This window comes from Micromonospora foliorum, assembly GCF_022229015.1.
GTDB lineage: Bacteria > Actinomycetota > Actinomycetes > Mycobacteriales > Micromonosporaceae > Micromonospora > Micromonospora foliorum.
On sequence record NZ_JAKKFF010000012.1, the window covers coordinates 1 to 49,079 of the forward strand.

Consider the following 49,079-nt stretch of genomic DNA (forward strand, 5'->3'; position numbering starts at 1 on the left):
CGGCGCCCCCGGCCCCGCCGACGCCCCTGGCTCCGCCGGTCCGCCCGCCCGCACCGGGTTCGGCGGCGCCGCCGCAGAGCCCGCTGGGCGTGCAGGTCACCACCGGCGACGTCACCCTCACCGAGACGTACTGGAACACGGCGAGCGCGGCCGCCACCCTGCAGGTCACGGTGCACAACACCGGTACCACCGCGGAACGGATCCGACTCTCGTACACGCTGCCCGCCGGGCTGACCGACGCCGGCACGAAGGGCTGCGCCGCCGCCGGTGGTGGGGCGTACCGCTGTGGGGCCTGGTCCGCCGGGGCGGGTGTCCGGTTCAGCACCGTGCTGCGCCTGCGGGTCGCCGGCACGGCGTGGAAGCAGATGCCGCTCAGCGGCTCCGTCCAGGTCATCGCGGATGCGCCGGGAGTGCCCGGGGAGGCGAGCGACGACCAGGGCTTCGCGGTGCTCTTCCCACCCGGCCCGCCGGTGCCCGGGATCACGCTCGCCGCCGACGAGGTGGCCTTCGACATCAGCGGCAGCCCGAGCACCGTCACGGTCCGGCTGGGCAACACCGGCACGGTGGACGCCGCCGGCCGGGTCGAGGTCGTCCTGCCGGCCGGGGTGACCGTGCCGACACCACCGCTCGGCTGTGTGGCGGTCGACCCGACGCGTACGCGCTGCGACGCCGGCATGGTGCTGGCGGGCACGACCGCCGAGGTGCAGCTGCCGGTGGAGGCGACGCCGCAGGCCCAGCGGGAAGCGCCGCTCTCCGGTGCCGTGATCGGTCAACTCGACCCACGCAGCGGCCCGACCCGTCGAGTGCAGATGAGCTTCCGGATCACCGCGGCGGCCGCCCTGGCCACGCCGGTGGTGTCCCCGCCCGCGCCGACCGGCTCGCAGGGCGTACTCCCTGCCGGTGCCGCGAACGACGACGGCGGGATGACCTCGGTGCAGCGCACCGCGGTCATCCTGATCACGGTCTCCACGCTGCTGGTGGTGCTGGCTCTCACCCTGGCCATGACCTCGCTGCGCCGCCGGTTCGGCGGCCCGCCGCCGGAGCCCGCGCCCACCGCCGCCGACTGATCGACGGACGACCCCGGCGCGGTGCCGCCGGGGTCGTCGGCGCGGCCCGGTGGTGATCTGAATTACGGCGGGCAGGGCGAAACACCACAAACGCGGGCATTTAGCGACCCGGTCGGGTCCCAGTCGGCGGACCTCCGGGGATGGTTAGGGCTCCCTTAGACGTAGGCTCTCAGGTGAGGAACGACAGCGGCCGGACCAGCCTGGGGCGGTGCGGTGAAGCGTTGCGTCAGGGAGGTTCCGTGGCCGGGCAAGCCCCGCAGTCGCGAACGAAGGTGGCACAGTGACCAAGCAGATCCGTCAACTCGACCGGGTGGTCATCCGGTTCGCCGGTGACTCCGGCGACGGCATGCAGCTGACCGGCGACCGGTTCACCTCGGAGACGGCGCAGCTCGGCAACGACATCTCCACGCTGCCAAACTTCCCCGCCGAGATCCGGGCTCCCGCCGGCACCCTGCCCGGCGTGTCGAGCTTCCAGGTGCACTTCGCCGACTACGACATCCTCACCCCGGGTGACGCGCCCAACGTGCTGGTGGCGATGAACCCGGCGGCCCTCAAGGCCAACCTGGCCGATCTGCCGCGCGGCGCGGACATCATCGTCAACACCGACGAGTTCACCAAGCGCAACCTGGCCAAGGTCGGCTACCAGAGCAGCCCACTGGACGACGACTCGCTGGCCGGCTACGTCGTGCACCCGGTGGCGCTGACCTCGATGACGGTCGGCGCGCTCGCCGCCCACGAGGTGTCCAAAAAGGACGCCGAGCGGTCGAAGAACATGTTCGCGCTCGGCCTGCTCTCCTGGATGTACTCCCGGCCCTACGAGTCGACGCTGCGCTTCCTGGAGCGCAAGTTCGCGGCCCGCCCGGAGCTGGTCGCCGCGAACGTCGCCGCCTTCAAGGCCGGCTGGAACTTCGGCGAGACCACCGAGGACTTCGGTGTCCGCTACGAGGTCAAGCCGGCGAAGATGAAGCCGGGCACGTACCGGAACATCACCGGCAACGCGGCCCTGTCGCTGGGGCTGGTCGCCGCCGGGGTCCGCTCCGGGCTGCCGGTCTTCCTGGGCGCGTACCCGATCACGCCCGCGTCGGACATCCTGCACGAGCTGAGCAAGCACAAGCGCTTCGGCGTTATCACCGTGCAGGCCGAGGACGAGATCGCCGCCGTCGGCGCCGCCCTGGGCGCCTCCTACGGCGGGTCGCTCGGTGTGACCACCACCAGCGGCCCCGGCGTGGCGCTCAAGAGCGAGACGATCTCGCTCGCGGTGGCGCTGGAGCTGCCGCTGGTGATCGTGGACGTGCAGCGCGCCGGCCCGTCGACCGGTATGCCGACCAAGACCGAGCAGGCCGACCTCAACATGGCGCTCTACGGTCGGCACGGCGAGGCGCCGGTCGCGGTGATCGCACCCCGGTCACCGTCGGACTGCTTCTTCGCGGCGCTGGAGGCGGCACGGATCGCGCTTACCTACCGCACCCCGGTGATCCTGCTGTCCGACAACTACGTCGCCAACGGCTCCGAGCCGTGGCTGCTGCCGGACGTGGAGTCGCTGCCCGACCTGCGGGTCGAGTTCGCCACCAAGCCCAACGGCGAGGACGGCACCACCTTCCTGCCCTACCTGCGTGACCCGGAGACCCTGGCCCGGCCGTGGGCGATCCCCGGCACTGCGGGCCTGGAGCACCGGATCGGCGGTCTGGAGAAGGCCGACAAGACCGGCGACATCTCCTACGACCCGGCCAACCACGACTTCATGGTGCGCACCCGGGCCGCCCGGATCGAGACGATCCCGGTGCCGGACATCGAGGTGGAGGACCCGGACGGCGACGCTCGGGTGCTGGTCCTCGGCTGGGGCTCGACGTACGGGCCGATCGGCGCGGCATGCCGCGGCGTACGCCAGCGCGGCCTCTCCATCGCCCAGGCGCACCTGCGGCACCTGGCTCCGATGCCGGCCAACCTCGGTGAGGTGCTGCGCTCGTACGACAAGGTGGTCATCCCGGAGATGAACCTGGGCCAACTCGCCCACGTCATCCGGGCCCGCTACCTGGTCGACGCGATCAGCTACAACCAGGTCCGCGGTCTTCCGTTCACGGCCGCCGAACTGGAGACGACGCTGGAAGAGGTGCTGAAGAATGTCTGAGCCCGTCGCCGTCAAGCTCACCGCGAAGGACTTCAAGTCCGACCAGGAGGTGCGCTGGTGCCCCGGCTGCGGTGACTACGCGATCCTGGCGGCCATCCAGCAGTTCATGCCGGAGCTGAACATCCCCCGGGAGCGCACCGTCTTCGTCTCCGGGATCGGCTGCTCGTCCCGCTTCCCGTACTACATGAACACGTACGGGATGCACTCGATCCACGGTCGGGCCCCGGCGATCGCGACCGGCCTTTCGGTGTCCCGGCCGGACCTCTCGGTCTGGGTGGTCACCGGCGACGGCGACGCGCTCTCCATCGGTGGCAACCACCTCATCCACGCGCTGCGGCGCAACGTCAACCTCAAGATCCTGCTGTTCAACAACCGGATCTACGGTCTGACCAAGGGCCAGTACTCGCCGACCTCCGAGGTCGGCAAGGTCACCAAGTCGACCCCGGCCGGCTCGGCGGACGCCCCGTTCAACCCGCTCTCGCTCGCCCTCGGCGCGGAGGCCAGCTTCGTCGGCCGGACCATCGACTCCGACCGCAAGCACCTCCAGTCGGTGCTGCGGGCCGCCGCGGAACACGAGGGCTCGGCCTTCGTGGAGATCTACCAGAACTGCAACATCTTCAACGACGGGGCGTTCGACCAGCTCAAGGACCCGTCCACCCGGGACGACTACCTGATTCGCCTGGAGCACGGGCAGCCGATCACCTTCGGTGCCGACGGGCGGTTCTGCGTGGTGCACCCGCCGGGCGGCTTCGGCCTGGAGGTCCGGGACACCAGCTCGGTCCGCCCGGAGGAGATCGTCGTACACGACGCGACGGTGACCGACCCGGCGTACGCCTTCGCGCTGTCCCGGCTGCCCGGCCTGGACCTGCGCAACACCCCGATCGGAGTGTTCCGCTCGGTGGACCGCCCGTCCTACGACAGCGTGGTGCAGGCTCAGCTCGCGGCGGCCAAGGCGAAGGTCACCGAGACCCCCGAGCAGCAGCTCGCCGGCCTGCTGGGCAGCGGCGACACCTGGACCATCCTCTGACCCGTCCGCACTGACGAGAGCGGCCGTCCCCGGATTGGGGGCGGCCGCTCTCGTCGTGTCGGCGCTGCTCAGCGCTGGGCGGTGGCCGGGGTCCAGAGGTTGTCGATCTCCTTCTCGGCCGCCGCGAGGCTCGCCTCGTGCAGCGGGATCAGCTCGGCCATCGCCGGCACCGACGGCGCCAGGGTCAGCTCGGCGCTGATGAAACGCGGCTGCATCCCGGTCATCGACAGGCCGTGCGGGAGCCACGGCTCAGCGTGGTCCCAGCCGTAACGAGGGGTGCCATCGCCGTAGCCGCCGCCCCGGGTGGCCAGCACCACGAACTCGCGGCCGCCGAGCAGGCCCTCCTGCGTCGTCGGGTCGTACGCCAGCCCGGGAACGATCAGGTGGTCGACCCAGGACTTGACGCTGCTGGGCGCGCCGTAGTTGTAGAGCGGCAGGCCGAGCAGCACCACGTCGGCCTGCTTCACCTCGTTGACCAGCCGCTCGCTGAGCTCCCAGGAGTCGCGCTGGGCCGGCGTGTGCTGGTCCGGAGGCGTCATCCGCGCCAGTCCGCCATCCGCGTCCAGGTGCGGCAGCGGCTCGGCGCCCAGGTCCCGGTAGGCCACGGTGCCGTCCGGGTGGGCCGCACGCCATGCGTCGACCGCACGGGCGGTGAGCCGCCGGCTGACCGACCAGTCACCGCGGATGCTCGAGTCAATATGCAGAAGATGCATCATTCCTCCTTTAGGAATCGTTCGTGAGGCACCAACTATTTATAGCAGGCCGATGTTCCGCTGAGTCGGTAGACTGGGTCACATGTCCGCGCAGCCGCTCGACTCCTCGGAGCACCGCTCGGGCGCGCTCCTGGACCATCTGGCCCGGCGGATGCGGCTGCGGTCGGAGTCGGTGCTGGCGCCGCTGGGGCTACGCCCCCGACACCTGGTCGCGCTCACCGTGCTGCGTGCCGGCGGCGGCACCGGTCAACAGGCGCTCGCCGCCATCCTGGAAATGGACAGCACCAACATCGTCGGGCTGCTCAACGACCTCGAGGCGAAGCAGCTGATCGAGCGTCGACGCTCACCCGAGGACCGCCGTCGACACGTCGTCGAACTCACCGAAGATGGGGCAAAACGCCTCAGTGAGGCCGAATGCGCCCTGGCCGGCGCCGAGGACGAGGTGCTGGGCGCACTGGATCCCGCCGAGCGGGAGACGCTCTACAAGCTGCTCAGCCGGGCCTCCAGTGGCACGGCGGTCAACTGCACCGAGGCGATCTGCGTCACCGACGACGCCTGCTGACGCCGCGTCCCTACAGCGGTGACGGAGCCGTCACGCCGGCCAACGGCGGCGCAGCCGTCACCTCAGGGGCCGGGCGGTCACGCCGGGCCGGCCGCGGCGCGACGATCAGGCGGTCGTGGCCGACTGGGGGCGATCATCGCGTACGTGTACCAGCATGTCGCCGGTTTCGATCACCGCGCCAGCCCGGTCGGCCAGGGTGACCACCTTGCCCCGCCGCACCAGGGCGATCACCAACGACTCCAGCTCGCGCGGAGAGCGACCCACCTCGTCCCGCTCCGCGGAACGCATCGCCAGCGCCATGCCCTGGCCGGGAGTGAGCAGATCCTCCACCACGTCGATAAGCGGCGGTGCCGAGGTGGACAGGCCGAGTAGCCGACCCGCCGTGGCCGAGGAGACGATCACATGGTGCGCACCGCTCTGCTTGAGCAGCGGGGCGTTCTCCGCCTCCCGCGCCGCCGCGATGATGCGGACCTGCCCGGCGGTGAGCTGCCGTACGGTAAGCGCGACCAGCACCGACGCGTCGTCGCTGTCGGTCGCGATGATCACGGCCTTCGCGGTCTTGACGTGCGCCTCGTTCAGCACCGACGAGCGGGTCGCCGAACCTTCGATCGCCACCAGCCCAGCGGAGGTGGCCTGTCGCAGGGCGGCGGCGCTGCGCTCCACCACCACGATCCGCGAGCGGTCCAGACCGTTCTCCATCAGGGCGGAGACAGCGCTGCGCCCCTTGGTGCCGTAGCCGCAGATGATGACGTGGTCCTTCACGGCTCTCCTCCACCGCGACAGGCGACGGCCGGTCCGGTACTGCTCGGTCAGAACTTCCAGGGTGGTGCCAACCAGGATGATAAGGAAGATCACCCGGGCCGGGGTGATGAATAGGACGTTGACCAGCCGGGCCGACGGCGCGGCCGGGGTGATGTCCCCGTAGCCGGTGGTCGAGAGCGACACGACCGCGTAGTAGAAGCAGTCGAGCAGGGTGAGGCCGTCCTCATTGACGTCGCGGTAGCCGTCCCGGCCCAGGTAGACCGCTGCGACCACGGCGAAGACCAGGCCCAGGGCGGCGGCGAGCCGAAGGCTCAGCGCGCTCAGTGGGCCCCGGCGCTGCGCGGGAAAATGGATCACTGTCGAACCTGCTCCCCCGCCGTCGCCTGCACGCCCACAACATAGCGGGTACACCGCCGACCGCACGTCCGGGTCGCGGCGGACAACCGGCGGCGCTTGCGTACCCGACTACCGGACGACAACGTTCGGGCCCTGTTACCGGCGGCCACGCTGGTGCCTCAGCCGGCCGCCTGGCACACCCACCTGCACCCGTGAGAGCCCCGGGCCCGCGCCGTCGGAGCGGCGCGGGCCCGGACGGGTCGGCCCGGACGGCCGGGGACGGGCATGATGAGGGTGTTCCCGACGACGACCGCGAAAGTGAGGCCGGCATGTCGTTGCTGCGACGAGTCATCGGCGGAGTGCTCCGCCGCCACCGCCAGCGTCAGGGCCGCACGCTGCGCGAGGTGGCCGCATCGGCAGACGTCTCCGTGCCCTACCTCTCGGAGGTCGAGCGGGGTCGAAAGGAGGCCTCGTCGGAGGTGCTGGCGGCGATCTGCCGAGCGCTCGGCATCAGCCTCGCCGACCTGCTCGGCGAGGCCCGCGACGACATGCGCCGGGTCGAGCCCCGCCTCCCGGCCGCGCCGCGCGCCGCGCTCACCCACCTGGAGCGGGTCGATGCGACTCGGCGGGAGATCGGCAACGCCACCCTGCTGGTGGGTCCACGTGTCGGCGGGTTCGTCCTGCACCGCGGGCCGGTGGCGAACGAACCGACCCTCAGCGTCGACGAAAGAGCCTTCGCTGGTGGCTCGCGCCCCGGTCCGCGTACCTCCGCTCTGGCTGACTGCGCACAGACCCGGCTGGGCCTGCGGCGGGTGACCGTCGCGTAGGCCGCGCGGTTCTGCCGTCGGCGGATCTGCCGGCGGCAGAATCACTGGGCCAGCCACCGCCGTCGCCGGCACGCTTGAAGGGCCGGTCCACCGGGTGGTCCCCACCGCCTGCCGGCGCGGTGGAAGGCGGCGGCAGATGATGAGGTACGGCGCACAGATGCTTGACGGCGGGCAGCCGTCCTTCGGTGACCAGGTCTTCGAGCGGCTGCTGCGGGAGCGGATCGTCTTCCTCGGCACCGAGGTGACGGAGGAGTCGGCCAACCAGATCTGCGCGCAGATCCTGCTGCTCGCCGCCGAGGACGCCGACCGGGACATCTACCTCTACATCAACTCGCCGGGTGGTTCGGTGAGCGCGGGAATGGCGGTCTACGACACGATGCGCTACGTCCGCAACGACGTGGCGACGCTGGCGCTCGGGTTCGCCGGCTCGATGGGGCAGTTCCTGCTCTGTGCGGGCACGGCCGGCAAGCGGTACGCGCTGCCGCACTCGCGGATCATGATGCACCAGCCGTCCGGCGGGATGGGCGGGACCGCCGCCGACATCACCATCCAGGCCGAGAACATGCTGCACGTGAAGCGCACGATGCAGGAGCTGATCGCCCAACACAGTGGACGGACCCTCGACGAGATCCAGCGGGACTGGGACCGGGACCGTTGGTTCACCGCCGAGCAGGCCCGCGAGTACGGCCTCATCGACCACGTGGTCACCCGAGCCGAACAGCTGCCGACGCTCTGATCAACGCCCCCGGGCGGCGGGCCCAGTCGGGTGGCGCCTCACCGCGCTCTCCTAAACGATCGCCACGAAGACCCTCGGTGACCTCGTCACCGAGCTGGTGATGAGCGGCTTCGGCGAGCCGGTCACCGTCACCGCCCCGCCCGCCCGCCCGCCCGCCCGCCAAGGACACCGAGGCGGCGGCAGCCGAGATGTGCAAGTACTTCTGACGTTCTGTTCTGCCATATCTTCAAGATCCGCGCAGTTTCGGGGAAAGTGCCGCCTCCGGTTGCCGTGAGGCGGCATCTTCCCTGAAGTTGCGCGGATCTTGGCTTATCCCGCTGATCTTCGAGCGCGACCTCGCGTAGCGCTCCGGTCAGGGGCGGCCGTTGATGCTCGCTCGCGCGGCTGCTGCCTGCCGGTGGCGGCGAAGGTGCCGGTGACCCGCCCGACGGTGAGGTCAACGGCGACCTTGACCAGCTTGTCGCCGCGATAGTCGTAGGCGAGCACCTCGGTTCGGCGGGTGGTTCCGTCGCCGTCCGCGCGCAGCATCCTCCATTGAGGACGATCGTCGTTGAGCAACTAACGGAATCCGTGGCATGAGATCACGGTTGGTGATCGGGTTTGGCGTGCCGAGAGGGAGCGCGGCGCCGACCAACGGCGTGCTCAGTCGCGGCGAGGAAGGTGCGGGTGGTGACGGGCGTCGCTGGATCGGGTGCCGTCGGGGTGCACCGACTCACATCGTCGTGCGCGCGACCAGGCTCCTGCCCAGAGGGCGGGCTTGGCTGATCTTCGAGGTGCCCCCGGCAGGATTCGAACCTGCGACACACGGTTTAGGAAACCGATGCTCTATCCCCTGAGCTACGGGGGCGCGAGGGCCTAGTCTAGCGACCTGGGGTTCACCTGGGGTGGCAGGGAGTGCCCACGTTCATCCACCCCACCCGGACCCCTGTTCCCCCAGCCCAGGGCCGCACCCCGAGCAGCGAACCCGGCCTGCGACCGACGGTCGGCCGCAGTGTTCCGCGTTGGCATCGATTGACCCGGGTTGGCACCCACTGGAAAGCGCCCACTCGCACATCCGCGCCTACGGGCTGGGGTGCCGGGCGGCGCGACGACGCTCGGTGAGCCGTCGCGCCTTCACCGCGTTGCCGCAGTCGGCCATGCGACACCAGCGGCGGGAACCGTTGCGGCTCTGATCGAGGAACAGCCAGCCACAGCCCCCTTCGAGCACCGGACAGCGGCGCACCCGGGTCAGATCGGCCGTCAGCATGACGTCGAGGGCAGCCTCGGCCATCCGGTCGGGCACCAGCATGGCCGGCACCGTGCCGTAGACCAGCCGCACCTGCGACGAGTCGAGCACGAATCTTGCTCGGGCAGCCGCGCCGGACCAGCGCTGATGTAGTGCGACAAGGGCGGCACCGGCCGCGATGGGGTCACCCGCCGCTGCACCGTCCGCGTCGGTGACCGCCGCGAGCAGCACGAGATAGAGCCCTTCACGAATGTCCCGCACGGCGGCCAGCCCCGCGTGCGCCGCCGCAGGCTCGTCGCGCCACGCACGGCCCACCTGGTCGGCCTCCGCGTCGCTGACCACGCCCACCCGGACCGACCAGCGCAGCAGGGCGGAGCTGTCGGACAGGAAGTCGTGCGGCGACGCACCCCCTCGCTCCAGCGTGTTGGCCAGATCGAGTGCCGGGTGGCCGCCGACCAACGGTAGCTGGCACACGTCCAGTGGCATGCAGCAAAGCTACCACCTAAACCCTCGAAGGTGGTTACGCCCGACGCCCGTCGATGCTACCTTCAAAACCCAGTTAGCCGGAATCACGAAGCCTCGTTCGTGACGGCTGCTCGCTACACCTCGTCCAGGATCTGGGAGGTAGCCGATGGTGCACCAACGACGTGCGGCCTATGCCCTCGCCGCGTTGTCCGCCGCCACTTTCTGTTACGTCACCACCGAGGTGCTTCCGATCGGGTTGCTCACGCTGATCGCGCCAGACCTGGGACGCTCCAGGTCCGAGGCCGGTCTACTGGTGACCGGGTACGCCGTGGTGGTCATGATTGTGGCGCTCCCGCTGACCCGGGTCACTCGGCGTGTGCCCCGGCGCCCGCTGCTCGCCGGCGCCCTCGGTGTGTTCGCCGCGGCGACGACGGTGTCGGCCTTCGCCACCTCCTACGAGGTGTTGCTCGCCGCGCGGTTGGTGTCCGCCACCACCAACGGTGTCTTCTGGGCGGTGGTGTTCCCGGTGGCGATCTCGATGTTCCCCGCGAACATCCGAGGCCGCATCGTGGCTCGACTGTCGATCGGTAACGCCCTCGGCCCCGTCCTCGGCGTGCCGCTGAGCACCTGGTTGGGCGGGCAGGCCGGGTGGAGGGCCGCCTTCGTCGCGATGGCCATCTTCGGCTTCGTCACCTGCATCGCGGTCGCCCTGCTCCTGCCGAGCGTCACACCGCAACAGAGCGCCGGCGACATCGGGCCGATGCCGGATCGGCACCGTTTCGTCGTGCTCCTCCTCGCCACCATCCTCGCGGTCACCGGTGCCATGGGCGCGTTCACCTACATGACCGTCTTCCTCCTCGACGTCAGCGGGTTCGCGGCAGCATCTCTCGGCCTGCTGCTCTTCGTTCAAGGCTCGTTCGGCGTCGCCGGCACCTGGGTGGTCGGCCGGGTCCTGGACCGGTTTCCGCTCGGTGTCGTGCTGGTTCTCCTCGGTCTCCTTACCGCCGCGATGCTCGGCCTCTCTGGATTTGGCGCCAGCAAGGCATTGACGGTCCCGTTGCTCGCCCTGGCGGGGATGTCGTTCAGCTCGCTGATCGCGGGAATCCAGCACCGCGTCATGCAGGTGGCCCCGTCGACCACCGACATGGCGTCGGCCAGCCTCAGCGTCGCGTTCAACTTCGGCCTCGCGGCCGGCTCGTTCATCGGTGCGGGCCTGCTGGTGACGGCCGGGGTGCGCGTCATCCCGTTCTTCGGTGGCCTGCTGACGGCCGCGGCGATCGCGTTGCTCGCCGGCCACGAGATGTCCCGTAAGCGAGGGCGGAACCACAAGCCTGACCACAGCAGTTGGCCGGTGCGACAGACCCACAGCCGCGATGCCGAGAAGCCACAGGCCACCAGCGTGCGGACATAGGGACGGGCCCGGTGCGGAGAGTGGTCCTCCGCGCCGGGCCCGCCGCATCGGTTGGGGTCAGCTGGTCACGCAGTCGGCCAGCACGCCCGGGCCGGTGCCGGTGCCCTGGAAGCCGAAGTTGGTCGACTGGCGACCAAGGACTCGTCCGTTGTAGCTCACGTTGGTGAACCCGACGGTTCCGCTGGTGCCGCTGACCTGAGCGTTCCAGGCGCTGGTGACCGCGCCGCCGGGCAGCGGGACAGTCACGGTCCAGCCGTTGATGTCCGACTTGCCGGCGGTGACCGTCACGCTTGCGGTGAAACCGCCGGCCCACTGGTTGACCGCGATCGACGCGTAGCAGCCGTCACCCGCCGGCGGCGTGGTGTTCGGCGGAGGGGTGGTCGGCGGCGTGGTCGTCGGCGGGGTCGTGGTCGGAGGAGTGGTGGTCGGCGGCGGCGTCGTCGGCGGGGTGGTGGTGGGCGGGTTGGGCGCGCCGTTGGCCAGGCTGAAGGCCAGGTCGGGCTGGAACGAACCGGCCGTGAAGCGGCAGCCGTCCGCCTCCCCCGGCGGCTTCACCCACAGGTACGCGTCGATGTTGGCGTCGCCGGTGTTGGTCGTCGGGTACTGCCCGATGCGCCGGTCGGTGTTGTCGTCGCCGCACCAGTCCCCGCTGGCGCCCCCGTTACGGCTGGTGTCGATGACCTGGCGCTTGCCCGAGATGCCCATGCCGTTGAGGGCGGAGATGACGGCCCGGCCGAAGTTCGCCTCGCTGGAGGTGGAGTTGTAGTTCGACACGTTGGTGAAGAAGCCGTCGGCGTACTGCACGCCGGCCGCCCGGAGCCGGTTGGCCGTCTCACCCGAGCTGTTCCAGGTGGAGTGGCCGCCGTCGAGGTACACCTTGGCGTTGGGGTTGCCGGACTTGATGGTCCGGGTGGCCGTGGAGATCGCCGCGTTGCGCGCGCTGATCTCGGCGCCGCTCAGGCAGGTCAGCAGGGCGAGCGAGTCGGTTTCCAGGATGATGATGACGGTCTGGTTGCCCAGTCCCCTGGCGAAGTTGGACACCCACGTCTGGTACTGGTTGAGGTCCGGCGCACCACCGGCGCTGGCCCCGCCGCAGTCCCGGTTGGTGATCTCGTACACCGCCAGCACCGGGATCTGCTGCGCCGCGTTGGCGGCGCCGATGAATCCGGATACCTCGGACTGCACGGTCGAGGGGTTGAAGTTGGCGAACCAGCGGGCCGCCGGCTGACTCGCGATCTTGTCGCGGATGACGGCGGTACGCGAGTCGCCGGGGTTGGCGGCGACCCAGCGGACGACGGCCGAACTCGGGTCGCGGTAGAGCGACCCGGACAGCGTGCCGGCGGAGGCGCTGCTGACGGCGAGGCAGACGCCGACGGCGGTGGCGCCCGCGACGGCCGCCACGCTGATGGCCGCCGATCTGCGGCGGAGCGAGGAGAGGATAGCCACGACGTGTTGCCTCCAGATCACATAGATGTATCTAAGTTCATGGGAGCGTTCCCATGGACGTTAGCGGAGGCGCGTACCGCTGCCAAGGTGTGAAGCTCGCCGATGGGGCAAATACCGGTGTTCGTGTGCCATGGAGACGCGCGTGGTGGGACGCGGGTGCCCTTGCCCGACTGCTTGACCAAGGGCACCCGCCGGATCACCCTGGCAACGGCCCCGAGCGGCGATCTACGTGTTGCATATCCGCAGCCGGGGCCGTATCGCCACGGGAGCGGGCCGCGCGCTGCGCCTGCTGCGAAGGTGATGCGTATCGTGGATAGAACGGCTGCCAGTTCTGGGCAGGGAAGGCCTCGACATGACAGACGGCACCGTCTACTCCGGCCCGCACTGGCACCGCTACGCCACCAGCGACACCGATGAGGCGCACGACTACATCCGGCGAGCATTCTTCGACGTCAGGGTGCGGTTCTCCGGGGAAGGCCGCGACGGAGCCGGCCTCCGTAACGTCACGACCAGCCTCGCCGACGTCGACGTGACTCGCCTGCACTACTCGGCGCGTACCCTACGTCCGCCAGGTCCGCCTCGAACGCGCGCACCGCGACCTGCCCGGCCACCGGTGCCACCGTCACCCTGATCCCGAGGCGTTGGGGCTTCACCCACCTCGGACGCTTCAGCACCGACTACCGCGCCGCCTACGGCAGAAGCCCCAGCCACACCCTGCGCACCTGACCCCAGCCTCGTCGACGAAACCGGCGGTCGTCTCGGCCGGCTGGCCCGGTCAGACCCGGGCCAGCCCCAGTGCACGCACATCGACCGCGACGTCGGGGCCGTAGGAGTCGGCGATGCGGCGCTCGAACGCGTCCGCGTCGACCGTGTATTCCTGCGGGCCCTCGACCTCCAGGACGTGCGCCGCCAGGACGCAGCCCACCTGTGCCGCACGTTCGATGGGCAGGTCGGCGGCGAGCGCGGCGAAGAAGCCGGCCCGGAAGCCGTCGCCGACACCGGTCGGGTCGACGATGCCGCCCACCCGCGCCGCCGGCACCAGGAAGTCGCCGTCCTGCCCGGTGATCCGTACCCCGTTGGCACCTAGGGTCACGACCCGCACGGCCACGCGGCGCAGGATGTCGTCTTCGCTCAGCCCGGTCTTCGACTCCAGCAGTGCCGCCTCGTACTCGTTCGTCAACAGGTAGCGCGCGCCGTTGATCATCGCCTCGATGTCGGCCGACGGCATCCGGGCCAGCTGCTGTGACGGGTCGGCGGCGAAGGGCAGGCCCAGTCGGCGGCAGGCGGCGGCACGGGCGAGCATCGTGTCCGGGTTCTCCGCGGCGACGATGACGAGCCCGAGGCCACCGGCCCGCGCGGCGACACCGTCGAGGCTGATCCGGTCCGGCTCGCCCATGGCGCCGGGATAGAACGACGCGATCTGGCAGAGGTCGGTGTCGGTGGTGCAGATGAACCGGGCGGTGTGCGCGATCGAGCTGACCTGCACCTCCGAGCAGTCGACCCCGTGGCCCTCCAGCCAGCTGCGGTAGTCGCCGAAGTCGCCACCGACCGCGCCGAGCAGCACCGGCCGGTGCCCGAGTTGAGCGAGCCCGAAGGCGATGTTGGCCGCGACCCCGCCGCGCCGGACGACGAGGTCGTCGACGAGGAACGAGAGCGAGACGGTGTCGAGGCTGCCGGCGATGAGTTGCTCGGCGAACCGCCCCGGGAAGCGCATCAGATGGTCGGTCGCGATCGAGCCGGATACGGCGATCATGCGGGGCGGGCCCTCTCAGTAGCGGTAGTGGTCGGGCTTGTAGGGCCCTTCGACCGGGACACCGAGGTAGCTGGCTTGTTCCTTGGTCAGTTCGGTGAGGCGGACACCCAGCGCGCCGAGGTGGAGTCGCGCGACCTTCTCGTCCAGGTGCTTGGGAAGGGTGTGGACGCCGACCGGGTACTGGTCGGTGCTGGTGAACAGCTCGATCTGCGCGATGGTCTGGTTGGCGAAGCTGTTCGACATCACGAAGCTCGGATGCCCGGTGGCGTTGCCGAGGTTCAACAGCCGCCCCTCGGACAGCACGATGATCGAGTGGCCGTCCGCGAACCGCCACTCGTCCACCTGCGGCTTCACGGTGATCCGCTCGACGTCGCCGCGTTTCGCGAGACCGGCCATGTCGATCTCGTTGTCGAAGTGGCCGATGTTTCCCACGATCGCCTGGTGCTTCATCCGCGCCATGTGCTCGTTGGTGATCACGCTGAAGCAGCCCGTCGCGGTCACGAAGATGTCCGCGGTCTCGACCACGTCATCGATGGTCGCGACCTGGTAGCCGTCCATCGCCGCCTGCAGTGCGCAGATCGGGTCCACCTCGGTCACGATGACCCGCGCACCCTGACCACGCAGACTCTCGGCGCAGCCCTTGCCGACGTCGCCGTAGCCGAACACGACGGCGACCTTCCCGCCGATCAGCACATCGGTGGCCCGGTTGATCCCGTCGATCAACGAGTGGCGGCAGCCGTACTTGTTGTCGAACTTGCTCTTGGTCACCGAGTCGTTCACGTTGATCGCCGGGAACAGCAGGTTTCCCGCCTGCTGCATCTCGTACAGCCGGTGCACACCGGTCGTGGTCTCCTCGGTCACTCCCTTGATCCCGGCGGCGACCCGCGTCCAGCGGCGGTTGTCCTCCCGCAGCGACCGCGTCAGCACACCGAGGATGACCTCGTACTCCTCGGAGTCGGCGCTCTCCGGCGACGGGACCGCCCCGATCGCCTCGAACTCGGCACCCTTGTGCACCAACAGCGTGGCGTCACCACCATCGTCGAGGATCATGTTGGGGCCCTGCCCGTCCGGCCAGAGCAGCACCTGCTGGGTGCACCACCAGTACTCGTCGAGGGACTCGCCCTTCCAGGCGTAGACCGGCACACCCGCCGGGGCGTCCGGGGTGCCGGTCGGGCCGACCACGGCCGCTGCCGCCGCGTGATCCTGGGTCGAGAAGATGTTGCAGGACGCCCACCGGACCTGCGCGCCGAGCGCCACCAGCGTCTCGATCAACACCGCCGTCTGAATCGTCATGTGCAGCGAGCCGGTGATCCGCGCACCCTTTAACGGCTGTCGCTCGGCGAACTCCCTCCGGATCGACATCAGACCCGGCATCTCATGCTCGGCCAGCTCGATCTCCTTACGCCCGAAGGCCGCCAACGATAGATCCGCCACCTTGAAATCGCTGAAGTTGCCAGTCATGTCCGCACCCTCCCGCACCAGTGTCGAGGACCGTTGGAGTCCCGTTCAACCGCGCCCGTGCTCCACACACCCGGGCCGCCAGGGGCCCGGGTGCGGAGCAAGCGCCGTCAGGAGTTGCGGCTGGCCGGGTCGACCCGGGCGTACGTGAGCAGGTCGGCCATCGTGAACTGGCCCGAGAAGCGGGCGGGCAGGGTCGGACGCCAGTTGGGTTGCACCTTCAGGTAGCTCGCCGGGTCGAGCTGGGCGATGCCGATGAGCACCTCCGCCACGATTCGCCCACCTACCGCGCCCAGTGAGCCGCCGCCGGCCTGGAGTTGTGCCTCCTTGAGGATGTAGTAGAAGAGCGGGGTGTTGGAGTCCAGGCCGAGGCCGTACCCGCTGAGCTCCGGGAAGTTGAAGCTGCCGAGTGCGGGCGCCCCGATGTGTGCGGCGATCCGCTGGCCCGACGGGATGCCGAAGGTGAGTTGACGGAGCATGTCGCGTCCGAGCAGGTTGGCCGACGGCGAGCCGGGCGGCGGTGGTGGCAGCGGGAACCCGAACAGCGGCGTCGAGTTGCGGACGTCGATCCACTTGCTCCACCGCACCTGGCCGTCGAAGAACTGGAACCAGAACTGGTAGTCGAGGTAGCGGCGGGCGGCCCGCTTCCCGCCGCGCAGGTCGGCGGGATCGGCGCCGCTCAGCGCCGGGTCGAAGAGCATGGCGTAGAACTCGTCGCCGCCGTCGCCGGTGCGGTTGACCAGGTAGGCCGGTCGCGGCTGGCTGTGGCCGAAGCGGAACGCCGCCGCGGTGAACTCGACCGGGATGAACGTCGCGTTCGGCTCCGGCCGGTAGAAGCGGCGGCCCCCGTTGAGAACGGTGAAGACCGTGCCCGGGCCGGCGATCAACGGAAGGAACTCGTTGAGCACGATCCACTGGTAGTGCCAGGTGACGAGTTGCCGAGCGGCGCCGAAGACCTGCGCCGCCGGTGTGCCCTGCGCGCGCACCAGGTCGACCACCCGGTTGTGGAAGAGGATGAACGCGGCCGTGATCTGCGCGATCGGCAGGTTCTCGTCGTTGCGGACGTCGAAGACGATCGCCCTGCCACTGGAGTTGCGCGGCAGGTCCTCGAAGCGCCCGCCCGACTCGATCTTGAGTTTGGCGGGGTCGGCCGAGTTGTAGAGCTCCGGGTTTCCGGTCGGCCCGCCGCCGTAGAGCGAGTCGAGGTCGAGGGCGGGCGTCCGCGGGTTGGGCACCGTGGTCGGGTCGACCGGCGTGCCCAGCGGCGCCGTCGTCTCGAAGGCCAGGTCGTGGTCGACGAACTGCCCGAAGTACGTCATGCCCTGCGGGATCGAGAAGTTGTCGGGGTTGTTGATGCTGTGCTGCTGCTGGTCGGCGAGCGCCTCCGCGCCGACGCCGAGCGGGTCGCGGGCGTCCATCGGGCCGCCGACGCGCGACAGGTCGATCAGCGCGTTCCGCATCTGGGTCGTCGCGGACCCGAACGCCGGCAGCGACGGGAACATCCGACCGAACCGGTTGGAGAACGCGGCCGCCGCGGGCGCCGCGTCGAGCAGGACTCCCCCGGTGCCGGCGACGAGGGCCCCCGCGCCGACTCCGGCCAATAATCGCCGTCGGCTGACACCTCGGGAAGCGTTGTCAATTGCCATGTCGGCCACCTTCCGTCCGCGGGCGCCCGCGTGGACGCACGGGCCGCAAACCCGCGAACCGGCAGCAGTGTGAACCCCTCGGTTAGTGGCGCCCTGGAGCCTCGGTGGTGTCCGGCTGGAGGCCGCTGAGCATGGTGTCGACAAGCGAGGTGTCGTGTTTCGCGGCGCGGAACAGCGGGTGGTCGAGCGTCGATCGGAGGAAGTCGCGGGTCGTGGCCACACCTGGCCCCTCGACGGCGCACTCGTCGAGGGCGCGGGCCATCCGGGCCAGGGCCTGGGTGCGGTCGGGCGCCCAGACGACCACCTTCGCGAGGAGGGAGTCGTAGTCGGCCGGCACCCGGTAACCGGCGTACCCGTGTGTGTCGACGCGGACGAACGGGCCGGCGGGAAGGTCGAAGCGGGTCAGCTCACCCGGTGTCGGCACGAAGCCGCGCGCCGGGTCCTCGACGTTGAGGCGACACTCGATCGCCGTGCCGCGCGGCGTCACGTCGGCCTGGGTCAGCGCGAGCCGTTCGCCGGCCGCGACGAGGATCTGTTGCCGCACCAGATCGACGCCGGTCACCAACTCGGAGACCGGGTGCTCGACCTGGAGCCGGCAGTTGACCTCCATGAGGTGGAAGTCGTCCCCGCCGCCGACCAGGAACTCGAAGGTGCCCGCGCCCACGTAGCCGACGCCGAGCGCGCCGGTGACCGCCGCAGCGGTCATCCGGTCGACCATGTGTTGCGGCAACCCGGGCGCCGGCGACTCCTCGATCAGCTTCTGGTGCCGCCGCTGCACCGAGCAGTCCCGCTCGCCGAGGTGGATGCCGTTGCCGTAGCGGTCGGTGAGCACCTGCACCTCGACGTGGCGGGCCGACTCCAGGTAGCGCTCGATGTAGACCCGGTTGTCACCGAAGAGCAGCTGCGCCTCGGCCCGCGCGGAGGCGAACTCGCCCAGGAACGAGGCCGGGTCGCGGACGACGCGTACGCCTCGGCCGCCGCCACCGGCGACCGCCTTGATGATCAGCGGAAAGCCGATCTCCTCCGCCACCGTGCGGGCGTGCGTCGCCGACTCGACGGCGTCGGTCGTGCCGGGGAGCACGGGCAGGCCGAGGCCCGCCATGATGCCCCGCGTCCGGGCCTTGTCGCCCAGCGCGGCCATCACGGCGGGCGGCGGCCCGATGAACGTGATCCCGTCGGCCTCACAGATCTCGGCGAAGTCCGGGTCCTCGGAGAGGAATCCGTAGCCCGGGTGTATCGCGTCGGCCCCCGTACGGCGGGCCGCCTCGATGATGGCCGGGGCGCTCAGGTAGCTGCGCCGGCTCGGGCCCGGCCCGATCTGGACGGCCTCGTCGGCCAGGCGCACCACCGCCGAGTCGCGGTCGACGGTCGAGTAGACCGCCACGGTACGCAGCCCCATCTCCCGGCAGGTCCGCGCGATCCGGACCGCGATCTCGCCCCGGTTGGCGATCAGCACCGACTCGAACACTGTCAGCCCTCCGACACAGCTAAGGCGATCAACCGTTCGCCGTACTCGACCGGGGTCGCGTTGGGTACCAGCACCTTCACGACCTCGCCCGCGCGGTCGGCTTCGACCGGGATCATCATCTTCATGGCTTCGAGGATCGCGACCTGCTGACCGGGCACGACCTGGTCGCCCTCGCGGACGAACGGGTCAGCGCCGGGTGACGGCGCGAGATAGAGCGTCGCGACCATCGGCGCGCACACGTAGTGCAGGCCGGCGTCGGCCTCCACCAGCGGGACCGCCGGGACCGTCGCCGCCACCGGCGCGCCTTCCGGCCACTCCACCTCGACCACCAGGTCGCCGTGCTGGAGCCGGGCACGGCGGACCGGACCAGGAGTCGATCCGATCAGCCGCGCGAGACTGCGGACCGCGGCATCCAGCGGGTCGGCGTTACCCTCCGGCATTCGTCAAACCTCCGATCTGTCGGAAGCGGGCCCGGCGCTGGGCCCGCACCTCCTCGCGGTTGAGACCGGCCAACTCCGCCAACGCGTCGACAACCGCCCGGTGTACGGCCGAGGCGGTCGCCCCGGGATCGGCCGGCGCCCCGCCGGGCGGTTCGGGAACCACTCCGTCGACGATGCCGAGCGCCAGCAGGTCGCCGGCTTGGAGCTTGAGCTGCGCGGCGGCCTCGTCGGCCCGACCGGAGTCGTTCCAGAGGATCGCGGCGCAGCCTTCCGGGCTGATCACCGAGTACGTCGCGTTGGCGAGCATCAACACCCGGTTGCCGACGCCAAGGGCTAGCGCACCCCCGCTGCCACCCTCGCCGGTCACGACCGCGACGACCGGCACCGTCAGCCCGGCCATCAGCCGGATGCTGTCGGCGATGGCGAGGGCCTGCCCGTTCTCCTCCGCCGAGATGCCGTGGTAGGCGCCGGGCGTGTCGATAAGCGTCACGATCGGCGTTCCGAGCTTCTCGGCCAGGCGCATCAGCCGGGCCGCCTTGCGATAGCCGGCCGGTGTGGCCATGCCGAAGCTGCGGCTGGCCACCTCGGCGACCGTGTGGCCCTTCTGGTGGCCGATCACCACGGCGGGTCGCCCGTCGATCAGGCCGACGCCGCCGACGATCGCCGGGCAGTCACTCGCCAGCCGGTCGCCGTGCAGCTCCACGAAACCGTCCACGAAGTGGCCGATGTAGTCCAGCGTGGAGGGTCGACCGAGGTCGCGGGACAGCGCCACGACCGCCCACGGGTCCGCCGACTCGGGGGGCGCGGTAGCCCGTACCCCGTAGGGATCCGGCGCGGACCGCTCGGCCCCCGCGAAGGCCAGCAGTCGGCCGATGGTCGGCCGCAGGTTCGACCGGGGCACCAGGTCGTCGAGCATGCCGCGGGCGAAGAGGTACTCGGCGGTCTGGAAGCCGGCCGGCAGCGGCTGACGCAGCGTCTGCTGGATGACCCTCGGCCCGGCGAAGCCGAGGCGTGCCCCCGGCTCGGCGAGAATGACGTCGCAGAGCGTCGCGAACGATGCCGCGACGCCACCGTAGGTCGGGTCGCTGACCAGCGAGATCGTCAACACCCCGGCCTCGTCGAGGGCCCCGAGCGCCGCGCTCGTCTTGGCCATCTGCATGAGCGACAGCACGCCCTCCTGCATCCGGGCGCCGCCGGAGGCGCTGACGATCAGCAGCGGCGTACGGGTCTCGAGCGCCAACTCGGCCGCCCGGGTGATCCGCTCGCCGACGCCCGTGCCGAGGCTGCCACCGAGGAACCGGAAGTCCATGACGGCGGCGATCAACGGCTGCCCCTCGACCGTGCCCCGGACGCAGACGACCGCCTCGTCGAGCCCGGTGCGCCGGCGGGCGGCCTCGATCCGTTGCGGATAGGGCCTGGTGTCGACGAACCCGAGCGGATCGCCGAACGCGCCGACCGGTGGCAGTTCCTCGACCGAGTCGAGGTCGAAGAGCTGCTCGATCCGCTGGTGTGCGGTGACCTGGTCGTGGTGGTCGCACTCCGGGCAGACGCCCAGGTTGCGCTCGACCCGGCGTTGGTAGAGCAACGCCCGGCAGCCCGGACAGATCAGCCAGCTCTTACCGACCGGCGTGTTGACGGTGGCGGTCATGACTGCCCGCGTTCGGCCGCGGCCTTCTCCACGATCTCCCGGATGCGTGCCTGCTGCTCACGTGTGGTCCGGTTGAGGTGGGCGGTCATGCCCTCGTCGTCGGCGTGCCCGCCCGGCCGCATCTCGAAGTCCTGTACCCAGCGCATCCGCACGCCGCCGTCCGGGATCTCGGTGTACTCCCAGAACAGGTTCATGTACTTGAAGGCGCCCGTCTCCAGCCGCCGTGCCCGCACCACCCGGTCGTCGCGGTCGGGCACCCGCTCGGAGACCCAGCTCCAGACCCGGCCGGCCGGGTCGGGGTGCATGGTCAGGCGGAAGACGACGGCGCCGTCGGCGGACGTCGAGAGCACTTCGGTGCTGGCGTACTCGCTGAAGAGGGAGGGCCAGTTGGGGATGTCGTTGGTCAGGTCCCAGACGAGGTCGAACGGTGCGTTGATGACGACCGCGTTGTCCGTGTGTCCGGCCATGGGGTCACCGATCCGCGAGTCGTTGGTTGACGTAGTCGACGGCGAGCCGCGGCGTCTTCATGATCGAGACGGCGTCGTCGGGGATGCGCACCTCGTACTCCTGCTGCACCCGCGCCGCCAGCTCCAGCAGCGCGAGCGAGTCGTAGCCGAGGTCTTCGAACGGCGCGTCGAGCGTCGCCGGATCGGCCCAGTCGGTCTGCTCGACCACGCCGGAACTGGTCTCCAGGATCCGACGCAGGTCGTCGAGGGTCAGCTGGCTCATGAGTTTCCTCCCGTCGGTCGCTGCCACCCGTCGCGCACGCCGCCGACCTGCGGCACCGGCGACTCGGGGTGCGGGACCTCCTCGGTGTCGACGTGGCCCAGCTCGGGGCGCGGCGCGAGCGGACTGATCTGGAACACGATCAGCGCGGTCTCGCCGCCGGCGTTGACGATGCGGTGCCGCTGACCGCGACGGACCATGAGAGCCTCGTCGGCGGCGACCTTGACCTCCGTGCCGTCGACCCGGATCACGACCTCGCCGCGTACGAGGTAACAGAACTTGTCCGAGTACGGGTTGTACTGCTCGGCCAGGAACTCACCCGGCTCCAGCCGGACCGTGCCCATGAAGCCCTCCGTCGCGTCGACGGTCTTCGGGCTGAGCAGGATCCGCACCTCTCCACCGATCCGGTTGATGCCGGGCACGTCGGTGGCGGCGACCTTCACGATCGGTTGCCGATGCATGATCATCCCTTCTCTGCGACGAGCACGCGGAACGGCAGGTCCGTCGGGTGGACGGTGGCCGGGCCGAAGCCCGCCGCGGCGAGGGCCCGGTTGTAGGCGGCGACGGAGTGCGACTCCCCCTCGAAGGTCCAGACCAACATCAGGACCGAGAAGAGGTACGGCGCCGGGTCCAGCGCCGGCGACTCGTCACCGGTGGTGAAGCCGACGATGACGAGCCGCCCACCCGGCTTGACCACGGAACCGAGCCTGGTCACCAGCTCACGCACCCGCTCCTCGGAGAAGTGGTGGGTGACGTTGGTGAGCAGCACGACGTCGTAGGGCCCGCCGAGATCGGTGGTGAACATGTCACCCGGCAGGAACGACGCCCGGTCGCGCACGCCGAGCCGCTCGGCGTGCTTCTCCGTCACGGCGAGCACGTTGGGCCAGTCGAGCGAGGTCACCGCCGCCTGGGGGTTGTGCTGGGCGAGCGTGTAGCCGTAGACGCCGTGGCCGCAGGCGACGTCGAGGATGTCGAGTTCGGCGCGCTCCTTCGTCCACGGCGCGAGCGCCTCGGCCATCACCTCCGCGGTGGGCTGTGCGACCTTCGTCGCGTACGCGGCGAAGTCCTCCCAGTAGGTGTACTCCGGGGTCTCGGCGTGCACGTCGAGGACGGTGCCGCCGGCCCGGACGGCGGCGCTGAGGTCGCGCAGCGCGTCCCACTCCCAGTCGCTCGACATCACCTTGACCATGCCGCCCAGGTAGTCCGGACGGGTGCTGACCAGGTGGTCGGCGGCCGCCGGGGTGAGCGAGAAGTGCTCGCCGGTGCGGTCGGTGAGGCGGATCGCGGTGAGCGCGTCGAGCAGGATGCGCGCGCCCCGCGGGTGGATGCCGAGCTTCGGGGCGAGCCCGCTGGCCGTCGCCGGGCCCGCGGCGAGGGCGTCGAAGACGCCCAGCTCCACGCCGGTACGCAGCAGGCTCGTCTTCTTGTATGCCTGCATCATGTCGTTGATGTCGCGGCGGGTCAGCGTCACGTGATGCTCCCTGTCTCGGGGCTCCAGGTGTAGAAGGGCGTGGCCTTCGAGTCCTGCAGCTCGGTCATGCTGTCCGGCGCGTAGCGCTGCAGGTAGGCCGAGAGACGTCGGTTGACCTCCTGGAAGTCCGCGCGGGCTCGGGCCGCGAGGAGCTTGTCGAAGACGTCGGTGTCGGCCTCGAGCAGGTGCATGTAGAGGTCCTGGTAGCGGAAGAGCGTGCGCCGGGAGATGCCGACGACGTAGGGCATGTCGCCCTTGTCGTGCTCGGCGAAGAGCTCGGCGACCGCGTCGGCGTGGCCGGGGTCCATCCGCATGACCATGAGAGCGCGGTAGGACATCTGCTCACGCTCCCCGCAGGATCGTGGCCAGGGCGGCGGCCAGGGTCTGCGTCTGGTCGTCGACCGGGCCGGCGCTGCGCCAGGCGACGATGCCGTCGGGGCGTACCAGCAGCGCCCCGCCGGGGCCGACTCCACAGCTCGCGAGCCACGAGCCGTCGTCGGCGAGGTCACCGTCGGGGCCGGCGGTCAGCGCCGTGATCGGAAGCCCGGTCTCCGCCGAGACCGCCTCGACCGCCGCGAGCCAGGCGTCGCCGCCGGGAGCGGTGGCCAACGTCCAGCCCTCGGTCAGCACGTCGATCGTGGAGACCCGCGCGCCGTCGTGGTCGACCCAGCCGTGCGGCGCACGCGATCCGGGTTGGCCGGTGAAGGTCAGCTCGCGGGGCAGCAGCTCGGTGTCGGCGGGCGCGCCGACGATCGCGTTCGACGTGTACCGGTAGCCCATCGTCACGATGACGAAGTCCCGATAGGCGGCCTTGTCCTCGTCGGCGAGCTGACCCCGGGTGCGGAAGAGCATCCACGCCTGGTCGGCGGTCGCGGCGCCGACCGGACGACGCTCGGCTTCGTAGGAGTCGAGCAGGCTCTCGTCGGCCCGCCCCTGCAGCACGTCGGCGAGCTTCCACGCCAGGTTGTGCGCGTCCTGGATGCCGGCGTTGACGCCGAAGCCGCCGGCCGGCGGGTGGGCGTGACAGGCGTCGCCGGCGAGGAAGACCCGCCCTGACTGGTACGCGTCGGCGACCATGTGCCGCGCGTCCCAGGGCTGGGCCGACTCGACCTCGACCTCCAGCTCGGGGTCGCCGGCCGCGATCCGGGCCAGCTCGACGCAGCGTTCCGGGGTGAAGTCGGCCGGCGACTGCCCCCGCTCGGGGTAGTAGTTGACGCCGAACATCCACCGCCCCGGCTCGATGAAGAGCAGCAGACCCTGGGCCAGCTGGTTCATCAGGTAGATCAGGGTGAACCGGGGTGCCGTGTCGGGCAGGTCGACCTTGGCGCGGAAGATGATGCTGACGAAGTTCCCGGCGACACCGTTGCTGCGGTTGCCGATCTGGAGCATCTCGCGGACGGGGCTCTTCACGCCGTCGGCCGCGACGACGTACCGCGCCCGGATGGTGCGTGTCGTGCCGTTGTCGTTGACGGTCGCGGTCACCCCGTCCTGGTCCTGGGTCAGCCCGATCAGCTCGTTCTGGAAGCGGATCTCCGCGCCCGCTTCGACGGCGGCGTCGTGGAGCAGCGGCTCGTAGTGGTCCTGGCCGCACCAGATCGGCCAGCTCGGCGTGAACGTGTCGTAGTCGACGTCGTGGGCCTCCATGACGAACGACTTGTGCAGGTCGGCCAGCGACTGGGCGCCGAGCATGACAAGTGGCGTGGCCCGGCCCGCGCGGACGAGGTCGAGTTCGGCGCCCGGCCCGACGATCTTCATGCCGGCCTGCTGCACGGCCGGCTCCAGGCCGACGGTGCGGAAGATCTCCACCGTGCGGGCGTGCAGACCGGTCGCGCGGGGGATCGTCGACAGCCGGGGCCGACGTTCGACAAGGATCGGCCGGATCCCCTTGCGGGCCAGGAAGAGCGCGGTCGACAGGCCGACCGGGCCGCCGCCGACGATCAGGACGTCGGTGCTTCCGTCAGACATGAGCGTCCTCCGTGTAGACGACTTTGTAGAGGTGGCGTTCCGGCGTGGCGATCGCGCGTACCTCGCCGAAGTGGGGATGGACCTCGGGGTTCTGGAGCATCGCGGTGAAGTGCTCTTCGCTCTTCCACTGCGCGTAGTTGACGACCCGGGTCCCGTCGAGGCTGGCGTGGATGTTCGCCGACACGAACCCGTCGACCTTGGACATCACCGCGTCGGTCGCCTCGATCAGGATGTCGACGAGCTTCTGCTGGTTGGCCGGCTCGACGGTGAAGACGTTGACCATCGTCACGACCGGCTGGTCGATGCCGATGTGTGCCATTGCGGGCTTCCTTTCCTAGATCGGACGCGCTTCGAGCAGGGCCCAGCCGCGGGAGGCGGGGGTGTTGACCAGCTCGAAACCGGACGCGGTGAACAGCGCCTGCCATTCGCGGAGGTCGCGCTCCTTGCCGCCGAAGAGCACCAACATGTCGATGTCGATGATCTTGGCGTGGTCCCACTGGTTGCGCGGCGGCACGATCTGGTCGATCGCGATCAGGCGGGAGTCGGCGTCGCCGATCGCCGCGCGGATCCGACGCAGCAACGTGACGCAGGTGTCGTCCGGCCAGTTGTGGACGATCGACTTCAGGATGTACGCGTCGGCGCCGGCCGGCAGCTCGTCGGTGAAGAAGTCGCCGCCCCGCACCTCGACCCGCTCGGTGACACCGTGCTCCTTGAGCAGCGGTTCGGCGTCGGCCACCACCTCGGGCAGGTCGAAGAGGACGCCGGTGCCCTCGGGGTGACGCTGGAGCATCTTGGCCAGGAAGTAGCCGTTGCTGCCGCCGATGTCGGCGATCCGGCCGAACCGCTCGGGCGCCAGCTCCGCCGCGAACCGGTCGGCGAGCCGCCGGCTCCAGTGGGCCATGAAGCCCTCGAAGAACCGGTTGGCCTCCGGGTGGGCCTGGAGGTAGTCGTAGAAGCCCATGCCGAAGACCTTGTTGAAGGCCGGCTCGCCGGTGCGGACACTGTGCAGGATCTCCGCGTACGGGAGGCGGTTGAAGTCGGCGCCGCTGAACTGCACCATCGGCCGCAGCCCGCCGATCCGGGCCGACGTCAGCCCCTCGCCGAGCGGCGTCAGCGCGAACGACCCGTCCTCCTGCTCGTCGAAGATGCCGACCGCCGAGGCCGCGCGGAGGATCCGCCGCAGCGCGTCCTCGTGTGACTCGGTGGCCGCCGCCAGTTGGGCGACCGGCACCGGTCCGTCGACGAGCAGGTCGGCGACGCCGAGCTCGGTGACCACGTAGATCACGTTGGCGATCTGTTTGGCGCTTCCCAGCACCGCGATCTGCCGTTCACGCAGGTCAAGCGCCTGCTGGTCGTCGAAGTTCGCGACGGCGGCGAGGCTGGCGTCGGTCATCGTCCATTCCTTTCGTCGGTCACGACCATGGCCGCGTTGAACCCGCCGTAACCCCTGGCGAGCACGAGCGCCGCGCGTACGGGTGTCTCCCGCGCGACGTCGCGTACCAGGTCGAGGTGCAGGCCCTCGGCCGGCTGGCGGATGTTTGTGGTGGGCGGGATGACACCGTGTCGGATCGACAGCAGCGCGGAGACGAGGTCGAGCGCTGCCCCGCCCGAGTAGAGCCGGCCGGTCATCGTCTTGGGCGCCGTCACCGGCACCCCACGTGGGCCGAAGACGGCGGTGACCGCCTCGGCCTCGGCCCGGTCGAGCTCCGCGACCCCGGCGCCGTCGGCGAAGACGACGTCGATGTCGGCTGGCGTGAGACCGGCGTCGGACAGGGCCATCTCGGCCGCCCGACGCAGACCCGGCGGGCGGCCGGAGCCGGGCCGCGGGTCGAACGTCGCGCCGTATCCGGCGATCACCCCGTAGACGTCGGCCCCGCGCCGGGCAGCGGCGTGCTCGTCCTCCAACACGAGGATCGCCCCGCCCTCGCCCGGCACGTAGCCCGACGCGTTGGCATCGAACGGCAGGAAGGCCGTGGCCGGATCGCGCCCGGTGCTGAGGAGGCCGTTGGCGAGCTGGGCCGTCCAGCCCCACGGGCAGAGCGACGCGTCGACACCGCCGGTCATCACGAGCTGCACGCCCTTGCGCACCTGGCGCCGGGCCTGCGCCACCGCGTCGAGCCCACCCGCCTGCTCGGTGACGAGCACCCCGGTCGGCCCACGCATCCCGTGGCGGATCGAGATCTGGCCGGTGTTGACCGCGTAGAACCAGGCGAACGACTGGTAGGCGCTGACGTGCTCGGAGCCCTTGCTCCAGAGCTTCTCCAGCTCACGATGGCCGAACTCGAAGCCGCCCGACGCGCTGGCCGTGACGACACCCATGCCGAACTCGGGCAGCGCCGCCGGGTCGACGGACGCATCGGCAAGCGCCCACTGCGCCGCCGTCAGCGACAGCCGGGTCATGTGGTCGGTCTGCGCCATCAACCGACTCGGGATGTGATCGGCCGCCTCGTATCCGGGAACCTCGCCGGCCAACTGCGCGGGGTAACCCGAGGGATCGAAACGGCTGATCGGCCCGATGCCACCCACCCCGGCGACGGTGGCCGCCCAGAAGGCGTCGCGGCCCAACCCGTTGGGCGCGGCCACCCCGACCCCGGTGACGACAGTGGTCATGCCACACGCGCCAGGAGCATCGCGCTCTGGAAACCGCCGAACCCGCTACCCACGCTCAACACCACGTCGGTCTGCTGCTCGCGGGCGGTGAGCGGCACGTAGTCGAGGTCGCACTCCGGGTCGCGTTCATGCAGGTTGGCTGTCGGCGGCACCACCCCGTGCTTGATGGCCAGGGCCGACGCCGCGATCTCGATCGACCCGATGGCGCCGAGCGAGTGGCCGATCATCGACTTGATCGAGCTGACCGGCGTGCGGTATGCGTGGTCGCCGAGGCTCCGCTTGAACGCCGCCGTCTCGTGCCGGTCGTTCTGCTTCGTACCCGAGCCGTGCGCGTTGATGTAGTCGACGGCGTCACCGGGCAGCTGGGCGTCGGCGAGCGCGACCCGGATCGCCTCGGCCATCTCCCGCCCGTCGGGCCGCAGGCCGGTCATGTGGAACGCGTTGGAGCGGGAGGCGAACCCGACCAGCTCGGCGTAGATCTGCGCACCTCGCCGGCGGGCGTGCTCCAGCTCTTCGAGGACGAACATCGCCGACCCCTCGCCGAGGACGAACCCGTCGCGGCTGTTGTCGAACGGCCGCGACGCGTGCGCCGCGTCGTCGTTGCGGGCCGTGGTCGCCTTGATCGCGTCGAAGCAGGCCACCGTGATCGGCGAGATCGGGGCGTCGGTCGCGCCGGCGATCATCACGTCGGCCGAGCCCTCGCGGATCAGCTCCCGGGCGTGGCCGACCGAGTCGAGGCCCGACGTGCAGCCGGTGGAGACCACCGTCGCCGGACCTTCAGCCCCGACCGACCACGCCACCTCCCGGGCGAACGAGCTCGGCACCAGATAGTCGTAGAGGTGCGGGGTGGCGTACCGGTGGTCGGTCAGCCATTTCCGGCCGCCGTCGCTGACCACGACGTACTCCTCTTCGAGGCTCATCGTGGCCCCGACCGCCGTGCCGACACTGACGCCGACCCGGGTCGGGTCGACGACCTCGAAGCCGCTGTCGGCGAGCGCCTCCCGGGTGCAGACCACCGCCATCTGAGCCGCCCGGTCCATCCGGCGGATCTCCTGCGGCGACAGGCCCTCGGCGGCCGGGTCGAAGTCGGCCTCCGCGGCCACTCGCGACCGGAAGGGCGTGGCGTCGAAGAACGACAGGGTACGGGTGGCCGTACGGCCAGCGGTCAACAGTTCCCAGAACGCCTTGGTGCCCAGTCCACCGGGGGCGATGACGCCAATCCCGGTGATGACCACCCGACGGTCGGATGTGCTCGTCATGGAAGACCTCCTGGCCGCGATGTCCGTGTGAAAGCTAGGGACGGCCGGTCGAACGGCGCTGGAGCGTCGGTCGAGGGCCTGTCACGAGGCCCTGGCCAGCCCTGGGCGCAGTGGCCCGCCGGCGGCCAACACCTCCCGCTGGAGCCGCTGGAGGTCAGGCGAAGGGTCCAGGCCCAACTCCTCACTGAGCACCCGGCGCAGGTGGTGGTACGCCTGCAACGCCTCGCCCCGGCGTCCGGACCGGTTGAGCGCCACGATGAGCTGACGGTGGAACCACTCGTTGAGCGGGTACGTGCCCACGAGGTAGCGCAGCTCGCCGATCAGCTCGCGGTGCCGACCGAGCGTGATGTCGGCCTGGATGCGCAGCTCCAGCGCCCGGATCCACTGCTCCTGCAGGTGGATCGCGTGGGCCTCCAACGCCGGCCCGAACGTCACGTTGGCGCCCACCGGCCCGCTCCACATGGCCAGCGCCCGCCGCAGCACCTCGGCGCCCTCCTCGGGCCGGTCCGACTCGATGTGCGAGCGGCCCTGGTCGAGCATCGTCTCGAACACCTCGGCGTCGAGCTGGCCCGGCTCCACCCTGAGCAGGTAGCCGCGTGCGCGGCTCTCCAGCACGGTCCGGTCCGGGGTCTCTATGCCCTCCTTCGCGAAGAGCTTGCGCAGGTGGTAGATGTAGGTCTGCACCGTGGTGACGGCGCTGCGCGCCGGATCGTCACCCCACAGCTCCCGGATTATCGAGTCGACCAGAACGACCCGGTTGGCCCGCATCACCAGCAGCGCCAGCACGGTCCGCACCTTCGGCGGCGTCGGCGTGCAGATCCGGCCTTCGTGGATCACTTCCAGCGACCCGAGGATCTCGTACCTGACCACAGTGGTCCCCCCATTCCCCATAGCACTCGTCGAGACGCTCTCAAGCTATGGATGAGCGGGGCGGGTCGGAACGACCGCAGGTAGCGAGATCACGGGTTCTTCCGAGGATCGATCCATGTCGAAAGTTGTACGGCGGATACCCCTTTGATCGCTCGATGCTTCCTCAAGGCAACCTCCACCAGAGGCGGGAAGACTCGCCGGGCCCCCACGCCCCCTGGGTTAGGAGTCACACATGTCGCGCCGCCTCTTCACCTCCGAGTCGGTCACCGAAGGTCATCCCGACAAGATCGCCGATCAGATCAGCGACGGGATCCTCGACGCGCTACTGGCGCAGGACCCGCACAGCCGGGTCGCCGTCGAGAGCCTGATCACCACCGGCCAGGTCCACGTCGCGGGCGAGGTCACCACGCAGGCCTACGCCGACATCCCACGCATCGTGCGTGAAACAGTCCTGGGCATCGGGTACGACTCGTCGAAGAAGGGCTTCGACGGCGCCTCCTGCGGCGTCAGCATCTCGATCGGTGCCCAGTCGCCCGACATCGCGCAGGGCGTCGACACGGCGATCGAGCTGCGCGACGGCTCGTCCGGCGGCGGGCTCGACGCCCAGGGCGCCGGTGACCAGGGCATGATGTTCGGCTTCGCCTGCTCGGAGACGCCGGAGCTGATGCCGCTGCCGATCGCGCTGGCCCATCGTCTGGCCCGTCGCCTGGCCGCCGTCCGCAAGGACGGCACGGTGCCCTACCTGCGGCCGGACGGCAAGACCCAGGTCACCGTCGAGTACGACGGCCTACGCCCGGTCCGGCTCGACACCGTCGTGGTCTCCACGCAGCACGCCGCCCACATCTCCCTCGACGACCTGCTCACGCCCGACATCCGCAACCACGTGATCACGCCGGAGCTGGAGGCCCTCGACCTCGACACCGAGGGCTACCGGCTACTGGTCAACCCGACGGGGCGGTTCGAGATCGGTGGCCCGATGGGCGACGCGGGCCTGACCGGCCGGAAGATCATCGTCGACACCTACGGCGGGTACGCCCGGCACGGTGGTGGCGCGTTCTCGGGCAAGGACCCGTCGAAGGTCGACCGGTCGGCGGCGTACGCGATGCGGTGGGTGGCGAAGAACGTCGTCGCCGCGGGCCTGGCGGAGCGGTGTGAGGCGCAGGTGGCCTACGCGATCGGCAAGGCCCATCCGGTGAGCCTGTTCGTGGAGACCTTCGGCACGGAGACGGTGCCGCTCGACCGGATCGAGAAGGCGATCGGGGAGGTCTTCGACCTGCGTCCGGCGGCGATCATCCGCGACCTGGACCTCCTGCGTCCGATCTACCAGCAGACGGCGGCCTACGGTCACTTCGGCCGTGAGCTCCCGGACCTGACCTGGGAGCGCACGGACCGCGCCGCGGACCTCAAGGCCGCTTGTTGAGGAACCTCCCCGACCGCTAAGGCGGCGGGCGGCGAGGGCGGGGCACCAACCGGTCGTGTGGCAGCGTCACCAGTGACGCTGCCACCGCCTTGTTGACCGCGTCGATGCGGGAGACCGCGCCGAGCTTCGCGAAGATGCGACGCAGGTGGCTCTTCACCGTGGCCTCGGTCAGGTCGAGCCGGCGCGCGATCTGGGCATTGGTCATCGCCTCGGCCGCGAGTTGGAGGATCTCCAGCTCGACGGGGGACAGAATGGCGGACTCCGCGTTCTGCACCTGCACCAGGCTCTGACCGGAGACCGAGAGCAGCACCGAGCCGCTGCCGTCCCGCGATTTGCGGATCGCGGCGACCAGTTCCTCACGACCCACGCTCTTGAGCAGGTAGGCGCGCACCCCGGCGGCGATCAGACGGCGCAGCAGGTCAGGGCTGTCGTACATGCTGAGGATGACGACCGCGCTGTCGGGTGACACCTCACGAATGCGGCGCACCGTGACCACCGGGTCGTCACCGGGGATCTCGACGTCGAGCAACACCACGTCGGGACGCTCCGACGCCGCCTTGGCGACCGCGGTGGCCGAGTCGCCCGCCTCGTCGACCACGTCGAGGTCGGCGTGGACCTCGAGCACCCAGCGCAACCCCTCGCGGACGAGAGCGTGGTCGTCGACTATGAGGATGGTGGTGGCGCCGGCGGGAGACCCGCCGTCGGACCGCGTCAACCTGACCCCCAGACCCCGTCTCCCGCCGCAAGCGTGCACATGATTGGCACCGTATCGCGGGCGTGTGACGCCGCAGCTATCGTGGCGTCCTCCCGACACGAAGAACGCCACGATCGCCGCACGATTCTGTCAGTCTTGTGTGGACAGAAGGACCAACTCGCCGATGCCGAGGCCCTTGTTGGCGATGTAGAAGCTGCCGTCCCCTGCGATGGCGAACGACATCGGGGAGTCCAGGCCGGTGCTCGCCAGTTCCCGGTGGCTACCGTCGCGCTCCACCCGGATCAACGCACCGGTGGAATCGCCCGAGCTGAGCCCGTTCTTCGCGATCTCCAGCACGACCAGCCGGCCGCGCTTGTCGAACGCGATGTCGATGATGTTGGTGAAGCCGGTCGCGAAGATCGTCGGCTCCTGCCCGGGCACCAGCCGCCACACCCGGGCCCCGCCGTTGGGGAACGGGTGCCCGGTCAGTTGTCCGATGTAGAGGGCACCGTCCGGGCCGCGGGTGATGGTGACCGGCACGAACTGGATCGGCGTCGTCGAGCCGGGCGGCAGACCCCACTCCGGCGGCGCCGGAACCTGCTCCTGCGGCCAGACGTGTTCGGCCGTGACCACGCCACGACGGTCGATCCGGAGCACGTCGTTGGCGGCCGCGTCGAGCGCGTAGACGTCCCGCCCGTCGGCGATGACGGCGTAGGGCTGGCTCTCCGGGATGACACCGTCGGGGTTGTTCTGCCCCTCGTAGGCAGAGAGGTCGCCGACGACCGACCAGCGGCGCTTCCCCTCGACCCGGAGAACCGTTCCCATCGTGGCCCCGGCCGCGCCGAGCAGGTCGCGAGAGACCGGGTCGGTGCTGTAGCCCATCGCCACCAGCAGTTTGCCCTGCCGGTCGAAGGCCAGGTCGTGTGCGCCGTAGACGGAGAAGCCGGCACCGGTGCTGCGCAGCGACGGCAGGCCCGTCACGACTCGCTTCTGCCAGCCGTGACGGACCGCCGTGATCGCACCGGTCGAGCCGTAGCAGAGGTTGGTGCCGAACGTGCCGGGGATGCAGACGCCGTCGCCGCCGACCCCGGCCTCGGCGACGTAGACGGTGCCGGCGCGGTCGATGGCGACACCGCGAGGGTTGTCGAGGTTGCGGGCGACGACGGTCAGTCGCCCGGTGGTCGAGGTGGCCGCGGTGGCGGGCGCGGCAATGCCGGCCGCCAGTACCAGCGGCACGGCCAGCGACAACGTTCGTCGCATCGCGTCGAGCATGGGTTCTCCTCAGCAAGAGGGGTTCGGATGCGAACGACGCTGCCGGCGTTGCCTCGAGGCCCGGTGGAGGAAGGCTCGACAGGGCCGCCTACTCCGGCTGGTTGGGAGTGCCGCGCCCCAGCTCGTAGGGGGACGTCACGCCCTCGTAGGCGAGGTGCATCACCATGCCGTTGGCCGCGTGGTCGAGGTTGTGACAGTGGTCCATCCAGAGCCCCGGGTTGTCCGCCGTGAAGCCGATCTCGTAGATCTGGCCGGGGATCACGTCGAGGCTGTCGATCCACCACGGCGACCCGGTCGCTCGCACGCCGTTGCGGGACAGCACCAACGCGTGATGGCCGTGCAGGTGCATCGGGTGGTTCTGGTGGCTGCGGTTGACGATCCGCACCTTGACCACGTCGCCCATCCGGACCATCAGCGTCGGGGTGTCGGGGAAGCTGTGCCCGTTGATGATCGGCACCAGGTGGAGTCCGCCGTTGTAGAAGGACAGCCGGTCGTCGAGGAGCTGGGTGAACGAGCGGTCGTACGACGAGCCCGCGTCGAAGGGCCGGGAGCCCCCGGAACCGTACGACAGCGGGTCGAACTGCTTCCCGTCGTCGACGACCTTCGGCGTCGAGGTGTCACCCGGTGGCGCCAGGACCAGCCCGCCGTCGCGGTTGGCGAGGTCGGTCAGGCGTACCGGGCCCGCCGGCATCGGGAATGTCACGTCGTAGCGTCCACCGGTCGCCAGCCCGAACCGCGGGTCGGTCAGCGGGGTCGGGCCGTTGACGTCGACCCCGTCGATCGCGGCCACCCGCACCGGCGTGCCGTTGACCGTCAGCGAGCGTGGGCGGCTGTCGGTGGACGGGTTGTTGTCGGTGTTGACCAGGCGTAGCCGTACCGGCGTGCCCGGGGCGACCTCCTGCCGTTGCAGCGTGTCGCTGGTGCCGAACGAGACGATGTTGTCGTCCGGCGTACGCCACTCGTGGGCCATCACCACGAAGTCCCGCTCGCCGGGTGGTGGGCCGTCGCGCGGCTCGACGATGAGCGCGCCGAACAGGCCCCGCCGGATCGCCTCCAGCGGGTTCTGGTGGGTGTGGTACCAGAAGGTGCCGACCTGCTCGGCGACGAACCGGTAGGTGAAGGTGCCGCCCGGCTCCACCGCGTTCTGCGTCGCGCCGGCCACGCCGTCCTCACCGTTGGGCACGTCGAGGCCGTGCCAGTGGATCGTCACGTTCTCGTCGGGGATCTCGTTGTGCAGCGTCACCTCGACGAGGTCGCCCTCGCGGACCCGCAGCTCCGGCCCGGGCGACTCACCGTTGTACGTCAGCGCCTCGATCTCGGTGCCCGACGAGAGCCGTACCGTGGCGTTCTTCGCGGTCAGGGTGAAGGCCTTGTTGGGCTTGCCGGTCCGCGGGCCGCGCAGGTCGTCGACGGAGACCCCGCCATGACCGCCGTGACCGAACGAAGGGCCGCCGCCGTAGTCGACGTTGTCGTGGGACGTCATGGTCATTCGGTCGGGCAGCCGGCTGCTCTGGGCCGCGTAGGTGACGCCAGCGGCGACGACCAGCACCACGACGGCGGTCTGCGCGATGGCGCGCAGGGCGCTGGCACGTCGGCCACGGCGTGCGAAGTCGGTCGCGGTGACGACCCGCAGGCGACGCCCCTGCCAGAGCCAGAGCACCAGCACCGACATGAGGATCGGCGCGGCATGGGTCGCGATGTCGTCGAGGTAGGAAGGGACCGGACGGGACACGTACGCGAAGTAGACGCCGATGACCGTCGCCACGGCCGTCACCTGGACCGGCACGACGAATCTGGGGTTGGCGGCGGCGCTGCGCGTCTCGACGTCGACCGGCGCGTCGTCGCGGTTGGCCAGGGCGCGCAGGCCCGGCACGGTCCAGACGGCGACGGCCAGCATCGGCAGCAGCAGGAGCGGCATCTGCACGATCACGCGGTTGTCGGCGAAGATCCAGTCGACGGCGAGCATCAGCCCGATCGCGACGCACTTGACGACAAGCACCACCAGCGCGGCGACGAGCAGACGCAGTAGTCGACGGGCGCTTTTCCGCAGCGCCACGGGCGTCGGCCGCCAGGCCAGCCGCGTGACGAGGATCGCCGCGGACAGCCAGATCAGGAACAGGACCCCGGCCAGGATCCCATCGGCGTTCTCTCCGACCTCAAACATGACGCCAACATACGGAGGGTGCGCACCCCATGACATCCGTCGCTGAACGGCAGGGTCGTACGGCGATCACCGTAGCCGGGATCCCCTGCGAAACAGGGGCCGTAGCTAGCCGCCGGGCGCGACGAGCCCGGTCTGGTAGGCGAGCACGACGAGTTGCGCCCGGTCGCGGACGCGGAGCTTGACCATGGCCCGGTGGACGTGGGTACGGGCGGTGGCGGGGCTCATCGAGAGCCGGCGCCCGATCTCCTCATTGGTCAGCCCGCTGGCCACCAGACTCATCACCTCGCGCTCGCGGTCGGTCAACACCGCCAGCCGGCCGCCGTCGACCGGCGCCGGCGCCACCTTGCTGACGAACGCGCTCACCAGCCGACTCGTCACCCGCGGCGAGATCAACATGTCGCCGCCGGCCACCACCCGCACCGCCTGACGCAGCTCGTCGGGCTCGATGTCCTTCAGCAGGAACCCGCTCGCACCGGCGCGCAGCGCCTCGAAGACGTACTCGTCGAGCTCGAAGGTGGTCAGGACGATGACCCGCACGGCCGGGAAGCGCTCGACGATCGCGGCGGTGGCCTGCACGCCGTCGAGCACGGGCATTCGCACGTCCATCAGCACGATGTCCGGCCGGGTCGCGGCCACCATCTCGACAGCCTGGGCGCCGTTGGACGCCTCACCGACCACCTCCAGGTCGTCGCTGTGGTCGAGCAGGCCCCGGAAGCCGGCCCGCACGAGTGTCTGGTCGTCCGCCAGCACCATCCGGATCGTCACGCTGTCTCCTCCACCTCGACCGGCAGCCGCGCGGCCACTCGGAACCCCCCGCCCTCCGGCCGGGGCCCGGCCTCGAGGGATCCGCCCGCGGCCGTGGCCCGTTCCCGCATGCCGGCCACCCCGTGCCCCCTCCGGCTCGCCCCGGCGCCGACCCCGTCGTCGACGATCTCCACCGTGACGGCGCCACCCGCGTAGGTGATGGTGACGTCGACGGTCGTCGCTTCGGCGTGTTTGACCGTGTTGGTGATCGACTCCTGCACGATCCGGTAGACCGAGAGCGCCACCTCCGGCGGGATCGGGCGCGGGGTGCCGGCGATCCCCGACCGCACCTTCACGCCGGCCTGCTCGGCGACCGCGAAGACACGGGCCAGGTCGGGCACCTCCCCGGCGTCCCGGAGCATGCCGATCGCCGAGCGGACCTCGTGCATCGCGTCGCGCGCCGCGCCCCGGATGCTCCGCAACGCGGCCCGCGCCTCGGCCGGCTTGCTGTCGAAGATGTCGTCGGCGAGGCTCGCCTGCACACTGATCGCGGTGATCGTGTGGCCGAGTACGTCGTGGACCTCGCGGGCGATGCGGAGCCGCTCCTGGGCGACCTCGTGTTGACGCTCCTGCCGCATCACGGCGAGACGCTGTTGTGCCTCCGCCAGCCGGATCCGGCGGGTGCGGATCGTCTCGGCGAGCAGCACCACGGCCGCGAGCAGCGAGCCCTCTTCGAGGGTGGCCGAGAGGGCGGGAAAGAACCCCTCGCCGAGCAGCGTGTACCGCATGATCAGCTCAAGGACGACGAAGAACCCGGCGACGACGAGCGCCCAGGTGAACCGGCCGGCGGCCGCGACGGAGAAGAGGGCGGCGGCCAGCGGAAGGGCGGGCGGTATGCCCGGGTATTCGAGCGCGTAGTAGATCATCAGCGCGGTGACCGAGCCGACGAGCACCAGCAGCGGCCAGCGACGCCGGAAGACCAGCAGGAGCCCGATCACCGCGCCGATCGCGTAGGCGCGCGCGTCCGGCGGCCGGGCGCCCGGCTCGTCGGCGACCCGGATCGCCACCGCCACCACGGCCGCGACGACGATCGCGATGAGGGCATCGATCGCGATCCGTCGGACGGCCGGGTTCATGTCCGCAACGGTACGACGCGCGCACCGTCCGTGAGCGAGGGCCCCTTCCCAACCGGAAACCGTCAGCAAGGGGCCCGTTCCATCAGCCGCGGCGCAGAGTGAGCAGGGTCTGCCCGGTGGGGATCACCGTGCTGCCGTCCACCTGGAGCCCGGCCTTCTCGCCCAGTTCGGCGTACTCGCGCCAGGTCCTCGCCTTGCCCGCCATCAGCGAGAGGAGGCGCAGGTCCATCTGGGTGATGAACATCAGCCGGGCCGGGTCGTCGGGGAAGTTGTCGTTCTCGTCCTTCACGAGGATCTGCACGATCAGCACCTTGCCGGTCGTGCCGATCGCGTCCGCCGCCCGCTGGAGGATCTTCTCGGCGGAGCTGTCGTTCCAGTCGTGCAGGACATTCGACAGGATGTAGACGTCGGCGCCGGCCGGGAGCGGGTCGAAGATGCTTCCACTGACGACCTCGGCGCGGTCGGCGATGCCCGCCGCCTCGAACCGGGCCCGGCCCTGCTCGACGACGCCCGGCAGGTCGACCACGGTGCCGCGCAGGTGCGGCTGGGCCTTGAGGATCTCGGTGAGCAGGGCGCCGGTGCCGCCACCGACGTCGATGACGTGGTTGACGGTGCTCCAGTCGTAGCCCTGGACGACCTGGTCGAAGTAGCTGGCGTGGGTGGCCATCAGCGCGCCGAACGACGTGGCCCGGTCGGGGTTGGTGGCCAGGTCGTCCCAGAACTCGATGCCGTAACGCACGGGGTACGCCGCGTCGCCGGTGCGGATCGAGTGGGTCAGCGAGCTGAACGTGCCCTCGATCCGGCCGGCCATCGAGTCGACGTCGAGCCAGGGGCGCTGGGCGGCGGGGTGGTCGGTCTTGAGGAACTCGGCGGCTTCCGTCAGGGCGTACACCCGCGGCTCGGTCTCCTTGAAGACGCCGCGGACCGAGAGGTAGCGCAGCAGCCGGTGCAGCGCGTCGGGGTTGGCCTTCGTCGCCGCGGCGAGCTCGTCGAGCGTGGTGGTGCCCGCGGCGATCAGGTCGGCGAGGCCGAGCGTCGCCGCGGCCCGCACTGCCCACGGCGTGATCGTGTCGGTCAGCGAGTAGAGATTGACCCGATTTTCCGTCATGGCGGCGAGCTTCGACGACGGCGCTCAAGACCGGCTCGAAGCCGGGTCGATCGAACGGTTCTCCAGCCGGGTTCGAGTGGGCGGGAGCAGGCTGCGCCTGTCACGGCCGCCATGCGAAGGGGACACGATGGGCGCCAGCCAACAGGAGCGCGGAGCGATCGAGGTCATTCAGGACCTCATGCAGCAGAAGTGGGTCTACGAGCTGTTCGGCGAGATCGGCGCGCGCCAGGGTGCCTCGGCCGCGCACGTCGAGCAACTGAGGGCGGTCGACGCCGCCGCGCACGTGTTCTGGCCGTTCCAGGCGCCACCGTTTCCGGTCATCGCGGCCACCGCCAGCGGCTCGACGTTGACCGACATCGACGGCAACGACTACCTCGACTGCCACATGGGGTACGGCGCTCAGGCACTGCACGGTCACAACCCGGCCCCGGTCGTGGACTTCGTCCGGGAGCACCTCGGCAAGGGCACCGGCAACGGCTACACCAACGCGCTGGAGCTGCAGCTCGCGACGCTGCTGCGGGAGATCCTCCCGCACAACGAGAAGTTCGCCTTCCAGCACTCGGGTACGGGCGCCACCCAGTCGGCGATTCGGCTCTGCCGTGCGTTCACCGGACGCCGGATGGTCGCCAAGTTCGAGGGCACCCTGCACGGGTCACACGACCTGGCCGTCCACAACACCGCGCCGTGGTACCACGGGCATCCCGCGGTGCCGTTCCCGGAGATCGGCAAGGACGGCATCCCGCTGGTCTCGGCGTTCGCCGGCGTCACACCGGCCGAGCCGCGCGACCTGCTGATCCTGCCCAACGACACCGCGCTCGCGGTCGAGTTGATCGAGCGCCACGCGGGTGAGTTGGCCTGCATCCTCGCCGAGCCGGCGGCCTCGTCGTTCCCGTTCGAGGAGACGACGATCCCGATGATCCGCGAGGTGGCGGTGGCCGCCCGGCGGCTCGGGGTGCCGTTCATCCTCGACGAGGTGCTGACGGGCTTCCGTTCGGGCCTCGGCGGCGCCGCGCAGAAGTTCGACATCCCGACCGACCTCGTCACCTACGGCAAGGTGATCAGCGGGCTCGGGCTGCCGCTGTCGGCGATCGGCGGTCGGGCCGACATCCTCGACATCTCGCAGACCAGTGGGCAGTCGTGGACCGACTTCGGCCAGAAGACCGGCCTGCAGGGCAGTCACACCGGCAACTACCTGTCGGTGGCGGCGTCGCTGGCCACGCTCCAGCTCCTCCGGGACAAGGGACCCGCCTACTACACCGACCTGCGGGCCAAGGTGGACCGGGTCCAGGCGCGGCTGGCCGCGTTCCGGGCGGCCGAGGGGATTCCGCTGCGGATGGTGGGGTTCGGCGACTACATCGGGTGCTTCCAGTTCCTTCCGGAAGACTCCTACACCGACTACCGGGTCTACTCGCGGGCACTCAACCCCGCGACGTTCATCCTCACGCTGCTGCTGCGCAAGCGCGGCATCTACACGCTCGGCATGCCGATGTTCTTCGCCGGTGGCGCCCACAGCGACGCCGACGTCGACCGGCTGACCGACGCCGTGCTGGAGAGCACGCTGGAGCTTCGCGCCAACGACTTCCCCTTCGACCTGGCCTGGCCAGCTACGTCCGAGTGGGGTTCGGGTTCCTCCGACTGGTCGTAACCGCCGCCGCGTCACCGGGTCCGGGTCAGCTCCTGACCCGGGCCCTCCCCATGTGCCGTACAGGTCGTACGCAAATAGCCGTACTTGACTAATCGTACGCAACGGCGTGTAGTCGGAAGGGTGGGTCCGCTGCCGACCCCCGTCCGACTTCAGGAGGAACGCGATGACGGAGAGCTGGACCGACGAACACAGCGCCGCACCACCCAATCCGCGCCGATGGCTGATCCTGGCCGTCGTTCTGGCCGGGGCGTTCATGATCCTGCTGGCAACGACAATCGTCAATGTCGCGGTCGCCCCGATCCAGCGCGACCTCAAGTCGACCTACACGGCCATGGAGTGGGTCATCGCCGGCTACGCGCTCGGCTACGGCCTGCTGCTCATCCCCGCCGGCCGGATCGGCGACCGCTTCGGCCACCGCAAGCTGTTCCTCATCGGCGTCGCCGGGTTCACGGCGGCGTCGGCGGCGTCGGCGCTCGCGGCCACCCCCAACCAGTTGATCGCGTTCCAGGTGGTGCAGGGCATGATGGCCGGCATCCTCAACCCGCCGGTGCTGGCGCTGATCCAGACCACGTTCCCGGCGAAGGAGACCGGCAAGGCCTACGGAATCTATGGCGCGATCGGCGGCATCGCGACCGCCAGCGGCCCGCTCCTCGGCGGCCTGCTGATCGCGTGGGACCTCGGCGGCTGGGACTGGCGGCCGGTGTTCCTGCTCAACGTGCCGATCGGCCTGGCCACGTTCGTCGCCGCGCTGATCCTGGTGCCCGAGTCGCGGGGCCGTCGCGGTGGGCTCGACGTGATCGGCATGCTGCTCGTCTCGGCCGCCGTCCTGTTGCTGGCCGTTCCCCTGGTCGAGGGCCAGCGCCTGGGCTGGCCGGCATGGACGTTCGTCTCCATGGCAGCGGCGCTGCCCGCGCTGGCGGTCTTCGCGGTGTGGGAGCTGCGCCGCGCCCGACGCGCCCAGGTCCCGCTGGTGAGCATGCGCCTGTTCGCCCACCGCTCGTTCTCCGCCGGCGTCGGCATCAGCCTCTGCTACTTCGCCGGCTTCATCGGCCTGCTCTTCGCGCTCTCGCTGCACCTGCAGATCGGCCTGGAGAAGTCCGCCCTGACGACGGGCCTGATCCTGCTGCCGTTCTCGTTCGGCACCCTGGTCGGCGCGGCCATCTCCGACAACGTCGCCCGTGCGCTCGGCCGCGGCGTGCTGATGCTCGGCGCGGGCATCGTGATCGTGGGCATGGTGGGCATCATCGCGACGATCCACTGGTGGGGCTCCGGCCTGGAACTGCTACCGGCCCTGCTCTTCGCCGGCTTCGGCTCGGGCCTGGTGATCGCGCCGAGCGTCGAGATCGTGCTGGCCGGTGTGCCCTGGCAGGACGCGGGCGCGGCCAGCGGCGTGCTCGGCACCGCCCAGCGCCTCGGCCAGGCGATCGGCGTCGCGGTGGCGGGCGTGGTCCTCTTCGGGACGCTCGGCTCCTACTCGGCGACGGCCGCGGAGAAGGCGAGCCCGGAGCTCCAGGCATCGCTCGTGGCCGCGGGCCTGCCGCCGGCGGAGGCGAGCAGGGCGACGACAGTGTTCGCCGACTGTTTCATCCGCCAGTCGCGCGCGTCGGACCCGACGGCCACGCCGCCCGGCTGCGCGGACTCGGCGCCGGGTGCGGTCGGCGCGGCCTTCGACAGCGCGGCCACGTCGGCACTGGAGACCAACTTCAACCGCGCGGTCCAGTGGACGGTCGGCGCCGTCCTGGTCGGCGTGATCCTCACCTTCCTGCTCGTCTACCTGCTGCCCCGCCGACCCGAAGAGCCCTGGGCCGAGGCGAGCAAGCCCGACTGGAACGTGACCACCGCGCCCGAACCCGCCCAGTGACAAGCCGCCAGCCCTGGCCCGGGTGTAACACCGGGGGCCAGGGCTGGCGCTCTCAGGACGTGGTCATCGATGTCGGTTGGTTGGCCATCAGCTTGGGCAACTGGTCGAGCAGCTCGTCGTGCCAGGCGAGCTCGGTACGGAGGCGGAGCTCGGTATGACGGAAGGTCGTCCACTCCAGACCACGGATGTGCGGCGCCGCCAGCTCTCGGAGCGCGAGCCACGAGTCGAGCTGCGCGGCGAGGGCCTCGCGGCGCGCGACGATGATCGCGCGCAGCGCGTCCTCTTCGAGGTCGATCACGTTCTGCAGGGCCAGGTCGACCGGGTCGTGACGGAGCTTGGTGTCACGCAGCGCCTCGTCGCGGTGGTCGATCAGCTCCGCCGCACCGGCCGAGGTGAGCGCGTAGATCGTGCGGGCGGGTCGGTTGCCCTCCTGCTCGGTCCGGACCGCCTCGATGACGCCCTCGACCTGCATTCGGTGGAGCGCGCCGTAGAGCGACCCCGGCTTGACGTCGCTCCACAGCTCGGTACGGTCGACCTGGGCCGCCCGGCGGATCTGGTGCCCATGCATGGGGCCGCCACGCGCGAGCGCTCCGAGTACGAACAGGCGAGTGCTATTCACGGCATTAGTCCAACACGAGTGCCCGTTTGCGGGCAAGTTACCCATAGTAATCCTTGAGCCGACTGCTATCCCCCGTGGAACGTCGGGTCGACGCAGAGCCTCGGCAGAGCGATCAGCGAAGCCGCGATGGCCCTGTTGACCGCGTCGATCCGCGACACCGCACCGAGCTTGGCGAAGATGTTGCGCAGGTGGCGTTTGACCGTCGCCTCCGACAGGCAGAGCCGACCGGCGATCTGGGCGTTGCTCATCGCCTGACCGACCAACTGCAAAACCTCGCGCTCACGGTCCGACAGCGTGCTGTGCACCGGCCCCTGCACCTGGGTCAGGCTCTCGCGCGACACGGCCAACATCACCGGCGCGTCATCGGCGCGGGCGCCGCGGATCGCCGCCACCAACTCCTGGCGCGTCGAGTTCTTCAGCAGGTAACCGCAGATGCCGAGGGTCAACAACTCGCGCAGCAGCGTCGGGCCGTCGAACATGCTGAGGATGATGACCCGACTCGCCGGCGCGACGTCGCGGATCCGACGGACCGTCGTGGTCACCCCGTCGCCGGGGATCTGCACGTCGAGCAGCACGATGTCGGGCTGGCGGGCCCGGATCTCGTTGACCGCGGCGCAGCTGTCGCCCGCCTCGCCGACGACCACGAGGTCGCGCTGGGCGTCGAGGATCTCCCGGAGACCGTCGCGCACCACGACGTGGTCGTCGACCAGCACGATGCGGGTCGGCTCGATCATCGTGGCGGTCACCGGCCGGCCCCCGCCCCGACGGCGAGCAGCGGCACGACCAGCTCGACCGAAACGCCCTGGTGGCCCGCCGCGCGCACCGCGAGGCGACCATCGACGGCGGCGGCGCGCTCGGCCATCGCGCGCAGGCCGGAGCCGTCGCGCACCGTCGCGAGGTCGAAGCCCACCCCGTCGTCGGCGACGGTCGCCCGCAGCTCGTGCGGGGTGATGTCGACGACCGCGTGGATCACGCGAGCGCCGGCGTGGGCGACCGCGTTGCGCAGCGCTTCGCGAACGACCAGGAACACCTCGTCGAGCACCTCGGGCGGCACCCACGACTCGTCGCCGTTGATCTCGGTGTGCAGACGTGTCTCGCCCGTCTCGACCGTGGACAGGAAGTTGGCCAGTGCCTCGTCGAGTGACCCGAGCGGCTGAGAGAGCCGAAGATCGGCGATGAGCACCCGCAGATAGCCGACCGCGTCGTGCAGCGACTCACGGGCGATGACCACGCGGCGATCGACGTCGTCGTGGCGTCGTTCCTGGGCGAGCTCGTGGGCCTCCAGGTTCCGGTACGCCGCGCTGAGGCTGTGGCCCAGCCGGTCGTGCAGCTCGCGCGCGATAAGCGAGCGCTCTGCGATCTGCGCCTGGTGGACCTCGTTCATCAGGCCGGCGGCGTAGCGCGAACTCGCGTCGAGCAGCCGGGTCAGTGTCGTACGGGTGAGCGCGTCGGCGACCAGCGCCAGGATCGCGCTCTGGTCGGGCTTGCCACACAACTGCTTCAGCGCGTCGGCCAACACGATGTCGGCCAGCGCGACGACCGCGCGGAAGCACTCGCGTGGGTGAAGCTCGACCTCCTCGGTGGACACCGCTGGCGGCGGTGTCGACAGCGGATCGGTGGTCTCGCGACGAATCTCGGCCATCGTTTCCCGCACCAGGACGTCGGCCTGCGCCGTGTAACTGTCGGTCAGGTCAGCGGCCCCAGCGAGATCGTCACTCGCAGCGGCAAGACGCTGACGGTAGGCGGCAAGAATCGGTTGACGCCTGCGGTCGAGAACCTCGGCAGCGGTCCTCCGCAGCGCATCGTTTCCAACAACCATTGCGGATCCCCCGGTGTGTGCCCTATTGCTCCCCAGGTGCGGGCACGAACGGCTCTCCCCAGCGCCGGCTGCCCGCCGTGTCGCCGACCCCCCATGCGTGGGCGACAAAAGCACTCAGATCGGATCGGCCTCTTATGAGTTGTCACGGCCGACTACTCGCACGAGTCTACGGTCTCATCGCACACCGTTGGAAGCATCGAAGCTTAGCTTTTGGTAGTCACACCAAAACTTAAGGTGAAATCCATACTTGGCCGCGATCAGCTTTCGACGACGCGTCGAGGGACCTCCGCGACAGTTCACCCGAGAACTCGACCACCAGGAGTGGAGCGACCAATGGTGAGCAGACGCAACGTCATGAAGGTCGGTGCCACCGCGGGAGCAGCCGCGCTGGTCACGGGCACCGCGGCGGCAGCGGCCCGCGGATCCACCCCGTCCGCGACGTCGGCCCACGGCACCCACACCGGCCACGGAAAGACGGCACACGTCGCGGCCGTCACCGCCCCGTTCGCTGTCCGGATGCCGATACCACCCGTGCAGCAGCCGATCGCCTCGGTGGCCAACACCGACTTCTACGTCGTTTCCACCCGTAAGGCTCAGGCGGAGATCCTGCCCGGAACGCGTACCGAGGTGTTGACCTACGACGGGCAGTTTCCCGGGCCGACGTTCCGGGTGAGGACGGGCCGGCTCGCGGTCATCGCGCACAGCAACCACCTCGACATGCCGACCGCGGTGCACGTGCACGGAGGCCACACACCGTCGAGCAGCGACGGGTTCCCGACCGACGTGCTCGACCCGGGCAAGAGCCGGATCTACAACTACCCCAACAAGCAGCGGGCCGCCACGCTCTGGTACCACGACCATGCCCATCACATGGAGGCCGAGCACGTCTTCCGCGGGCTCGCCGGCTTCTTCCTGATCGACGACCCGGCCCAGGACGAACTCCGGTTGCCGTCCGGCAACTACGACATCCCGATCATGTTGCGCGACGCGCGGTTCGCCGAGGACGCGAGCCTGGTCTTCGAACACGACGACTTCCAGTTCCGCAACACGATCCTCGTCAACGGCAAGCCACAGCCCTACTTCCAGGTGGCCGCCCGCAAGTACCGGCTGCGCTTCGTCAACGCGTCCAACCTCCGCACGTTCACCCTGCGGCTCGGCAACGACGCCGAGGTCGCCCAGATCGCGAGTGACGGCGGGCTGCTCGCCGGGCCGACGCCGATCCGCTCGTGGAGCCTGACCCCCGGCGAGCGGATCGAGATCGTCGTCGACTTCGGCGCGTTCCCGGTCGGCAGCCAGGTGTTCCTCGACGATGCCGTGGCCGGGCCGGTGCTGCGCTTCGACGTCAATCGGGCCGCCACCGACAGCAGCCGGGTGCCCGACCGGCTGAGCACGATCCCCGCGCTGCCCGCGGCCACGAAGGAGCGTGCGTTCACGCTCAACTTCAACCCGGCGACCGGCCAGTTCCTCATCAACGGTCAGCAGTTCGACGCCGACCGGGTCGACACCGAGATCAAACGCAACACGACCGAGGTGTGGACGGTGACCAACGGCGACACGCTCTTCGGTATCCCGCACAATTTCCACCCCCACCTGGTCCAGTTCCGGGTGCTCACCCGCAACGGCCAGCCGCCGGCGCCGGGTGAGGCCGGAGTGAAGGACACCATCTCGGTGGGGCCCGGCGAGACGGTCCGACTCCAGGCGACGTTCGGGCCCTACCTTGGCCGGTATGTCTACCATTGCCACATGATCGACCATTCCGCGAGTGGGATGATGGCACAGATGAAAATCGTTCCCTGACCCTGAGAAAGGTTTCTTGTGCCCTCGGCAGAGAAGACTGTGCAGATCGGACGGACTCCTGAGGTCGTGTTCGCCTTTCTCGCCCGTGGCGAGAACGATGCGCGCTGGCGCCCCAACGTGCTCGACGTCGCGCGCGTCTCGGGCGAGGGGGTCGGCGCTCGCTACAGACAGGGACTCAAGGGCCCCGGCGGGAGCCGCATCCCGGCCGACTACGAGGTGACCGGGTTCGAGCCGGGCCGGCGTCTGGCGTTCCAGGCCACCGGCAGCGTGGTACGCACCCAGGGCGAGTACACACTCACCCCGGCCGATGGCGGCGGGACCCAGCTCACGCTGAAGTTGGCGTGGCAGCCGAGCGGGCTGTCTCGCTTCCTCGGTCCGGTCGTCGGCAAGACGTTCGAGGAGGAGATCGCCGCCCTCGACGCCCTTCGCGACCTGCTGGAGAGCGAAGCCTGAGCGCAGCGTCGAACCGGTAGCGGCGGCGGATGTGACCTGTGGGCCCGGAGCCGGTTGGCTCCGGGCCCTCAGCCTGCCCCGGTCAGGGGCTGGTGCAGGTGACGTTGCCGGGTGCGGTGGCACCGTTGCCCGTGGCGGTGAACCCGAACGTGGTCGACGCGTTCGCGCCCACCGTGCCGTTGTAGGCGGCGTTCCTGACGGTGACGCTGCCGGTGGTGCCGGTGTTGGTACCGCTCCAGAGGCTGCTGATGGCCTGACCACTGGCCAGCGTCAGGCCCACGGTCCAGCCGTTCAGCGGCGTGGCGGTGTTGTTGGCCACGGTCACCTCAGCCTGGAAGCCACCGGGCCAGGTGTTGAGCACCCGGTAGGTGGCGGCGCAGGTGCCGGGTTCACCGGTCGGCGGCGGGGTGGTCGGCGGATCCGTGGGCGGCGGGTCGGTGGGCGGCGTGGTCGTCGGCGGCGTGGTCGACTCGAACTGGCTGAAGAACCTCCAGATCTCACCCGAGGTCCAGGTCCGCGAGTCGTTGGGGCTGCCCGACCCGTCGACCGGGCTGGGGGTGTGGTCCCCGTCGAACGCCGCCCACTGCACCGGGTAGCCGGCCCGGCAACCCGAGTAGGCGGTGGTGATGTGGGTGAGGCTGCCCCGGCTCGGCTCGCGCGGGCTCTGCGCGGTACAGCCGTTGTTGCGCACGAACGCGTCGCGCAGCTGCCGCCCCTGGGAGATGTTCAGCACGCTGTCGTAGATGCCGTGGATGCCGAAGTAGGCGACCGGCTGGGTGCCCCCGTTGCATCCGCTGAGGTTGGCACCGGATATGACGGTGACCGCGCGGATGATCGTGGGCCGGGCACAGGCCACCGCGTAACTCATCGCCCCGCCGTAGCTCCAACCCAGGGCGAAGCGCTGGGTGGTGTCCACGCAGAGGTCGTTCTCGATCTGCCGGGAGATGTCGTCGAAGAGGGTCAGGTCCCGACCGTTGGTGTTGGCCCAGCCGGCGTTGAGCCCCTGCGGAGCGACGAAGATCGTGCTGTTGTTCGACAGCGGCTGCAGCCCGTAGTAGCCGGCCGAGGTGACGTTGTTGGCCGAGCCGTTCAACCAGTGGAAGCCGAAGACCAGTCGGTAGGGGTGGTTCCGGTCGTACCCGTCCGGGATCCGCAGGTTGTACGTACGACTCTGTCCGCTGCTCTGGATCGTCCGCGTGCCGCTGGCGAGTGTCGGGGCCTTGCCGCAGCCGGCGGTCGCCGCGAGGGTGCCGTTGGTGGCGGCCACCGCCGTCGCACCGAAGCCGCCGCTCAACACGCCGCCGGTGGTTGCCGCGAGGAGAAGCGCCGCGGCCGCGATGGATGGGAGGAAAAGTCTGCGTTTCAGCATGGATTGGGCTCCTTGCCGTTGCGCGACCGTCAACGGTCGCCTGGCATCGACGGGGGCCCGGACTGGTCACCGAACGGGAAGGCGGCGGGAGGGGTGCAGCCCTCGGCACGTCTTCGCCGGCCGGCTCGGGTGACCGGGAGCGTGCCCTTCACTCCCGGGTGAAAGATAGCATGTTATCGATAACATGCCGAGCCGATCGCGCCTCTCGGGCTCACGCCCCGAGCGGCCGGGCCGCCCACTCGACGGCCACTTTGTGCAGGTCACCGGTCCGGAAGAGCGGAGGCTCGTGCAGCAGGAAGTCACGGTGGCTGATGTTCCAGGCGTACGCACCGGCCATGGCGAAGGCCAACACGTCACCCACCCCGATCGGCCCGGCGGTGGCCGACCGGGACAGCACGTCCTTCGGGGTGCAGAGCTGCCCGACCACGGTGACCGGCCCGCCGTCGGTGCGGGGGCCGCCGGCACCACGTCGCGGGTGCACGGTGAATGGCTGCGGGTGCCCCTTCGCCGCCGGGGTCCGCAGGTGGTGTGTCCCGCCAGCCACCACCACGAACCACTCGCCGTAGGAGCGCTTCACGTCGATGACCTCGGTGAGGTACGCCCCACAGTGGGCGGTGACCGACCGGCCCGGCTCGATGCGCAGCCGCACCCCCGGGTGCCGGTCGAGGATGTCCGCCAGGGCCCGGCCGTAGCCCTCCCAGTCGAACCGCGCGGCCGGGTCGGTGTAGTCGACGGTCATGCCGCCGCCGACGTCGACCTCGGCGGCGTCGACCTCGGCCGCTGCCCAGCCGACCACGGCCGCGGCGACCGTCGCGGCGAGCGGCGCGTCCAGCCCGCTGGCCAGGTGGGCGTGGATTCCGCGTACGTCGATGCCGGCGGGCGGGCGGCGGGCGCACGCGACCACGTCGGCCGGGTCCATGCCGAACGGGCTGGGTCCACCGCCCATGACCAGGCTCGCA

46 protein-coding genes and 1 tRNA gene are annotated in these 49,079 nt (G+C 70.3%); 13 read left to right on the forward strand and 34 right to left on the reverse strand.

Going from position 1 to position 49,079, the window contains the following annotated elements; all coding sequences use genetic code 11:
• From PSH25_RS00965 to PSH25_RS00975, 3 genes are all read left to right on the forward strand, one after another.
• On the forward strand, nucleotides 1-1,067 hold a 1,067-nt coding region (locus PSH25_RS00965; protein WP_238657126.1), incomplete at its 5' end, for a hypothetical protein.
• Nucleotides 1,068-1,347: 280 nt separating this feature from the next.
• Nucleotides 1,348-3,195 (forward strand): 2-oxoacid:acceptor oxidoreductase subunit alpha, encoded by a 1,848-nt coding sequence (locus PSH25_RS00970; RefSeq protein WP_238657127.1) that lies wholly within the window; start codon nucleotides 1,348-1,350, stop codon nucleotides 3,193-3,195.
• Entirely contained in the window at nucleotides 3,188-4,222 is a 1,035-nt protein-coding gene (locus PSH25_RS00975) for a 2-oxoacid:ferredoxin oxidoreductase subunit beta (protein WP_238657128.1), read from the forward strand. The genes PSH25_RS00970 and PSH25_RS00975 overlap by 8 nt, the downstream gene beginning before the upstream one ends.
• 68 nt (nucleotides 4,223-4,290) lie before the next feature.
• Here PSH25_RS00975 and PSH25_RS00980 read toward each other — a convergent pair whose 3' ends face one another.
• On the reverse strand, nucleotides 4,291-4,935 hold the full coding sequence (locus tag PSH25_RS00980) for an FMN-dependent NADH-azoreductase (RefSeq protein WP_238657129.1): 645 nt from the start codon (nucleotides 4,933-4,935) through the stop codon (nucleotides 4,291-4,293).
• An 82-nt stretch (nucleotides 4,936-5,017) separates the two neighbouring features.
• On the opposite strand from PSH25_RS00980, the gene PSH25_RS00985 reads away from it, so the two are divergent.
• Complete coding sequence (locus tag PSH25_RS00985; protein WP_238657130.1) at nucleotides 5,018-5,497, forward strand: MarR family winged helix-turn-helix transcriptional regulator; 480 nt, start codon at nucleotides 5,018-5,020, stop codon at nucleotides 5,495-5,497.
• A 105-nt stretch (nucleotides 5,498-5,602) separates the two neighbouring features.
• Here PSH25_RS00985 and PSH25_RS00990 read toward each other — a convergent pair whose 3' ends face one another.
• On the reverse strand, nucleotides 5,603-6,616 hold the full coding sequence (locus PSH25_RS00990) for a potassium channel family protein (protein ID WP_238657131.1): 1,014 nt from the start codon (nucleotides 6,614-6,616) through the stop codon (nucleotides 5,603-5,605).
• A 308-nt stretch (nucleotides 6,617-6,924) separates the two neighbouring features.
• On the opposite strand from PSH25_RS00990, the gene PSH25_RS33840 reads away from it, so the two are divergent.
• The gene (locus PSH25_RS33840; RefSeq protein WP_308193599.1) at nucleotides 6,925-7,422 is read left to right on the forward strand and encodes a helix-turn-helix domain-containing protein; all 498 of its coding nucleotides are present in this window, start codon (nucleotides 6,925-6,927) and stop codon (nucleotides 7,420-7,422) included.
• 136 nt (nucleotides 7,423-7,558) lie between these two features.
• On the forward strand, nucleotides 7,559-8,158 hold the full coding sequence (locus PSH25_RS01000) for a ClpP family protease (RefSeq protein WP_238657132.1): 600 nt from the start codon (nucleotides 7,559-7,561) through the stop codon (nucleotides 8,156-8,158).
• A 309-nt stretch (nucleotides 8,159-8,467) separates the two neighbouring features.
• On the opposite strand, the gene PSH25_RS01005 is transcribed toward PSH25_RS01000, so the two are convergent.
• From PSH25_RS01005 to PSH25_RS01015, 3 genes are all read right to left on the reverse strand, one after another.
• A complete protein-coding gene (locus tag PSH25_RS01005) occupies nucleotides 8,468-8,716 on the reverse strand; it encodes a hypothetical protein (protein WP_238657133.1) in 249 nt (82 codons plus the stop codon).
• 216 nt (nucleotides 8,717-8,932) lie between these two features.
• Nucleotides 8,933-9,005 (reverse strand) — tRNA-Arg (locus PSH25_RS01010).
• A 213-nt stretch (nucleotides 9,006-9,218) separates the two neighbouring features.
• Nucleotides 9,219-9,869, reverse strand: a complete 651-nt coding sequence (locus PSH25_RS01015; protein ID WP_238657134.1) for a CGNR zinc finger domain-containing protein — start codon at nucleotides 9,867-9,869, stop codon at nucleotides 9,219-9,221.
• A gap of 145 nt (nucleotides 9,870-10,014) precedes the next feature.
• Here PSH25_RS01015 and PSH25_RS01020 point away from each other — a divergent pair, with 145 nt between their 5' ends.
• Complete coding sequence (locus tag PSH25_RS01020; RefSeq protein WP_238657135.1) at nucleotides 10,015-11,259, forward strand: MFS transporter; 1,245 nt, start codon at nucleotides 10,015-10,017, stop codon at nucleotides 11,257-11,259.
• Nucleotides 11,260-11,316: 57 nt separating this feature from the next.
• On the opposite strand, the gene PSH25_RS01025 is transcribed toward PSH25_RS01020, so the two are convergent.
• Complete coding sequence (locus PSH25_RS01025; protein ID WP_238657136.1) at nucleotides 11,317-12,705, reverse strand: glycoside hydrolase family 6 protein; 1,389 nt, start codon at nucleotides 12,703-12,705, stop codon at nucleotides 11,317-11,319.
• A gap of 352 nt (nucleotides 12,706-13,057) precedes the next feature.
• Between PSH25_RS01025 and PSH25_RS01030 the strand changes: the two genes are divergently transcribed.
• Complete coding sequence (locus PSH25_RS01030; protein WP_238657137.1) at nucleotides 13,058-13,336, forward strand: hypothetical protein; 279 nt, start codon at nucleotides 13,058-13,060, stop codon at nucleotides 13,334-13,336.
• 144 nt (nucleotides 13,337-13,480) lie between these two features.
• On the opposite strand, the gene PSH25_RS01040 is transcribed toward PSH25_RS01030, so the two are convergent.
• The 17 genes from PSH25_RS01040 to PSH25_RS01120 form a co-directional block, all read right to left on the reverse strand.
• Nucleotides 13,481-14,458, reverse strand: a complete 978-nt coding sequence (locus PSH25_RS01040) for a carbohydrate kinase family protein (protein ID WP_238657138.1) — start codon at nucleotides 14,456-14,458, stop codon at nucleotides 13,481-13,483.
• Nucleotides 14,459-14,473: 15 nt separating this feature from the next.
• Nucleotides 14,474-15,919 (reverse strand): adenosylhomocysteinase, encoded by a 1,446-nt coding sequence (gene ahcY / locus PSH25_RS01045; protein ID WP_238657139.1) that lies wholly within the window; start codon nucleotides 15,917-15,919, stop codon nucleotides 14,474-14,476.
• A gap of 107 nt (nucleotides 15,920-16,026) precedes the next feature.
• Nucleotides 16,027-17,562, reverse strand: coding sequence for a peroxidase family protein (locus PSH25_RS01050; RefSeq protein ID WP_238657140.1), 1,536 nt, complete (start codon nucleotides 17,560-17,562; stop codon nucleotides 16,027-16,029).
• Between the two features lie 82 nt (nucleotides 17,563-17,644).
• Nucleotides 17,645-19,030, reverse strand: a complete 1,386-nt coding sequence (locus PSH25_RS01055; RefSeq protein ID WP_238657141.1) for an acetyl-CoA carboxylase biotin carboxylase subunit — start codon at nucleotides 19,028-19,030, stop codon at nucleotides 17,645-17,647.
• A gap of 2 nt (nucleotides 19,031-19,032) precedes the next feature.
• A complete protein-coding gene (locus PSH25_RS01060; RefSeq protein ID WP_308193600.1) occupies nucleotides 19,033-19,359 on the reverse strand; it encodes an acetyl-CoA carboxylase biotin carboxyl carrier protein in 327 nt (108 codons plus the stop codon).
• 97 nt (nucleotides 19,360-19,456) lie between these two features.
• Nucleotides 19,457-21,118 (reverse strand): acetyl-CoA carboxylase carboxyltransferase subunit alpha, encoded by a 1,662-nt coding sequence (locus PSH25_RS01065; RefSeq protein ID WP_238657142.1) that lies wholly within the window; start codon nucleotides 21,116-21,118, stop codon nucleotides 19,457-19,459.
• Nucleotides 21,115-21,585 carry an SRPBCC family protein gene (locus tag PSH25_RS01070; RefSeq protein ID WP_238657143.1) on the reverse strand — a complete coding sequence of 157 codons (471 nt, stop codon included), beginning with the start codon at nucleotides 21,583-21,585 and terminating at the stop codon, nucleotides 21,115-21,117. The genes PSH25_RS01065 and PSH25_RS01070 overlap by 4 nt, the downstream gene beginning before the upstream one ends.
• A gap of 4 nt (nucleotides 21,586-21,589) precedes the next feature.
• Nucleotides 21,590-21,847 (reverse strand): acyl carrier protein, encoded by a 258-nt coding sequence (locus PSH25_RS01075; RefSeq protein WP_130406896.1) that lies wholly within the window; start codon nucleotides 21,845-21,847, stop codon nucleotides 21,590-21,592.
• The gene (locus PSH25_RS01080) at nucleotides 21,844-22,308 is read right to left on the reverse strand and encodes a cupin domain-containing protein (RefSeq protein WP_238657167.1); all 465 of its coding nucleotides are present in this window, start codon (nucleotides 22,306-22,308) and stop codon (nucleotides 21,844-21,846) included. Before PSH25_RS01080 ends, PSH25_RS01075 begins: the two co-directional genes overlap by 4 nt.
• On the reverse strand, nucleotides 22,308-23,315 hold the full coding sequence (locus tag PSH25_RS01085) for a class I SAM-dependent methyltransferase (protein WP_238657144.1): 1,008 nt from the start codon (nucleotides 23,313-23,315) through the stop codon (nucleotides 22,308-22,310). The genes PSH25_RS01080 and PSH25_RS01085 overlap by 1 nt, the downstream gene beginning before the upstream one ends.
• Nucleotides 23,312-23,653, reverse strand: a complete 342-nt coding sequence (locus PSH25_RS01090; RefSeq protein WP_238657145.1) for a TcmI family type II polyketide cyclase — start codon at nucleotides 23,651-23,653, stop codon at nucleotides 23,312-23,314. The genes PSH25_RS01085 and PSH25_RS01090 overlap by 4 nt, the downstream gene beginning before the upstream one ends.
• Nucleotides 23,654-23,657: 4 nt before the next feature.
• The gene (locus tag PSH25_RS01095; protein WP_238657146.1) at nucleotides 23,658-25,280 is read right to left on the reverse strand and encodes an FAD-dependent oxidoreductase; all 1,623 of its coding nucleotides are present in this window, start codon (nucleotides 25,278-25,280) and stop codon (nucleotides 23,658-23,660) included.
• The gene (locus PSH25_RS01100; protein WP_210781784.1) at nucleotides 25,273-25,599 is read right to left on the reverse strand and encodes an antibiotic biosynthesis monooxygenase family protein; all 327 of its coding nucleotides are present in this window, start codon (nucleotides 25,597-25,599) and stop codon (nucleotides 25,273-25,275) included. The genes PSH25_RS01095 and PSH25_RS01100 overlap by 8 nt, the downstream gene beginning before the upstream one ends.
• 15 nt (nucleotides 25,600-25,614) lie before the next feature.
• The gene (locus tag PSH25_RS01105) at nucleotides 25,615-26,673 is read right to left on the reverse strand and encodes a methyltransferase (RefSeq protein ID WP_238657147.1); all 1,059 of its coding nucleotides are present in this window, start codon (nucleotides 26,671-26,673) and stop codon (nucleotides 25,615-25,617) included.
• Nucleotides 26,670-27,890, reverse strand: coding sequence for a ketosynthase chain-length factor (locus tag PSH25_RS01110; protein ID WP_238657148.1), 1,221 nt, complete (start codon nucleotides 27,888-27,890; stop codon nucleotides 26,670-26,672). The genes PSH25_RS01105 and PSH25_RS01110 overlap by 4 nt, the downstream gene beginning before the upstream one ends.
• Complete coding sequence (locus tag PSH25_RS01115) at nucleotides 27,887-29,149, reverse strand: beta-ketoacyl-[acyl-carrier-protein] synthase family protein (RefSeq protein WP_238657149.1); 1,263 nt, start codon at nucleotides 29,147-29,149, stop codon at nucleotides 27,887-27,889. The genes PSH25_RS01110 and PSH25_RS01115 overlap by 4 nt, the downstream gene beginning before the upstream one ends.
• A gap of 81 nt (nucleotides 29,150-29,230) precedes the next feature.
• Nucleotides 29,231-30,019, reverse strand: a complete 789-nt coding sequence (locus tag PSH25_RS01120) for an AfsR/SARP family transcriptional regulator (protein ID WP_238657150.1) — start codon at nucleotides 30,017-30,019, stop codon at nucleotides 29,231-29,233.
• 232 nt (nucleotides 30,020-30,251) lie between these two features.
• On the opposite strand from PSH25_RS01120, the gene metK reads away from it, so the two are divergent.
• A complete protein-coding gene (metK, locus tag PSH25_RS01125; protein ID WP_238657151.1) occupies nucleotides 30,252-31,439 on the forward strand; it encodes a methionine adenosyltransferase in 1,188 nt (395 codons plus the stop codon).
• A gap of 16 nt (nucleotides 31,440-31,455) precedes the next feature.
• Here the strand turns inward: metK and PSH25_RS01130 are convergent, their stop codons facing one another.
• The 6 genes from PSH25_RS01130 to PSH25_RS01155 all read right to left on the reverse strand — a co-directional run bounded on the left by PSH25_RS01130 (nucleotide 31,456) and on the right by PSH25_RS01155 (nucleotide 38,557).
• The gene (locus tag PSH25_RS01130) at nucleotides 31,456-32,154 is read right to left on the reverse strand and encodes a response regulator (RefSeq protein WP_238657152.1); all 699 of its coding nucleotides are present in this window, start codon (nucleotides 32,152-32,154) and stop codon (nucleotides 31,456-31,458) included.
• 129 nt (nucleotides 32,155-32,283) lie between these two features.
• Complete coding sequence (locus tag PSH25_RS01135) at nucleotides 32,284-33,405, reverse strand: ScyD/ScyE family protein (protein ID WP_238657153.1); 1,122 nt, start codon at nucleotides 33,403-33,405, stop codon at nucleotides 32,284-32,286.
• An 88-nt stretch (nucleotides 33,406-33,493) separates the two neighbouring features.
• A complete protein-coding gene (locus PSH25_RS01140; protein ID WP_238657154.1) occupies nucleotides 33,494-35,569 on the reverse strand; it encodes a multicopper oxidase family protein in 2,076 nt (691 codons plus the stop codon).
• 105 nt (nucleotides 35,570-35,674) lie between these two features.
• Nucleotides 35,675-36,334 (reverse strand): response regulator, encoded by a 660-nt coding sequence (locus PSH25_RS01145; RefSeq protein WP_238657155.1) that lies wholly within the window; start codon nucleotides 36,332-36,334, stop codon nucleotides 35,675-35,677.
• A complete protein-coding gene (locus PSH25_RS01150; protein ID WP_238657156.1) occupies nucleotides 36,331-37,449 on the reverse strand; it encodes a sensor histidine kinase in 1,119 nt (372 codons plus the stop codon). The genes PSH25_RS01145 and PSH25_RS01150 overlap by 4 nt, the downstream gene beginning before the upstream one ends.
• An 82-nt stretch (nucleotides 37,450-37,531) precedes the next feature.
• Nucleotides 37,532-38,557: a methyltransferase gene (locus tag PSH25_RS01155; protein ID WP_238657157.1), complete on the reverse strand. Its 1,026-nt coding sequence runs from the start codon at nucleotides 38,555-38,557 to the stop codon at nucleotides 37,532-37,534.
• Between the two features lie 127 nt (nucleotides 38,558-38,684).
• Between PSH25_RS01155 and PSH25_RS01160 the strand changes: the two genes are divergently transcribed.
• Entirely contained in the window at nucleotides 38,685-40,202 is a 1,518-nt protein-coding gene (locus PSH25_RS01160) for an aminotransferase class III-fold pyridoxal phosphate-dependent enzyme (protein ID WP_238657158.1), read from the forward strand.
• A 163-nt stretch (nucleotides 40,203-40,365) separates the two neighbouring features.
• Nucleotides 40,366-42,063: an MFS transporter gene (locus PSH25_RS01165; RefSeq protein ID WP_238657159.1), complete on the forward strand. Its 1,698-nt coding sequence runs from the start codon at nucleotides 40,366-40,368 to the stop codon at nucleotides 42,061-42,063.
• A 52-nt stretch (nucleotides 42,064-42,115) separates the two neighbouring features.
• Here the strand turns inward: PSH25_RS01165 and PSH25_RS01170 are convergent, their stop codons facing one another.
• Genes PSH25_RS01170 through PSH25_RS01180 form a run of 3 tightly spaced genes read right to left on the reverse strand, consistent with a single transcriptional unit; the run spans nucleotide 42,116 to nucleotide 44,615 of the window.
• Complete coding sequence (locus PSH25_RS01170) at nucleotides 42,116-42,727, reverse strand: PadR family transcriptional regulator (RefSeq protein WP_274526824.1); 612 nt, start codon at nucleotides 42,725-42,727, stop codon at nucleotides 42,116-42,118.
• A 20-nt stretch (nucleotides 42,728-42,747) separates the two neighbouring features.
• On the reverse strand, nucleotides 42,748-43,428 hold the full coding sequence (locus tag PSH25_RS01175) for a response regulator (protein ID WP_238657161.1): 681 nt from the start codon (nucleotides 43,426-43,428) through the stop codon (nucleotides 42,748-42,750).
• Nucleotides 43,425-44,615: a sensor histidine kinase gene (locus PSH25_RS01180; protein ID WP_238657162.1), complete on the reverse strand. Its 1,191-nt coding sequence runs from the start codon at nucleotides 44,613-44,615 to the stop codon at nucleotides 43,425-43,427. Before PSH25_RS01180 ends, PSH25_RS01175 begins: the two co-directional genes overlap by 4 nt.
• Nucleotides 44,616-44,834: 219 nt before the next feature.
• Here PSH25_RS01180 and PSH25_RS01185 point away from each other — a divergent pair, with 219 nt between their 5' ends.
• Complete coding sequence (locus PSH25_RS01185) at nucleotides 44,835-46,298, forward strand: multicopper oxidase family protein (RefSeq protein WP_238657163.1); 1,464 nt, start codon at nucleotides 44,835-44,837, stop codon at nucleotides 46,296-46,298.
• Nucleotides 46,299-46,316: 18 nt separating this feature from the next.
• On the forward strand, nucleotides 46,317-46,751 hold the full coding sequence (locus PSH25_RS01190) for an SRPBCC family protein (protein WP_308193601.1): 435 nt from the start codon (nucleotides 46,317-46,319) through the stop codon (nucleotides 46,749-46,751).
• A gap of 82 nt (nucleotides 46,752-46,833) precedes the next feature.
• On the opposite strand, the gene PSH25_RS01195 is transcribed toward PSH25_RS01190, so the two are convergent.
• Together PSH25_RS01195 and PSH25_RS01200 are read right to left on the reverse strand one after the other, a co-directional pair.
• Nucleotides 46,834-48,120, reverse strand: a complete 1,287-nt coding sequence (locus PSH25_RS01195) for a CE1 family esterase (RefSeq protein ID WP_238657165.1) — start codon at nucleotides 48,118-48,120, stop codon at nucleotides 46,834-46,836.
• Between the two features lie 211 nt (nucleotides 48,121-48,331).
• On the reverse strand, nucleotides 48,332-49,079 hold a 748-nt coding region (locus tag PSH25_RS01200; protein WP_502361341.1), incomplete at its 5' end, for a type III PLP-dependent enzyme domain-containing protein.

Coding starts and splice junctions, on each gene's coding strand:
- PSH25_RS00975 (WP_238657128.1), top strand. CDS start 3,188: ATGTCTGAGCCCGTCGCCGTCAAGCTCACCGCGAAGGACTTCAAGTCC.
- PSH25_RS00980 (WP_238657129.1), bottom strand. CDS start 4,935: ATGCATCTTCTGCATATTGACTCGAGCATCCGCGGTGACTGGTCGGTC.
- PSH25_RS00985 (WP_238657130.1), top strand. CDS start 5,018: ATGTCCGCGCAGCCGCTCGACTCCTCGGAGCACCGCTCGGGCGCGCTC.
- PSH25_RS33840 (WP_308193599.1), top strand. CDS start 6,925: ATGTCGTTGCTGCGACGAGTCATCGGCGGAGTGCTCCGCCGCCACCGC.
- PSH25_RS01000 (WP_238657132.1), top strand. CDS start 7,559: ATGATGAGGTACGGCGCACAGATGCTTGACGGCGGGCAGCCGTCCTTC.
- PSH25_RS01015 (WP_238657134.1), bottom strand. CDS start 9,869: ATGCCACTGGACGTGTGCCAGCTACCGTTGGTCGGCGGCCACCCGGCA.
- PSH25_RS01020 (WP_238657135.1), top strand. CDS start 10,015: ATGGTGCACCAACGACGTGCGGCCTATGCCCTCGCCGCGTTGTCCGCC.
- PSH25_RS01030 (WP_238657137.1), top strand. CDS start 13,058: ATGACAGACGGCACCGTCTACTCCGGCCCGCACTGGCACCGCTACGCC.
- PSH25_RS01040 (WP_238657138.1), bottom strand. CDS start 14,458: ATGATCGCCGTATCCGGCTCGATCGCGACCGACCATCTGATGCGCTTC.
- ahcY (WP_238657139.1), bottom strand. CDS start 15,919: ATGACTGGCAACTTCAGCGATTTCAAGGTGGCGGATCTATCGTTGGCG.
- PSH25_RS01050 (WP_238657140.1), bottom strand. CDS start 17,562: ATGGCAATTGACAACGCTTCCCGAGGTGTCAGCCGACGGCGATTATTG.
- PSH25_RS01065 (WP_238657142.1), bottom strand. CDS start 21,118: ATGACCGCCACCGTCAACACGCCGGTCGGTAAGAGCTGGCTGATCTGT.
- PSH25_RS01070 (WP_238657143.1), bottom strand. CDS start 21,585: ATGGCCGGACACACGGACAACGCGGTCGTCATCAACGCACCGTTCGAC.
- PSH25_RS01075 (WP_130406896.1), bottom strand. CDS start 21,847: ATGAGCCAGCTGACCCTCGACGACCTGCGTCGGATCCTGGAGACCAGT.
- PSH25_RS01090 (WP_238657145.1), bottom strand. CDS start 23,653: ATGTCCTACCGCGCTCTCATGGTCATGCGGATGGACCCCGGCCACGCC.
- PSH25_RS01095 (WP_238657146.1), bottom strand. CDS start 25,280: ATGTCTGACGGAAGCACCGACGTCCTGATCGTCGGCGGCGGCCCGGTC.
- PSH25_RS01100 (WP_210781784.1), bottom strand. CDS start 25,599: ATGGCACACATCGGCATCGACCAGCCGGTCGTGACGATGGTCAACGTC.
- PSH25_RS01105 (WP_238657147.1), bottom strand. CDS start 26,673: ATGACCGACGCCAGCCTCGCCGCCGTCGCGAACTTCGACGACCAGCAG.
- PSH25_RS01110 (WP_238657148.1), bottom strand. CDS start 27,890: ATGACCACTGTCGTCACCGGGGTCGGGGTGGCCGCGCCCAACGGGTTG.
- PSH25_RS01115 (WP_238657149.1), bottom strand. CDS start 29,149: ATGACGAGCACATCCGACCGTCGGGTGGTCATCACCGGGATTGGCGTC.
- metK (WP_238657151.1), top strand. CDS start 30,252: ATGTCGCGCCGCCTCTTCACCTCCGAGTCGGTCACCGAAGGTCATCCC.
- PSH25_RS01135 (WP_238657153.1), bottom strand. CDS start 33,405: ATGCTCGACGCGATGCGACGAACGTTGTCGCTGGCCGTGCCGCTGGTA.
- PSH25_RS01140 (WP_238657154.1), bottom strand. CDS start 35,569: ATGTTTGAGGTCGGAGAGAACGCCGATGGGATCCTGGCCGGGGTCCTG.
- PSH25_RS01150 (WP_238657156.1), bottom strand. CDS start 37,449: ATGAACCCGGCCGTCCGACGGATCGCGATCGATGCCCTCATCGCGATC.
- PSH25_RS01155 (WP_238657157.1), bottom strand. CDS start 38,557: ATGACGGAAAATCGGGTCAATCTCTACTCGCTGACCGACACGATCACG.
- PSH25_RS01160 (WP_238657158.1), top strand. CDS start 38,685: ATGGGCGCCAGCCAACAGGAGCGCGGAGCGATCGAGGTCATTCAGGAC.
- PSH25_RS01165 (WP_238657159.1), top strand. CDS start 40,366: ATGACGGAGAGCTGGACCGACGAACACAGCGCCGCACCACCCAATCCG.
- PSH25_RS01170 (WP_274526824.1), bottom strand. CDS start 42,727: ATGGGTAACTTGCCCGCAAACGGGCACTCGTGTTGGACTAATGCCGTG.
- PSH25_RS01185 (WP_238657163.1), top strand. CDS start 44,835: ATGGTGAGCAGACGCAACGTCATGAAGGTCGGTGCCACCGCGGGAGCA.
- PSH25_RS01195 (WP_238657165.1), bottom strand. CDS start 48,120: ATGCTGAAACGCAGACTTTTCCTCCCATCCATCGCGGCCGCGGCGCTT.